Source organism: Streptomyces sp. NPDC006259 (genome assembly GCF_042870975.1).
In the GTDB taxonomy this organism is placed as follows: Bacteria; Actinomycetota; Actinomycetes; order Streptomycetales; family Streptomycetaceae; genus Streptomyces.
In genome coordinates, this window is sequence record NZ_JBIAHY010000005.1 from 617,360 (window position 1) to 673,813 (window position 56,454).

General features: G+C 70.1%; 47 protein-coding genes and 6 pseudogenes (1 of these 53 running past the window's edge). 24 read left to right on the top strand and 29 right to left on the bottom strand.

Annotated features, from left to right (window positions below; all coding sequences use genetic code 11):
* Positions 1-285: 285 nt before the first annotated feature.
* The 5 genes from ACFYO5_RS23465 to ACFYO5_RS23485 form a co-directional block, all read right to left on the bottom strand.
* A complete protein-coding gene (locus ACFYO5_RS23465; RefSeq protein WP_388711764.1) occupies positions 286-1,584 on the bottom strand; it encodes an MDR family MFS transporter in 1,299 nt (432 codons plus the stop codon).
* Positions 1,581-3,473, bottom strand: a complete 1,893-nt coding sequence (locus ACFYO5_RS23470) for an ABC transporter permease subunit (protein ID WP_388711766.1) — start codon at positions 3,471-3,473, stop codon at positions 1,581-1,583. The genes ACFYO5_RS23465 and ACFYO5_RS23470 overlap by 4 nt, the downstream gene beginning before the upstream one ends.
* A gap of 4 nt (positions 3,474-3,477) precedes the next feature.
* Entirely contained in the window at positions 3,478-4,983 is a 1,506-nt protein-coding gene (locus ACFYO5_RS23475; protein ID WP_388711769.1) for an ABC transporter substrate-binding protein, read from the bottom strand.
* Positions 4,984-5,046: 63 nt separating this feature from the next.
* Positions 5,047-5,583, bottom strand: coding sequence for a GNAT family N-acetyltransferase (locus ACFYO5_RS23480; protein WP_388711772.1), 537 nt, complete (start codon positions 5,581-5,583; stop codon positions 5,047-5,049).
* 952 nt (positions 5,584-6,535) lie between these two features.
* Entirely contained in the window at positions 6,536-6,925 is a 390-nt protein-coding gene (locus tag ACFYO5_RS23485; protein WP_356565360.1) for a hypothetical protein, read from the bottom strand.
* 986 nt (positions 6,926-7,911) lie between these two features.
* Between ACFYO5_RS23485 and ACFYO5_RS23490 the strand changes: the two genes are divergently transcribed.
* A complete protein-coding gene (locus ACFYO5_RS23490; RefSeq protein WP_388711776.1) occupies positions 7,912-8,847 on the top strand; it encodes a Ku protein in 936 nt (311 codons plus the stop codon).
* 106 nt (positions 8,848-8,953) lie between these two features.
* Here the strand turns inward: ACFYO5_RS23490 and ACFYO5_RS23495 are convergent, their stop codons facing one another.
* The 3 genes from ACFYO5_RS23495 to ACFYO5_RS23505 form a co-directional block, all read right to left on the bottom strand.
* Positions 8,954-9,382 carry a hypothetical protein gene (locus ACFYO5_RS23495; RefSeq protein WP_388711779.1) on the bottom strand — a complete coding sequence of 143 codons (429 nt, stop codon included), beginning with the start codon at positions 9,380-9,382 and terminating at the stop codon, positions 8,954-8,956.
* Between the two features lie 422 nt (positions 9,383-9,804).
* Entirely contained in the window at positions 9,805-10,155 is a 351-nt protein-coding gene (locus tag ACFYO5_RS23500; protein WP_388711782.1) for a VOC family protein, read from the bottom strand.
* 574 nt (positions 10,156-10,729) lie between these two features.
* Entirely contained in the window at positions 10,730-11,350 is a 621-nt protein-coding gene (locus ACFYO5_RS23505) for a TetR family transcriptional regulator (RefSeq protein ID WP_388711784.1), read from the bottom strand.
* 134 nt (positions 11,351-11,484) lie between these two features.
* Between ACFYO5_RS23505 and ACFYO5_RS23510 the strand changes: the two genes are divergently transcribed.
* The 3 genes and pseudogenes from ACFYO5_RS23510 to ACFYO5_RS23520 form a co-directional block, all read left to right on the top strand.
* Positions 11,485-12,408, top strand: coding sequence for an SDR family oxidoreductase (locus ACFYO5_RS23510; protein ID WP_388711787.1), 924 nt, complete (start codon positions 11,485-11,487; stop codon positions 12,406-12,408).
* 300 nt (positions 12,409-12,708) lie between these two features.
* Positions 12,709-13,422: pseudogene (locus tag ACFYO5_RS23515) on the top strand (alpha/beta hydrolase); the annotation flags it as partial.
* Between the two features lie 188 nt (positions 13,423-13,610).
* Positions 13,611-13,709: pseudogene (locus ACFYO5_RS23520) on the top strand (oxidoreductase); the annotation flags it as partial.
* A gap of 1,122 nt (positions 13,710-14,831) precedes the next feature.
* Here the strand turns inward: ACFYO5_RS23520 and ACFYO5_RS23525 are convergent.
* The gene (locus ACFYO5_RS23525) at positions 14,832-15,911 is read right to left on the bottom strand and encodes an NAD(P)H-dependent flavin oxidoreductase (RefSeq protein ID WP_388711790.1); all 1,080 of its coding nucleotides are present in this window, start codon (positions 15,909-15,911) and stop codon (positions 14,832-14,834) included.
* On the bottom strand, positions 15,908-16,528 hold the full coding sequence (locus ACFYO5_RS23530; RefSeq protein ID WP_356565352.1) for a flavodoxin family protein: 621 nt from the start codon (positions 16,526-16,528) through the stop codon (positions 15,908-15,910). The genes ACFYO5_RS23525 and ACFYO5_RS23530 overlap by 4 nt, the downstream gene beginning before the upstream one ends.
* Before the next feature lie 126 nt (positions 16,529-16,654).
* Here ACFYO5_RS23530 and ACFYO5_RS23535 point away from each other — a divergent pair, with 126 nt between their 5' ends.
* From ACFYO5_RS23535 to ACFYO5_RS23545, 3 genes are all read left to right on the top strand, one after another.
* On the top strand, positions 16,655-17,263 hold the full coding sequence (locus tag ACFYO5_RS23535) for a TetR/AcrR family transcriptional regulator (protein ID WP_388711793.1): 609 nt from the start codon (positions 16,655-16,657) through the stop codon (positions 17,261-17,263).
* A 301-nt stretch (positions 17,264-17,564) separates the two neighbouring features.
* Complete coding sequence (locus ACFYO5_RS23540) at positions 17,565-17,903, top strand: hypothetical protein (protein WP_388711796.1); 339 nt, start codon at positions 17,565-17,567, stop codon at positions 17,901-17,903.
* Entirely contained in the window at positions 17,900-19,477 is a 1,578-nt protein-coding gene (locus tag ACFYO5_RS23545; protein WP_388711799.1) for a transporter, read from the top strand. The genes ACFYO5_RS23540 and ACFYO5_RS23545 overlap by 4 nt, the downstream gene beginning before the upstream one ends.
* A gap of 579 nt (positions 19,478-20,056) precedes the next feature.
* On the opposite strand, the pseudogene ACFYO5_RS23550 reads toward ACFYO5_RS23545, so the two are convergent.
* Positions 20,057-20,361 (bottom strand): annotated as a pseudogene (locus ACFYO5_RS23550) (transposase); the annotation flags it as partial.
* A 221-nt stretch (positions 20,362-20,582) separates the two neighbouring features.
* Here ACFYO5_RS23550 and ACFYO5_RS23555 point away from each other — a divergent pair.
* Positions 20,583-20,951: a YbjQ family protein gene (locus tag ACFYO5_RS23555; protein ID WP_388711802.1), complete on the top strand. Its 369-nt coding sequence runs from the start codon at positions 20,583-20,585 to the stop codon at positions 20,949-20,951.
* 545 nt (positions 20,952-21,496) lie between these two features.
* On the opposite strand, the pseudogene ACFYO5_RS23560 reads toward ACFYO5_RS23555, so the two are convergent.
* From ACFYO5_RS23560 to ACFYO5_RS23570, 3 genes and pseudogenes are all read right to left on the bottom strand, one after another.
* Positions 21,497-21,634, bottom strand: a pseudogene (locus tag ACFYO5_RS23560) (IS5/IS1182 family transposase); the annotation flags it as partial.
* Between the two features lies 1 nt (position 21,635).
* Positions 21,636-21,881: a hypothetical protein gene (locus ACFYO5_RS23565; RefSeq protein ID WP_388711805.1), complete on the bottom strand. Its 246-nt coding sequence runs from the start codon at positions 21,879-21,881 to the stop codon at positions 21,636-21,638.
* 403 nt (positions 21,882-22,284) lie between these two features.
* Complete coding sequence (locus ACFYO5_RS23570) at positions 22,285-22,746, bottom strand: cupin domain-containing protein (protein ID WP_388711808.1); 462 nt, start codon at positions 22,744-22,746, stop codon at positions 22,285-22,287.
* Positions 22,747-23,793: 1,047 nt separating this feature from the next.
* Here ACFYO5_RS23570 and ACFYO5_RS23575 point away from each other — a divergent pair.
* The gene (locus ACFYO5_RS23575; protein ID WP_388711811.1) at positions 23,794-24,165 is read left to right on the top strand and encodes a hypothetical protein; all 372 of its coding nucleotides are present in this window, start codon (positions 23,794-23,796) and stop codon (positions 24,163-24,165) included.
* Positions 24,166-24,206: 41 nt separating this feature from the next.
* On the opposite strand, the gene ACFYO5_RS23580 is transcribed toward ACFYO5_RS23575, so the two are convergent.
* The 3 genes from ACFYO5_RS23580 to ACFYO5_RS23590 form a co-directional block, all read right to left on the bottom strand.
* Positions 24,207-24,608, bottom strand: coding sequence for a hypothetical protein (locus ACFYO5_RS23580; protein ID WP_388711814.1), 402 nt, complete (start codon positions 24,606-24,608; stop codon positions 24,207-24,209).
* A 220-nt stretch (positions 24,609-24,828) separates the two neighbouring features.
* Positions 24,829-25,353 (bottom strand): GNAT family N-acetyltransferase, encoded by a 525-nt coding sequence (locus ACFYO5_RS23585; RefSeq protein ID WP_388711817.1) that lies wholly within the window; start codon positions 25,351-25,353, stop codon positions 24,829-24,831.
* Positions 25,354-26,418: 1,065 nt separating this feature from the next.
* Positions 26,419-26,577, bottom strand: a complete 159-nt coding sequence (locus ACFYO5_RS23590; protein ID WP_388711819.1) for a hypothetical protein — start codon at positions 26,575-26,577, stop codon at positions 26,419-26,421.
* 419 nt (positions 26,578-26,996) lie between these two features.
* Between ACFYO5_RS23590 and ACFYO5_RS23595 the strand changes: the two genes are divergently transcribed.
* The 3 genes from ACFYO5_RS23595 (at position 26,997) to ACFYO5_RS23605 (ending at position 30,814) form a co-directional block, all read left to right on the top strand.
* Positions 26,997-27,956 carry a hypothetical protein gene (locus tag ACFYO5_RS23595; RefSeq protein WP_388711822.1) on the top strand — a complete coding sequence of 320 codons (960 nt, stop codon included), beginning with the start codon at positions 26,997-26,999 and terminating at the stop codon, positions 27,954-27,956.
* 164 nt (positions 27,957-28,120) lie between these two features.
* On the top strand, positions 28,121-28,360 hold the full coding sequence (locus ACFYO5_RS23600; protein ID WP_388711825.1) for a hypothetical protein: 240 nt from the start codon (positions 28,121-28,123) through the stop codon (positions 28,358-28,360).
* Between the two features lie 402 nt (positions 28,361-28,762).
* Positions 28,763-30,814 (top strand): AAA family ATPase, encoded by a 2,052-nt coding sequence (locus ACFYO5_RS23605; RefSeq protein ID WP_388711827.1) that lies wholly within the window; start codon positions 28,763-28,765, stop codon positions 30,812-30,814.
* A 14-nt stretch (positions 30,815-30,828) separates the two neighbouring features.
* Here the strand turns inward: ACFYO5_RS23605 and ACFYO5_RS23610 are convergent, their stop codons facing one another.
* Positions 30,829-31,833 (bottom strand): zinc-binding dehydrogenase, encoded by a 1,005-nt coding sequence (locus ACFYO5_RS23610; RefSeq protein ID WP_388711831.1) that lies wholly within the window; start codon positions 31,831-31,833, stop codon positions 30,829-30,831.
* A gap of 80 nt (positions 31,834-31,913) precedes the next feature.
* Positions 31,914-33,035, bottom strand: a complete 1,122-nt coding sequence (locus tag ACFYO5_RS23615; protein WP_388711834.1) for a glycosyltransferase — start codon at positions 33,033-33,035, stop codon at positions 31,914-31,916.
* Positions 33,036-33,561: 526 nt separating this feature from the next.
* On the opposite strand from ACFYO5_RS23615, the gene ACFYO5_RS23620 reads away from it, so the two are divergent.
* Both ACFYO5_RS23620 and ACFYO5_RS23625 read left to right on the top strand, forming a co-directional pair.
* Positions 33,562-34,209, top strand: coding sequence for an RNA polymerase sigma factor (locus ACFYO5_RS23620; RefSeq protein WP_388711837.1), 648 nt, complete (start codon positions 33,562-33,564; stop codon positions 34,207-34,209).
* Positions 34,206-35,264, top strand: coding sequence for a CU044_5270 family protein (locus tag ACFYO5_RS23625; RefSeq protein WP_388711840.1), 1,059 nt, complete (start codon positions 34,206-34,208; stop codon positions 35,262-35,264). Before ACFYO5_RS23620 ends, ACFYO5_RS23625 begins: the two co-directional genes overlap by 4 nt.
* A gap of 377 nt (positions 35,265-35,641) precedes the next feature.
* On the opposite strand, the gene ACFYO5_RS23630 is transcribed toward ACFYO5_RS23625, so the two are convergent.
* Both ACFYO5_RS23630 and ACFYO5_RS23635 read right to left on the bottom strand, forming a co-directional pair.
* The gene (locus tag ACFYO5_RS23630) at positions 35,642-36,580 is read right to left on the bottom strand and encodes a RimK family alpha-L-glutamate ligase (protein ID WP_388712317.1); all 939 of its coding nucleotides are present in this window, start codon (positions 36,578-36,580) and stop codon (positions 35,642-35,644) included.
* Positions 36,580-36,861 carry a hypothetical protein gene (locus tag ACFYO5_RS23635; protein WP_388711843.1) on the bottom strand — a complete coding sequence of 94 codons (282 nt, stop codon included), beginning with the start codon at positions 36,859-36,861 and terminating at the stop codon, positions 36,580-36,582. The genes ACFYO5_RS23630 and ACFYO5_RS23635 overlap by 1 nt, the downstream gene beginning before the upstream one ends.
* A gap of 145 nt (positions 36,862-37,006) precedes the next feature.
* Between ACFYO5_RS23635 and ACFYO5_RS23640 the strand changes: the two are divergent.
* Positions 37,007-37,304 (top strand): annotated as a pseudogene (locus ACFYO5_RS23640) (serine hydrolase); the annotation flags it as partial.
* 143 nt (positions 37,305-37,447) lie between these two features.
* Here ACFYO5_RS23640 and ACFYO5_RS23645 read toward each other — a convergent pair.
* Together ACFYO5_RS23645 and ACFYO5_RS23650 are read right to left on the bottom strand one after the other, a co-directional pair.
* Positions 37,448-39,703 (bottom strand): MMPL family transporter, encoded by a 2,256-nt coding sequence (locus ACFYO5_RS23645; RefSeq protein ID WP_388711846.1) that lies wholly within the window; start codon positions 39,701-39,703, stop codon positions 37,448-37,450.
* Positions 39,704-40,093: 390 nt separating this feature from the next.
* Positions 40,094-40,359: pseudogene (locus ACFYO5_RS23650) on the bottom strand (TetR/AcrR family transcriptional regulator); the annotation flags it as partial.
* 153 nt (positions 40,360-40,512) lie between these two features.
* On the opposite strand from ACFYO5_RS23650, the gene ACFYO5_RS23655 reads away from it, so the two are divergent.
* Both ACFYO5_RS23655 and ACFYO5_RS23660 read left to right on the top strand, forming a co-directional pair.
* Entirely contained in the window at positions 40,513-41,532 is a 1,020-nt protein-coding gene (locus ACFYO5_RS23655) for an aldo/keto reductase (protein WP_388711848.1), read from the top strand.
* Positions 41,533-41,605: 73 nt separating this feature from the next.
* A complete protein-coding gene (locus ACFYO5_RS23660; protein WP_388711851.1) occupies positions 41,606-41,803 on the top strand; it encodes a hypothetical protein in 198 nt (65 codons plus the stop codon).
* A 332-nt stretch (positions 41,804-42,135) separates the two neighbouring features.
* Here the strand turns inward: ACFYO5_RS23660 and ACFYO5_RS23665 are convergent, their stop codons facing one another.
* Positions 42,136-42,819 carry a TetR/AcrR family transcriptional regulator C-terminal domain-containing protein gene (locus tag ACFYO5_RS23665; RefSeq protein WP_388711854.1) on the bottom strand — a complete coding sequence of 228 codons (684 nt, stop codon included), beginning with the start codon at positions 42,817-42,819 and terminating at the stop codon, positions 42,136-42,138.
* A 117-nt stretch (positions 42,820-42,936) separates the two neighbouring features.
* Between ACFYO5_RS23665 and ACFYO5_RS23670 the strand changes: the two genes are divergently transcribed.
* The 3 genes from ACFYO5_RS23670 (at position 42,937) to tpg (ending at position 46,694) form a co-directional block, all read left to right on the top strand.
* The gene (locus ACFYO5_RS23670) at positions 42,937-43,644 is read left to right on the top strand and encodes a DUF4386 domain-containing protein (RefSeq protein WP_388711857.1); all 708 of its coding nucleotides are present in this window, start codon (positions 42,937-42,939) and stop codon (positions 43,642-43,644) included.
* Positions 43,645-43,916: 272 nt separating this feature from the next.
* On the top strand, positions 43,917-46,130 hold the full coding sequence (gene tap, locus ACFYO5_RS23675; RefSeq protein WP_388711860.1) for a telomere-associated protein Tap: 2,214 nt from the start codon (positions 43,917-43,919) through the stop codon (positions 46,128-46,130).
* 6 nt (positions 46,131-46,136) lie between these two features.
* A complete protein-coding gene (gene tpg, locus ACFYO5_RS23680; RefSeq protein ID WP_388711863.1) occupies positions 46,137-46,694 on the top strand; it encodes a telomere-protecting terminal protein Tpg in 558 nt (185 codons plus the stop codon).
* Positions 46,695-46,779: 85 nt separating this feature from the next.
* On the opposite strand, the gene ACFYO5_RS23685 is transcribed toward tpg, so the two are convergent.
* Positions 46,780-48,072 (bottom strand): MFS transporter, encoded by a 1,293-nt coding sequence (locus ACFYO5_RS23685; protein WP_388711866.1) that lies wholly within the window; start codon positions 48,070-48,072, stop codon positions 46,780-46,782.
* A 239-nt stretch (positions 48,073-48,311) separates the two neighbouring features.
* Between ACFYO5_RS23685 and ACFYO5_RS23690 the strand changes: the two genes are divergently transcribed.
* Complete coding sequence (locus ACFYO5_RS23690) at positions 48,312-50,015, top strand: BTAD domain-containing putative transcriptional regulator (RefSeq protein ID WP_388711869.1); 1,704 nt, start codon at positions 48,312-48,314, stop codon at positions 50,013-50,015.
* 161 nt (positions 50,016-50,176) lie between these two features.
* On the opposite strand, the gene ACFYO5_RS23695 is transcribed toward ACFYO5_RS23690, so the two are convergent.
* The 4 genes from ACFYO5_RS23695 to ACFYO5_RS23710 form a co-directional block, all read right to left on the bottom strand.
* Positions 50,177-50,947 carry an SDR family oxidoreductase gene (locus tag ACFYO5_RS23695; protein WP_388711872.1) on the bottom strand — a complete coding sequence of 257 codons (771 nt, stop codon included), beginning with the start codon at positions 50,945-50,947 and terminating at the stop codon, positions 50,177-50,179.
* An 83-nt stretch (positions 50,948-51,030) separates the two neighbouring features.
* Positions 51,031-51,996, bottom strand: coding sequence for a DUF3500 domain-containing protein (locus ACFYO5_RS23700; RefSeq protein ID WP_388711874.1), 966 nt, complete (start codon positions 51,994-51,996; stop codon positions 51,031-51,033).
* 99 nt (positions 51,997-52,095) lie between these two features.
* Positions 52,096-53,157 carry a Gfo/Idh/MocA family protein gene (locus tag ACFYO5_RS23705; RefSeq protein WP_388711877.1) on the bottom strand — a complete coding sequence of 354 codons (1,062 nt, stop codon included), beginning with the start codon at positions 53,155-53,157 and terminating at the stop codon, positions 52,096-52,098.
* Positions 53,154-54,158, bottom strand: coding sequence for an aminotransferase class IV (locus ACFYO5_RS23710; protein WP_388711880.1), 1,005 nt, complete (start codon positions 54,156-54,158; stop codon positions 53,154-53,156). The genes ACFYO5_RS23705 and ACFYO5_RS23710 overlap by 4 nt, the downstream gene beginning before the upstream one ends.
* Before the next feature lie 381 nt (positions 54,159-54,539).
* Here ACFYO5_RS23710 and ACFYO5_RS23715 point away from each other — a divergent pair, with 381 nt between their 5' ends.
* The 3 genes in view from ACFYO5_RS23715 to ACFYO5_RS23725 are tightly spaced (at most 10 nt apart) and all read left to right on the top strand, a layout consistent with a single transcriptional unit that may run on beyond the window.
* On the top strand, positions 54,540-55,319 hold the full coding sequence (locus tag ACFYO5_RS23715) for a transketolase (protein ID WP_356564265.1): 780 nt from the start codon (positions 54,540-54,542) through the stop codon (positions 55,317-55,319).
* A 10-nt stretch (positions 55,320-55,329) separates the two neighbouring features.
* Positions 55,330-56,307, top strand: coding sequence for a transketolase C-terminal domain-containing protein (locus ACFYO5_RS23720; protein ID WP_388711883.1), 978 nt, complete (start codon positions 55,330-55,332; stop codon positions 56,305-56,307).
* Positions 56,308-56,309: 2 nt separating this feature from the next.
* Positions 56,310-56,454, top strand: the start of a protein-coding gene (locus ACFYO5_RS23725) for a hypothetical protein (protein ID WP_388711886.1). The gene runs 1,112 nt beyond the window's last position; only the first 145 of its 1,257 coding nucleotides appear in the window; its start codon is at positions 56,310-56,312; its stop codon lies beyond the right edge, outside the window.

Sequence of the window (56,454 nt, forward strand, 5' to 3'; positions counted from 1 at the left end):
AAGGGGGTGAGCCGACAACCCGCCGCAACGGACAGTTCAACAACGAAGGAAACGGACAATGACCGACAACCGGCCGACCGAGTTTTCAGGCATACGACGACGTAGCGTGCTCCTCGGCGCGGCCGCCGGCGTCGGCGCGCTCGTTTTGGGCGCCGGCCCGGCCCCCTTGTAACCCCGGCGGCAGCGGCATCCTTCGGCAAGGGCGCGGACGTCAGCTGGGTGGCATCGCGGCTTCTCCGCCGTTCCCGCGGACGAGAGGACTGACCGGTTCGCCCCCCAGGATCGTCAGCGTGCCGCGTCCGCGTCCGCGATTCGTCCTGGGCGGCGCGGCACCAGGGCTACCGCCAGGGCTGGTACAGCGGCGAGGACGAGCCAGGGAACGGCGGCGGGGAGGCCCAGGTTGAGCAGGGAGCCGGTGGCCGCGCTGCCGATGAGGACGATCAGGCCGGAGACGGAGGACAGCGCGCCGACGTAGAGGCCGATCCGGCCGTCCTCGGCGAGGTCGGGCACCCATGCGCGGGCGGCGGGGACGACCAGCATCTGCCCCAGGGTGAGCAGGACGATGAAGCCCGCGGCGGGCAGCAGGCCCGTGGTGCCGGTCCAGCCGGCCGGTCGGGCCGCGGCCACGACCGCGAATCCGGCGGCGATGAGCAGCAGCCCGGCGGTCATGGAGTGACGCAGGTCGAGCCGGTCGCCCGCCCAGCGGGTGACCGGGAGCTGCGCGAAGACGACCAGCAGGGAGGAGAGGGCGAACAGCCAGGACAGGGGCGCCTGGGAGCCCGCCGCACGCTGCACCTCGTCCGGCAGGGCCAGGTAGAGCTGGTTGTAGGCGAGCAGATAACTGCCGTAGGCGCAGCACAGGGCGAGGAATCGGCGGTTGCGCAGCAGTGCGCGCATCCCGCCCCGCTTCCGGGTGCGGACCCGGCCGGGGATGTGCTGTGGCATCAGCCGTGCGTGTCCGGCGAGGACCAGGACGAAGACCGCGGCCCCGGCGAGACAGGCGGTGCGGAAGTCCACGGCGAGCAGCAGTGCGCCGAGCACCGGGCCGACGAAGGCGCCGGCCTGGCCCGCCACAGTGAACAGGGCCAGCACCCGGGTACGCGGGCCGTTGGCCTCCTCCTCCCAGGCCACCGCCTGCCGGGCCACCTCGGACTCCACCGCCGGCGAGAACAGCGCGGCCGCGAAGCCGATCACCAGGACGGCGCCGATCACGGACCAGGTCGCCTGCGCGTATCCCAGCCAGGCGAATCCGGCGATGCGCAGCACGCAGCCGACCAGGACGACGGGGCGCACCCCGTACCGGTCGACGAGCCAGCCGCCGACCACGAACAGGCCCTGCTGACTGAAGGTGCGCAGGCCGAGGACGAAGCCGACCAGCCAGCCCGCCATGCCGATCGCGGTGCCGAGGTGCTCGGCGAGGAACGGCAGAACGGCGTAGAAGCCGATGTTGAAGGCGAGTTGGGTGACGATCAGGAGCCGCAGGAGAGGTGACAGCGCCCTCCATGTCACCCGGATCCCTTCGCGTGGGGACTTCGGGGGCCGCGCGGCTCGGCGGGTCAGGGCACGGGAGACGAGATCCGTCATGTGGTGTCCGTAGGAGAGGCGAGTACGGGGGTGGGCAGCGGCTCGAGCGCGGACGGTTCCAGCTCGACGGGGCGGCCCTCGCGCTCGGCTGGTGCTGCGCCGGAGCGCTGGAGCCGCTGCGGGAGCTGGGGCCTGCGCACGCCACCCGCCGCCGTCACCGCCACGGCCCCGAGCAGGGCGAGGACGGCGGCGGGTGCGAGGACCGCCCAGGGGGCGCGCTCGGCGTAGGGCTGGTTCTCGGCGAGCAGCAGGCCCCACTCGGGCGACGGGGGCTGGGCGCCCAGGCCGAGGAAGCCGAGGGCGGCCAGCGACAGAGCGATGCCGGGCAGTCGGAGCAGGGCGTGGCGGGTGACGGGCGGCAGGATGGCCGGGAGCAGCTCGTGGGTAAGCAGGTACCAACGGCCGGCACCGAGGGCTCGGGTGGCGGTCAGGTGGGTGGTGGCGCGTTCCTGTTGCAGCAGGGCGGAGGTGTGGGTGGCCAGCGGGGACCAGGCGACGGCGGCCACGGCGAGGGCGGGGGTCCACGGGCCGCTGCCCGCGATGCCGGTGACGAGGAGAGCGGCCAGGACGGACGGTATGGCGTTGACGGTGTCGACGAGTGGCCCGGACAGCCGGGGCAGCAGTCCCAGCAGCACCCCGAGAAGGAGGGCGACGACGCTGACCGCGAGGGCGATGGCGAGGGTGTCGAGCGCGCCGTGGGCGATGCGGGCGAGGATGTCGCGGCCGAGCGCGTCGGTGCCGAACGGGTGTCCCGCGGACGGGGGTTGAAGCCGGGCGCCGGTGTTCAGGGCGAGCGGGTCGCGGGGCAGGCCGAGGCCGATGACGGTGAGGAGCAGCGCCCCGTACAGGAGGGGCAGTGCCCGGGGTGCGGGTGGACTGGGCCGGTGCAGGGAGTGCAGGGCGCCGTCGCGCAGCGCGGGCCCGATCAGCCACTGGGCCGTGAACCGGGCCAGGACCCCGGCGGCGGCCGCGAGCAGTACCAGGGCGAGCGTACCGGTCTGCAGGACGGGCAGGTCCTGGGCGAGGGCGGCGAGCAGCGTGAGCCGGCCGAGGCCAGGGATGTCGAAGATCTGCTCCACGGCGACCGCCCCGCCGGTCATGCCGACCACGAACAGCCCCAGGTTGGGCAGCAGTCCGGGCACGCAGCGGCGCAGCGCCTGCCGGGCCACGGACTGGGGCGGGATCCCGCGTGCGGCGGCGGCCAGCGCCCACGGCTCGGCGAACGCGCCGGGCAGCAGGTCGTCCAGCATTCGCCCGAGCACCGCCCCGGCAGGCAGGCCCAGGGCGAGCGAGGGCAGCACCATCCACTGCGGGCCGTACCAGCCCAGGGCGGGCAGCCAGCCGAGCTGCACGCCGATCACCGAGGCCGACACCGAAGCGAGGAGGAACTCGGGCAGCGCGGCCAGCACGGCTGTCATGGTGCCGCCCGGTGTGCGCTCACCGAGGCGGCGCCGCGAGCCGAGCCACACAGTGCGGGCGCACACCGCCGCAGCCGTACCGATGGCGACCACGAGGGCCCCGGCCATCAACAGCAGGGAGACGCCGAGGGCCTGCGCGGCGGACGGCAGCGCGTCAGTGCCGGAGATCCACGACTGACCCGCGTCACCGCGCAGCAGCCCGCTCAGCCATCGCCCGAGCAGCCGCAGCGGGCCGTCGTGCAGGCCGAGTTCGTCTCGTACGGCCCGGAGCGCCTCGGGGGTGGGATCGCGTTCCACCGACCGGGCCTTGAGCACGGTCAGCGCGGGGTCCGTACGGGACAGCCACGGCAGCAGGCCGATCCCGCACACCAGGACGGCCGCGAGCAGGGCCCGCCACAGCAGCGTGGGGGCGCCGCCCCGCGCGAGGCGGCGCAGGGCGGCTGGGCTGCCCCTGGTCAGGGAGGTGGGCATGTGGTCAGCGCCGGGTCCCGGTGCCGACGAAGGCACGCTCGTACGGGTCGAGCAGCGTGCCCCGTACCGAGGTGCCGATGCCCGTGACGACCTTCAGGTGGACGAGCGGAACGACCGCGTCGGTGCCGAGGACCGTGGCTTCCGCCGCCATGGTGGCGTCCTGCCGAGCGCCGGTCTCGGAGAGGGTTCGGGCCTTGGCGACGGCCGCGTCGACCTTCTTGTCGCACAGCAGCGACAGGTTGTACGTGCCGTCACAGGTGAAGTCGGAGGTCAGGACGGAGACGGGGTCACCGGTGTCGAGCATCATGTTCCGGGAGAGGACGAAGGCGTCGAACTTCCCGGCGAGCGCGTCGCTCTCTAGCCGGGAGTAGTCGCGCACCTCCAGCTTCACCTTGAAGCCGGCCTTCTGGAGCTGCTGTTGCAGCACCTGGGCGACCTCGGGCAGCTCGGGCCTGTTGCTGTACGTCGCCAGGGTGAGGGACGTGCCGTCGGGATCGGCGGCCTGCGCGCGTCCGGCCGGCCCGATCCGCTTGCCCGAGGCCCAGGTGAGCGCCGGGCCGTAGATGCCCTGGGCGGGCTCGGCGTAGCTCTCGTAGAGGTCCTTGGCGATGACGGCGGTGTCGATCGCCTCGCGTGCGGCGGCCCGCATCTTCGGGTCGGCGAAGGGACCGGACCGGGTGTTCAGGTGCAGGCTGGTGTTGCGGGCGGTGTTCGTCTCGTGGACGGTCGCCTTGTCGAGGGAGGCGATCTGCGCGACGGGCAGGGCCTCGGCGATGTCCGTCTCCCCGGTCCGCAGGGCGTTGGCTCGGGCGGTGCCGTCGGCGATGAACGTCGCGTCGATTCCGGAGGCTTGGGCACGACCGCCCCAGTAGTCGTCGAACCGGTCCAGGGTGGCCGCGGTGTCGCCGGTGACCCTGGTCAGTTCGAAGGGACCGGTGGCCGTACCGACCGGGTTCGCCGTGCCCTTCTTTCCGTACGCCTTCGGGGAGAACACCGCCAGGCTCGGGTTGGACAGCCGCAGCGGCAGCGACGGGTCGGCGACACCGGTACTCACCCGGACCTGCTCCTCGCCTGCCGCCTCCGCGGTCAGCTTCACCCCGGACAGGGCAGCAGGCGCGGGGTCCGCGTCGGCGGCGTGGGTGAGAGCCGTGGCGACGGCCTGCGCGGTCACTGTGCCGCCGTCCTGGAACTTCGCGTCCCTGAGCGTGAACAGCCAGCTCCGGCCGCTCTTCTCGGCGCTCCACGACTCAGCGAGCGCGGGGACCGCGGTGCCGTTGGCGTCCAGCCGGGTCAGCCCCTCCGCGACCCCCAGCCGGGACAGGTGGAAGGCGTCCTGCCCGTATGGGGAGAAGTTCTGCGTCGGCGTGAAGGCCAGTGCCACGCGCAGGCGACCGCCGTCGGAGCCGGACGAGTCCGAGGACGACGTGGCGTCGCCGGAAGAGGAGAAGCAGCCGGAGAGCAGCGGGGCGAGCAGTAGGCCGGCCAGGAGCCGACGGCGGGGAGATCTCATGGTGTTCGTTCTTGCCTTTCACGGGCCGACATCGACCACAAGTTACATGAACATGATTGTCGTTTACACCATGGGGATCTCGAAGTGCGCGACGCCACTGCCTCCACCGGGTACGTCCTCGCGCTCGTCGCACACCACTTCGCCGAGCGTCCGCCACAGGCCCATCGCGCCGGGCGAGTGCGGATAGGTGTGCAGATACACCGCCCGGTAGCCGCCGTCGGCCTTCGCGAAGTCCAGCAGGCCGTCCACCAGTTGCCGGGCCAGCCCGCGCCGCCGGTGCTCAGGGCGTACATACACCCGTCGCAGCTGCGCGGTCACCCCCGACGGATACCTATCGGCCAGCCAGCGGGGGTTCGGCGGATGCGCCGGCCCGCGCGCGTCCAGCGCGGCGGTGGCGGCCACCGTCCCGTCCCGCTCGTCGACGGCGACCAGCAGGGTGTGCCGTGGCGGTGTGACGTAGAACGTCTCCGGGTCGATGATGTCCGCGTGCCAGCGCGGCACGTACCCGGTGCCGAAGTCGCGGTACACGGTGTCCAGCATGACGCCCCGCGCCTCGTCGAGGTCTGCTGCCGTTGCTGTCCTTATGCGATAGCTATGCACTTGCACATCTTATGCAGTAGCGGTTTCGGTTCCGTGACCGGTCGACCGGCTCCTGCCCATCGGGTGGAGGAGCGAGGCCGCCCGTGGGCGACGGCTCGCATGATGGCTCCCCGCCGCTCTGCCCGCCCGGACAGCTGGCAGGAGGGCGAGATCTTGAGCCGGTCGGGCCGACACCGTCGAGGACGTCGTCGAGCAGGCGGAACGGGCCGTCACTACTTCGAAACCGTCGTGATCGACCTGCACGCCGCCTCCGGGCACATGAGCGTCGCGCGGGTCACGGGAGGCCCCGGGAGGGTCACGGAGGCGCCGGGCGGGCCCGGGGAGGAGGCCGTGCTGCGGCCGGGCAGGGTGGCGGCGCACGGCTCGGAGCATCCACTGGGACGAGGGATCACTGGTACGCGTGCCGGGCGCTGATCGAGGGGCGTCGCCGGACGCGAGTGACTTCGGTGCTTTGACCGGTCGGGGAGTCCGGGTGGCCCGAGCGGAGTGACGTCTGACCGAAGTCCTCGCGGTCGACGATGAGTTGCACGGCGGCGGCACCTACACGTCCGTCGCCGATCTGTCGCTGCGCACACCTCAGGCATTCGTCGGTAGTGCTGGGCCTTCACGGGTGTGGTGGCGCCCTCTTTTGCGTCCAGCCTCTCGCCGCCCAGGAACAGCCGCCTGGGTACGTTGTTCAGGATGCTCGTAAGAGGCCGCCATCACCGAAGCTGACCCGCAGCACCTATGCGCGGAGTTCGACATCACTCCGGAGACCGGACTTCGCTACACCCGCTTCTTCCACCCCGCCTCCGCCGACAGCGACGACGTCTCCGGCTGCCACACGGAGACATCGTGACCGACCACCACGCTCACCAGCTCGCCGCCATCGTCGAGTTCGGCGGGTAGCTGGAGCTACCAGCTACCCGTAACGGGCGCTTCAGGGGCGCGGTCGTCCCAGAAGGCCGCGCGGTCAGCGCCGGCCGCCGCCGATGCGGCGGTCGTCGGCCAGTGCGGTAAGCGGGCCGAACTCGCGGGCAAGCTCGTTCCACGTCAGAACCTCGCCACAGCGGGCCGGGAACTCCTTCGGGTTGAACTCGGGCATGGTCCAGGTGCCAGTGCCCCGGTCCCGCAGCCACAGGTCCCCGTCACCGTCGACCACAGTCGGCGGGACCGGTACGGGCTCGGCCTGATCGATGGGATCCCAGGTGACCCGGCCCGGGTGGGAAACGCGGCGCAGCTCGGTGGTGGCCAGCCGCGCGGCCAAGTCACGGGTGGACTCTTCAGCGTCCTTGACCGACGCGAGTCGGAATGCGTCGTCAAGTACGGGCAGGGCTGGATTCTTGCTGCGCTTCGAACTCATACGCTGACTACCTCCGGTGGGGGGGCGTCATCCGTTATGGCACCCCGTAAAGGAACACGGTATCCGAGGCGGGAGCCGGGCCCGCTACGACCACTGTCCAGGTGGAGGCGCCGGCACACCGGGCGGTGGGGCCAGGCGGTGAGCTGGTCCTGGACGTGGCGCAATTCGTGCTGGTAGCGGTCAGATGTGGCGGTCCGGGTCTGAGAAGGTGAGGCCGCCGGGGGCGAGCGGACGTCGGTGCGGGTGCGGGTGCGGGCTCGCCGGGCGGCTGGCGGAAGTCGGCGCCCTGCTCGACCGGCGCCGGCCTGCGCCCACCCCGCCTGGGCGGGTACGGGAGCGTCGGAAGCGGACTCGGAGAAGGCGGGCAGCGAGAGCGGTCGACGGTCGCTCGTGATCCCTGGTCTCCCAGGTCCGGCCCCGCGGGGTTCGGCCAGGCCGCTGTCAGCGGTGATGGTGCTCTGGCCCTGGCCGGCAGGGCCAGGCTGGTTGTTTCAGCTCCCCGGAATGAGCGGTTAAGCCACTGCTCGGTCAAGCCACTGCTACCGTCGGTGAACCGGCCCGGACCGCCGAGGTCGGGCGGCACACTGCGCGGGTGACCACGACCCCCGCCTGAACCGGGTTGAGAATGCTCCACGCTCAGACCCCGACGCCAGCGCGTGCGCCCAAACCCTCCCGGCTGGCCCCGGCCGCCCACCCGGTTCGAGAAACAGCCGTTCGGCAACCCGTCACGACGGGGACGGATCCTCGCAACCGGAGAGGCGTGCACCAGACCCCCGCCCCTCACAGGAAGGGCACCTGGTGGCGTCGGCTGAGGCGGATCCATGTCAGGTGCCATGCCTTCCACCGCGGACGTGCCGTGGCCTCCCGGCCTGAGGTCCCGCGATGGCCCTTTGGGTGAGGCGGTCCTACGGGGATTCTCCGCGGGGTGCGGGGCGGGGGCGGCGCTCATAGTCTGGTGGTGCTCGGGGCTACTGCGGAGGTTTGCCATGCCCCGAACCATCTGGTCCGGAGCCATCAGCTTTGGCCTGGTCACGGTGCCGATCAATGTGGTCAGCGCGACGGAGGACCACAGCATCCACTTCCACCAGTACCACCTGGAGGACGGGGGACGGATCCGTACGCGGAAGGTGTGTGAGCTGGAGGACCGTGAGGTGGGCCAGGGGGAGATCGGCAAGGGCTACGAGGTGACGAAGACGCAGGTCATCCCGATCTCGGAGGATGAACTGCGTGATCTGCCGCTGCCGACGGCGAAGTCGATCGAGATCGAGGCGTTCGTACCTTTGGAGTCGGTGGACCCGATCCGGATCGGCGAGGGCTACTACCTCCAGCCGGCCGGGCAGGTGGCGGCCAAGCCCTACAAGCTGCTGCGGCAGGCGTTGGCGAGGTCGGCGAAGGTCGCGGTCGCCAAGTACGCGTGGTCGGGCCGTGAGCGGCTGGGGCTGCTCCGGGTGCGCGACGACGTGATCGTCCTGCATGCGATGCGCTGGCCCGACGAGATCCGCGACCCTGCCGAACTGCTCCCGCCGCCGGTGGAGATCTCGCAGGAGGAGATCGACGGTGCGCTGGCGCTGATGGACACCATGACCCGTGACGACCTGGAGGGCGAGGAGTTCCGCGACACCTACACCGATGCGCTGGCGCAGGTCATCGAGGCCAAGCAGGGCGACAAGCCACTCCCGGAGGTGCCGCAGGCGGAGGAGCCGGGCAAGGTCCTGGACCTGATGGCGGCGTTGACGGAGTCGGTGAGCAAGGCGAAGGCCGCCCGCGGCGAAACGGGCGACGCGGACGTCCACGACCTGCCGAAGAAGAAGACAGCCGCCAAGAAGACGGCGAAGGCCCCGGCCAGGAAGGCGACGGCGAAGACCGGACAGAAGACGACCGCGGCGAAGAAGACGTCGGGCCGCAGACCACGCAGCGCCTGACAATTTCGCGACCTGGTCGAGCCCGGTCGGCGCGGCGATCATCTGGCGGGCGCGGCGCTGACCCAGATCCGACCGAAGTGCCGGGCGGCGTCACGGCCGGCCGGATTCACCAATCGTCACCGATGTCGAAGTTGGCGGCGATCGGCATGCCGTCGTGCGTGAACACCGCGACGAGGTAGTCGTCCGACGCGGTCAGCCCGGCATAGATCCGTTCCGCCAGCTCCGAACTCGCGACGTCCTCCGACCGTGAGATCACTGTGAGCATCGCGGGCACCTGGTCCAGCACTCCGGAGTCCGACTCCGGTGGACACGAGCAGAGAGAAGCGCTCAGGTGGTCGTTGCCGAACCAGTAGTGGTATCCGTCGTAGTCGTCGGGTGTGATCATCCCGCCCTCGAAGGGTGTCCCCACGATGCGCGAGACGTCCGTCCACAGCCGGTCGCCGAATTCTCTGCTCCGGAATGCGTCCGGCTGCGCGGGCCCGACAGAGAAGTCGAAGTCTCTTTTGTAACCGTCGAATCGTGCGAAATCTGTCATCGGAACTCTCTACAGGTTGCCATGAGAGGCGGGGGAGCGAGGTGCTGGGCCATTCCAATTTCGTCTCCGACGGCCGCGACTTCGCCCGCGAACCGCCCGCACCCTGGGCAGACGTCGTCCCCGTCGTCCTTGTGTAGGTCATCGACGAGGTACGCCGCCGCGCTCTACCGCGTCGGCTTCCTCGACGAGCAGGCATCTGCCTCTGCGCGCCCGTCGAGGCCCTGTCACGGTCCGGACTCGCCTCCCTGAACTACGACCGGACTGCTCGCGGCCGAGCGGCCACCGGACACACAAGGCGCTCGTCGACGGCCGAGTACCGGCGACTGCTTCCCGACCTGACCGGCGGTGTCATGACCGGTGCCGTGCGCCCCGGCCGCCTTCAGAAGGCCGGCTTCCGGAGCGCCATCAACTCGAGGGGCAGGTCACTTCCACGTCCGGGCGGTTGCCGCGAAGAGATCCGGATCGCTGTGGACGGGGATGACACATAGCAGGTGCCCGCCCGGTGCCCGCAGCACATGGCACTGAAGCCAACGAGACACCTCGGTGGCACCGAGCCCTCGAAGGCGTTCGACTTCGGCATCGACGTCGTCAGTTTCGATGTCGATGTGCATGCGCGGCGTATCAGCGACCGACTGGACCACGGTAGCCAGCCCGTCCACAACACCGACCAGCGAAGTGAATTGGGGCTCTGCCGAGTCGACACGGGCGGGCACGCCGAGAGCCGCCGACCAGAACTGGGCCGCTGCCGAAGCCTCCCGCTCGGGAGCGTCCACGATGAGAGCGTACATACGCGATCGGTGCATGAATGCAACTGTAATGATCGCAGAGCAGGTTCGCGGTTGTCAGAGACCGGCTACGAGCCGAAGGAGGATGCTGCCGCCGGGCAGCCGCAGCTCGTGCTTCGGACCGCGCCGGCGACGCTCATGGGTGCACGCGTCGGCGCGTTCGGTCCGCCTCTGGCTGCGAAGGCTCGACCGAGGACGGCCACCCTGTCCGGTCGGCCGGCCGGTCGCTTCTGCTTCGTTGTGTGGTGAGAGCACACTGAGCCAGAACCTCCAGACGCCACGTGCTGGATCAGCCCCAGGCAGTGCCATCCGAAGGGCAGCACGGGCTGTCGCAAATCCGTCGAGCCCGTCGAACTCGACGGGGATGCCGAGAACGTGACGCCGCTGTCCGTCCAGAACCCGAAGAAGCGCCCTGACCTCAGCGCCCGGAGCCGTATCGCTCAAATCCCCGGTCATGGTCGCCCAGGATCCCCGAATCTCTGCGGCCGCACAGGCAGTCACCCGAAATGCACAGCCGATTGAAGACAGCCCGCGGGCGCCTTGCTCAGGTCGCCTGCCACGTTCACGCCCCTCTCTCCTGGCACGTGGAGCCGACGTCGTCGGGCGCGGCGGCATGTTCGTCGGGCGCGGTGAGGCGCCCGGCGGCGTCCAGGGTTTCCCGGATGTGCTGAGCGAGGGTGTGTCGCTCGGGGGCGTTGATCCAGCGGTCGAAGGCGACCTTGAAGGTGGCGATCCCGATCTCGGCGGCGAGTGCCGCGGTGGTGGCCTCCAGGCCGCGTTCGCGCAGCGCGTGGGCGAGCGTGGAGGCGAGTGCGGCGAGTTTGGCCAGTTCGCGTTCCTGGAGTTCGGGGTTGGCGGCGATGACCGCCTGGCGTTGCCGTACCAGGTTCGCGCGTTCCTCGAAGACAGGAGCGGCTTCGGCCAGGGCGTGGGCGAGCACCGCGAGCGGCGGGAGCGGGACGGGGGCGGCGGCCGTGGCGTCCGCGAGGAGGGCGGCGAGGGGACTGTCGCCCGGGAAGAGGACTTCTCGTTTGTCGGCGAAGTGCCGGAAGAAGGTCCGTTCGGTGAGCCCGGCGCGGGTGGCGATCTCAGCGACGGTGGTGGCGTCGAAGCCCTTGTGGTTGTAGAGCTCCAGCGCCGCCTTCTCCAGGCGGCCTCGTGCGTCGGGTTTCCAGCGGCTCATGCTCCGATCCTACCCGCCGATGACAGAGCCTGACATCAGAGTGATGACAGTGGCTGACGTCGATGTTACGGTGATGTCATCCACTGACATCACTGCCCGCCCCTGGTGGGGAGCCTTTAGCAGAAAGGCGCACCATGCGCGTATTCGTTACCGGAGCCTCCGGACACGTCGGCTCCGCCGTCGTCCCTGAACTGCTCCAAGCGGGACACCAAGTCGTCGGTCTGGCCCGTTCGGACAAGTCCGCCGCCGCGTTGACGGCTGCCGGTGCCCAGGTGTACCGAGGCGACCTGGATGACGCCGTCGGCCTCGCCGCGGCCGCCGCCTCGGCCGACGGCGTCATCCACCTGGCCTTCAAGCACGACGCCATGTTCGCCGGCGACTTCGAGGGCGCGATCGCGGCGGATCTGCGTGTCATCGAGGCGCTAGGGGACGCGCTGGCCGGCACCGGCAGGCCTTTGGTGGGCACGTCGGGAACGGTCGCCTTCGCGGGCCTCGAAGTCGAAGACACCCTCACCGAGGCCGACACGCTCGACGCAGGTCTGCGGATCGACGCCGAGAACGCGGTCGTCGCACTCGCGGAGCGCGGCATCCGCTCGTCCGTCGTCCGGCTCACTCCGACCGTGCACAGCACGCTCGACCACAACGGCTTCATCCCGACCTTGATCTCCGTCGCCCGGTCGAAGGGCGTCGCCGCCTACGTCGGCGACGGGGCCAACCGCTGGCCCGCCGTGCACACGCTCGACGCGGCGCGCCTGTACCGGCTGGCGCTGGAATCCGCGCCGGCGGGGTCACGGCTGCACGCCGTCGACGACGAGGCGATCCCCTTCCGGCAGATGGCCGAGGCCATCGGCCGCGGGCTGAACCTGCCCGTGGTCAGCATCCCACCGACGCAGGCCGAAGCCCACTTCGGCTTCCTTGCCGCCCACGCCCAGGCCGACAACCCGTCCTCGAGCACGCTGACCCAGGACCTCCTCGGCTGGAAGCCCGTCCAGCCCGGTCTCATCGACGACCTCGCCCAGGGGCACTACTTCGACGCCCCGGCGACCGCCACCCACTGAGCCGGCACCACCCCACCGGTTCCACCTCGCCGCATCCCGGCCGCGGCGGAACCGGTCCCCAGGACCCCCTCACGCCCACGAAGACCGGCTGCCGCGCGCCCCGCGCCACATCGCAACCCCCGCATCGCAACCACATCAGCAACCCCCATCGCAACCGGCGGAGAGAACCACAGGAGCACGAGAAACGCACATGAGCGGACGGACCCCGAACTCGCCGAGGCCCTGAAGACCGTGCCGATGGGGCATACGGGAGTGTTCGACCTCAGCGACCTGGAGGGCACTCGAGCCGGCGTCCGCGCCATGGCCGAATCCATCGCCGCCCCTCTCACCGGCGAGCCCACCGTCACCGCCCGCGAGATCCGTGCACCTCGCGCCGAAGGCCCCGACGTCCCGCTCCTCCTGCTGCGGCCCCAGAACGCGCCCGGACCGCTGCCGGTCCTCATGTGGTTCCACGGCGGTGGGCAGGTGATCGGGTACGCCGCCCAGGACGCGGCCTGGCTCAAGCCGCTGTCTGCCGCGCTCGGCTGCGCCGTCGTCAGCGTCGACTACCGGCTGGCCCCGGAAACCCCCGCGCCCGGCGCCGCCGAAGACGATTACACTGCCTACCGGTGGGTCAGCGACAACGCCACCGATCTCGGCCTCGACCCCTCCCGGGTCGGCCTGGCCGGCCAGAGCGGAGGTGGAGGCATCGCCGCCGCCAGCGCCCTCCAGCTGCCGATGTACCCGATGCTCGACGTCCGCAACAGGACCGACTCAAGCTACGAGATCACCGACATCGGCATCTGGGACCGCGCGACCAATGTCCTGGCATGGCAGGCGATCCTCGGTGACCGCGCCGACGGCGAGGACGTCACGTCCTACTGCGCCCCCTCCCGGGACGCCGGCCTCGTCGGCCTGCCCCCGACCTTCATCGGCGTCGGTGAACTCGACGTCTTCCGCGACGAGAACCTCGACTACGCCGCACGCCTGCGTGCCCACGGCGTCCCCGTCGAGCTGCACCTCTACCCCGGCGCCCACCACGCCTTCGACCTGTTCGCCGCACAGTCCCCAACTCGCGACGAGCTTCCACCACACCCTGAACGACTACCTCGTCCGACACTTCACGAAGTCCCCGACAGCAGTCACTGCTCAGTGACATGCAGGTCTGACGGCCTGCATCCTGTGCGGAATCCCGCCGACGCCTCCGAGCCGACTGCGGAGCCGCCCGCCTGGGCGCCGAGGTGCGGGGCGGCGGCGAGAGCGGCTGCGGTGAGACCGCGCTGCGGCGGCTGCACGGCGAACTGGCCGATCACGCGGAGTCCGGCCTCGGGGAACATGGGTACAGCGGTGGACGCCAAGCCGGTGTCCATGGTCAGGCCGGGGCTCCAAGGGTGTTGACGCGGTTCGCGTACTCGCGGCGGGGCGCGCACTGTGCGGGGATCGCCGTGGTGTTGTCGAGCGACCGGCAGCGGTCGAGAGGTGAAGTCAAAACCCGCCGACGCCGTAAGTACAGGTACTCATGCGCGAGTTGTTGGCGCCACCTACCTTCGCGAGATGTCCACGAATCCAACACGGCCGTCATCCGCTTCCAACGGGAGCGGCTGGGGTTGCTGCCTGGTGTTCGCTGCCTTTCCCCTCGTCTGGTTCATCGCCACCCGCTTCCTACCGGAACAGGTGCTCTGGTTCCCGTTCTGGTTGGGGGCCGTGATTTGGAACGGAACGGACGGCCAAGGCGGCATCAGCCACTTGCTCGGCTAACAGCGGGAAGAAATCAGACCGATCCGACGAAACTCTGAGTGTTGAAGCACAAGGACGATGCTCATCCCGATTGAGGAGGATTGGCAGTGGGAGTACGACTACTACGACCGCGGCCGCCACTCGTTCCTGTTGCACCAGACCTCCCAGCACGGCTCGGTGCTGCTGGGCAGCGACAGGTCCGGTGAGTACTCGACGCTCACTTTGACCGGGCCGCAACGCGGTCGGGTCTGGTGGCTCGGAGGCGGATGCGCCGCACCCTGTCAGACGCGGGCAGGATGGCGACCGGCCAAGGTAGTCGGACCATTTCTCGCCGACCAAGGCTGCGAAGCGTTCCGCTGCTCTCGGCTGGATGCCGATCAAGTCGGAGATCAGTATGGGCGGCAGGTCGGACCCAATCTCCCGGCGGTGCCGCAGTAAATGCATACACCTCGCCCCTGCGGCGGGAAATGCACGCCGCAAGTTGCGGGAGTCACGGTACGGGGCTCTGCCGCAGTGGGTCCGGCATTTGCTGCGACGGGCGACAGGCGATGGGCGACGGGCGACAGGCGACAGGCGACAGGCGTCAGGCCACAGGCGACAGGCCACAGGCGACAGGCGATGGAGGAAGGGAACAGTGCCACAGGAACTGCTCCTTCAGGGATGGCACCGCCTCCCCGAGGTCCACCGCCCGACCGGCGGCGAGGCCCTCAGCTCTTCAGCAGCGTGTCCGCCTCGTTGACGAGGTCGGTGAGGTACGAGCCCGCCGTCGGTGACTTCTGAGCCAGAGCTGCCGACTGGCCGGCCCATAGGTTCACGTATTCGGGCCGGCCCTGCCTCGCTGCAGCCCGACGGATGGGCTGCATCAGGGCGTTCTGTACGGGATACGGCGGTACGTGGTCCTCATGGTCTGCCATGTCTCGGACGAAGCTGTTCGGGATGCCCCGGGCCGTGCGGCCCGAGAACAGACGGGTCAGGACCGTCGTTCGGGCGCCAGGGGTGCCGAGCGTCTCCTTGTGGACCGCGCTCGCTCCCGACTCCTGGCAAGCGAGGAAGCCGGTGCCGATCTGGACCGCGTCCGCGCCGAGAGCAAGGGCTGCGGTGACACCGCGGCCGTCGGCGATTCCGCCCGCGGCGACCACAGGCATCGCGACCGCATCCACCACCTGCGGGACCAGCGAGAACGTTCCCACCAGGGACTCCCGCACGGGACGCAGGAAGGCTCCCCGGTGGCCGCCCGCGTCGCTGCCGGACGCGACGATCGCATCTACGCCCGAGGTCTCCAGGGCGATGGCCTCGTCGACGGTCGTCGCCGTACCGATCAGCGAGATGCCGAGCCGCCGGGCCTCCTCGACCAGACGTCGGGGCGGCAGCCCCATCACCAGGCTGATGACCGGCGGTGCGGCGGCGAGCAGGGCATCCACCTGCGCGTCGAAGTCCGGCCACGCGGCCACGTCGGCGGCGGTGGGGGCGGGGACGCCGAGTTCCTCGTAGTACGGCCGCAGCCGCGCCACATGAGGGGCCAGGTCCCTCTCGGACGGTCGGGGTCTGGATTCACCATCGAGCGGAACCCACAGGTTCACCGCGAACGGCCGGTCCGTGCCCGCTTTGAGCCGTGCTACCAGATCCCCCATCTCCTCCGGGAGGAGTATGTGGGCTCCGTACGAGCCGAGCCCGCCGCCCTCCGACACCGCCACGGCCAGCTCGACGGAGGAGAGTCCGCCGCCGAACGGGCCTTGGACGACAGGCAGGTCGATGCCGAGGAGTTCGCCAAGGCGTCCCGGCCTCATCCGGTCACCGCCGAGGCGAGTACGGCCTCGCGGCCCAGGGCATGACGAAGCGCGGCCCGTGCCACGCGCTCTCCCAGATGCCGGGCCGTGCGCAGGTCGGCCGTGCCGGGTGCCTGCTCCGGACCGAGGTCGGAGGGCGACTGTGCCATGGCGCCGACGAAGCCGCCCAGCCGGTTCAGGTCCTGAGGGCTGCCTCCGGAGGAGTAGATCCAGCCGGGCGCCAGGCCCAGCGGCACCCAGGTCATGCCGTGCTGGGCGGCGAACACGGTCATCGACAGGAGGGCGTTGTCCTTGTTGCCGTTGACCCCGGCGGAGTTGGTGAAGCCGGCCGCGAGCTTGTCCTGCCAGCCCCGCTCGGCCCAGACCGGCGCGCTGGCCTCGGCGAAGTGCTGGAAGACCGCAGAGGTCGAGCCCATGTAAGTGGGGGAACCGAAGATGATCGCCTCGGCCGCGCCGAGGGCACTCCACAGGCTCTCGTCGAGGACCGACACGTCCCGGAGATCGGCGCGGACACCGGGCACGGAGTCCGCGCCCTCGGCGACGGCGGCGGCCTGGCGGGCGGTGTGTCCGTAGCCGCTGTGATGGGCGATAGCGACGGTGATCGGGGGTGCAGCCATGGGGAAAGGCCTCCTAGGGTGCGGCGAGCCGGTTGGCTACCGACCTCCCGAACACTAGACGACCGGTCAACTAAAAATCCACCCCGTGAACCTCTCGAATAGTTGACCGCCCGTATAGTGGCCCGCATGGGACGCACCAGCACGGCACGCGAACGGCTCCTTGCAGCCACCGGCGAACTCATGCGCCGTCACGGCTACAACAGCCTCGGTGTCGCCGAGATCTGCGCCCGCGCCGAGGTGAAGAAGGGCAGCTTCTACCACTTCTTCGAGTCCAAGCAGGCCCTCACCGTCGAGGTCGTCAACGCCTACTGGCAGGACGAGCGAAGCTGCTGGGTCGGGGAGCTGTCCGTCCCTGCGCCCGCCCTCGACCGGCTGCGGCGGTTGCTCGCCGCCATGGCTGCTGTTCAGCGTCGGATGAAGGAGGACTCCGGCGCGGTCGACGGTTGCCTCCTGGGCAACCTCGCCCTGGAACTGAGCACCCAGGAGCCGGACATCCAGGCCCGTCTGACGGAGATCTTCGACGAACAGATCCAACTGGTCGCCACCGTTCTCACGGACGCGGCAGCCGAGGGCGCGATCCCGGCAGGCCGGGCTTCGATGCCGACCGCCCGGGCCCTCGTCGCGCAGTTGGAGGGCATGGTTCTCTTCGCCAAGCTCAAGAACGACCCCGCAGTGCTCGACGACCTCTGGCCGCACACACTGATGCTGCTCGGTGCCCATGTTGATCCCCTGTAGGAGCGGTGCTCCACCGAGGTCATCAGCATGACGACCACCTTTCGAGCACCCCGAGTTCGATCTGTAGCAGCCGCGTCGGGCCGGCGAGGCTGCCGAGTACCAGGACCGTCCCGGCCACTGCTGCCGCTTCCGATCAAGCGGTGCCCGCTCACCGTCCACACGGCTCCGTATTGGGCGGACGAACAGACCTGCGTCCGGAGCGTGCGGGTACGCGCCTGTGTCTGATTGACTCCGCGCCACCCCCACACCCGTACGCGCACCCCTTCCGGGGTGTCGGATCGACGTGAGCGGAGCCGCCCACATGTCCCTCGGACCGCAGCCCTGGCATGGGCAGCCGCACCATGACGCATTCGCAGCCGCCGGGCGACCTCCCGCGGAGCACGAGCGACCCGACGCCGAGGAGGCGGCGCGCCTGGCCGTCGGGCTGCGGCTCGGCATCCGGATCGCCGTGGCCTGGCTGCTCTATGTGCTGCCCGCCTCCCTCGTACCGGCCTTGTACGGTACGCGGATCACCGGGCCGGTGAGCCTCGGTGTGCTCCTTGCCGCGGTGCCGTTCGGCGTCGGTGTGCACGCGCTCGTGGTGTACGGGCGACGAGTCGACCGGCTCGAGCCGCAGCCGGGTGCCCGGAGGTGGTCGTGACCACGCTTCTCGATCCCTCGTCCAGGTCCCTCGTCTTCGCGGTGTTCTCGGTGTTCGTCGTGATGTGCCTGATGCTGTGCATCGTCACCGGAGCCGACGAGGACGACCGGGCTCTCACACGGTCCGAGAACCGCAGGCTGCGCTCCTGGCAGCAGGGCATCGCGATGGGCGGCGACACCACCACGGTCGCGACGGTCACCGTACTGGTGGGCATGGTCGCCACGTCCGGCTTCGACGGCCTCGGCGTGATGCTGGGCAGTCTGATCGGGGTCATGCTGCTCCTCGTGCTGATCATCGAGCCGCTGCGCAGGCACGCCTCGTTGACGGCCGCGGACATGCTGGACGCGCGCGGCAGCGGCGGGCCCGCCGTGCGCGTCTCGTGGGGCGCGGTGACCCTGCTCGTCTGCTTCCCTCTGCTGGTCGTGCAGTTGGTGGTGGTCGGCAACGTCGCCGCGGCGCTGATCGGGCAGCCCGGTACCCGGACCGGCTGCATAGTGGTCATCGGCTGCGTGATGACGGCGCTCGCCGTCAGTGGCGGGATCCGGGGAACCGGCGTGGTGATGATCGCGAAGTCGGCGGTCGCCCTGCCCGTGCTGGTGGTCGCTGCCGTGCTGGTGCTCGACCGCTTCGGCGGGGACCCCGGGCGGCTGCTCGACGCCGCCGCGCACGGCTCGCGGATGGGCGAGGCGTATCTGCGTCCGGGCGGCTACACAGGTGACGGCTGGGTGGGCGCCGTGAACCGGATCGGCCAGACCTTCGGCATGTCGATGGCCACGCTGGCGATGCCCGCCGTACTCATGCGGGCGATCTCGACGAAGAGCCCGCGCGGCGCCCGCACCGTCGGGCGCTGGATGCTCACCGAACTCACCCTGCTGTACGGCGCGCTCACCGTCGTCGGCGTCGGCGCCGCGGCACTCGTCGGTGAGGCGCTGCGCCAGGCCGGCCCGTCGGCGCAGGTCTTCGCGCCGCTGATGCTGGGGCGGGCGCTCGACGGAGGCGGCTTCCTCGTCGCGGCCCTGGCCTGCGTCCTCTTCCTGACCGCGCTCGCGGCCGTCGTGGATGTGACCCTCGCCGCCGGCATCGCCCTGGGACGGGACGTGCTGGGCGCGTACGGCAAGACCGCCGGGAGCCGCCCGGCGGACAAGGCGGATGGAACCGCGTCGCGGTGGTCGGCGGCGCTGACGGGCGCTGTCGCCGCGCTCGTGGCGGTCGTCGTCGCCGACTGGAACCTGGTGGTCGTCTCGACGCTCTGGCTCGCCGTCTGCGGCGCCGCCCTCGCACCCGTCCTGCTGTACGCCCTGTACTGGCCCGGCTTCACCGCCCGCGGTGCGCTGTGGTGCCTGTGGGGAGCCACGGTGCTGAGCATCGCGGCGCTGGTGCTGTCGCCGTACACGTCCGGCACACCCGCGTCGATCTTCCCCGACCACGACTTCAGGATCTGGGACGTGACGATCCCGGGCCTGGTGACGGTGCCGGCCGGATTCCTGCTGGGCTGGCTGGGCAGCGTCACGGATCGACGCCGGGCGGCCGGCGAGGTACGCAGCGTGGAACACGTTCTCCGGTCGACGTCTTGATGGCCGGTCACATCCACGGCAAGGACGGCTGCACTCTCGGTCACCGCACGCTGCCAGTCAGGAGGGGTTATCGGCGGGGATTGCGGCCTGCTCGTCGGGGCGTTGTCGTATTGCGACCGTGGTCTGGCCTACGTGGACGGTGCTCTGGTCGGGGACGGCTGGTGTATCCGCCATGTGCGAGACGGGGCTTGAGCGAGAGCGCTGGTTACCGTCTTGATGGCTGCGTGTATCCGAAGACTCAGCGGTCAGTCCTGGCACGAAGGTGGATGCCTGTTGACGTTCCCCGGACTGCGATCGCTCCGTGAGTCCAGCTCCACTCACCTGCCGTCGGGCGGAGAGGGCCCAAGATTTCTGCTGGCGCGATCCCTTCAATGCGTGCGCTTTCGCCATAACGCGAGCCGGGATCGACGCAGCTCCCTCCGAGCGAGGCCTGGGTTCTGTCCGGCGGACCCCTGACGGAGCCAGAGCCGGATCGCTGCGGTGGTGGCGGTGCCGTGGAAAACCTAGGCCCGCCTGTCGTAACGAGTAGCGATGGCACGGTAGTTCCCCAGCCGGTTGATGGTCCGCTCGACTTCGTTGCGGCGTCGACGCCGACCATCGACCAGTCGATCCGGCCCGCGAGGTCGGCGTCGTCCTGGACCGACTGCAGGATCCGGACCCAGGTGCCATCTGCCGACCAGCGGTGATGCTGCTCATAGGCGGTTTTCCGGGAGCCGTAGCGTTCCGGAAGGTCACGCCATGGGACACCGGTGCGGATTCGGAACAGGATCCCGTTGATCACGGTGCGGTGGTCGTTCCACCGGTCGCCCGCCCCCCGGCGCAGGCAGATGCGGCTCCAGCAGTGACCACTCGTGATTCGCCAGACCCCCCGACCCAGGACTCAACCAACGAGTGTCCGGTCGGAAAGGCGCATGATCGGCCGGACAGAACCCAATCATGGCTTACGGGGGTGTACGAGTGGGTTCGGGAGTGCTGTCCGCACCCTCCGGCAGCCCGCACAACATGCCGACCCGGGCGGAACCAGGCTGGAGGTGAACCGGCACCGCACCGGCGTCGTTGAGGCAGGTGTCGGTAGTTCATCTCCTTCCATTGCTAAGGCGGCTCCATGCCCATTGACGACTACACCGGTGGTCCGGTGCAGGGCTCGAACGTTCTCGTCGTGACCACCAACGAAGTGCCCGGATACGAGGTGAAGGAGGTCATCGGAGAGGTGTTCGGGCTCACGGTGCGATCCCGTAACCTGGGCTCGCAGCTCGGCGCCGGACTGAAGTCGGTGATCGGCGGTGAGCTGAAGGGCCTGACCAAGACGCTGGTGCAGACCCGGAACGAGGCGATGGAGCGTTTGATCGAGGCCGCCGGAGCCCGCGGCGCGAACGCCGTGCTTGCCATGCGCTTCGACGTCACCACGGCTCAGGATGTCGGCACCGAGGTCTGTGCTTACGGAACGGCCGTGGTCGTCGTTCCATCCGCCTAGAGCGTCTCTTCGGTGGGTTGGTCAGTTGATCGGATGTTTCTGTACGATTAGTGATCACTGATGTGATGGGGGACCGGATCGAACCGCTGATGCCGGCCGGTCCGGTCCGTGGACGGCGGTGGCCGATCGCCGCCGCATCCTGGCAGGTGTTGCGTGGAGCCGACGCACCAACTGGCACTCGCCGAGAAACCGTCCGACGCGTTCGCTCGATCCAGAGCGCCCACAGGCGCCTGGTCGGATGGGCTGTCGACGGCACCTGGTAACGGATCGCGGGCTCTGTCTCGGCCCCGGCGGACTCGGACGACGACATCGATTGGACCGAGTCGGTGGACTCCACCGTCGTCCGGCCCACCAACACGCCGCCGGGGCACTCAAAAGGGGGACGGCAGGACGCTTCGAGTCGGCCGATCATGGACTCGGACGTTCCCGCGGGAGTCCTGAGCACCAAGGTCCACCTGGCCGTGGGCGGTCGCGCACGGCCTTTGGCCTTCAGGCTCACCCCACGGTAGGCCGGTGACGCACCCACCTTCGAGAGAGTGGTGGCCGGAGGTTGTGACGCTCTGGGTGTCGATGACACAGGCCGACGGCTCGCCGTCCCGGCCTTCCTTCTTCCGTTGGAGCTGCCGGAGCAGGCCGTTGAGCTGGGCGAACACCCGCTCGTCCGCCCACTTGGCGAAGTTGCCGTCATCGCTGCCGGGCCACGCTGACCCGCGCGTCCTCGCCCCTCATCGTCGCCTGCGGCCAGCGGTCATCGATGGCCTCCGCCGCTTCCCGGCAGGCGCCACAAGTGTTCTCCCGTTCCGGCAGCCACCAGTAATCGGACGGCGACATGCCGGCTTCCTGAATTCCGCAGAGCGTCCTGTCGAAGATGCCGAAGGCGTGGGAGACCTCGGCGGGAAGGCCGTCCGCGACGGCCCTCTCCCAGCGCATCTCCACGGGCAAGTACGGCGGCCGTGAAACTCGAACCACTCACCACCCACCTGGGTGACTGCGTGGCACCAGGAACACGACCAGATTTCCTCTCCCCGCGCACTCGGCATCGCCGGCCATCGCCACATCGCCCGTCCACACACATCACACTCCACGAGCGGATCCTCACACGCCTCCGCGCATGGTTCCAAGCCGCCGGCACCGCACGACTTACCAAACACCCCCGACGGGATAAAGCGCTCTTCAATGGGACGCCGAGCGTGGCTCGAGATGGGGCCGAATGAGACTCCTCGGACGAAACAGGGTGCATAGAGAACACCACCTCAACGACCAGGAGTCCCGTCCGGTCACACCACCCTGCTTACTACAGGATCAGGCCCGCAGAACAGGATGAACGGTTCAGTCAATGCGTGTGGGTGGTTACCAGAGGCTTGGTCTCGTCGACGACATAGGTGGACAGCATCATCGTTGTCACCGCCCCGATGTTGCGGGCGTTGTGGATGGTGTCAGAGGGGATGAAGAAAGGGTCACCGGTGCGAAGCCGCAGGGTGGTCCCGTCGTCGAACTCCATCGACACGTCACCGCGGATGATGTATCCGACCTCCACTCCCGGGTGGCTGTGGCGGCCCGATTCCCTACGCCGGGGGATCTCAACGAGTGTCTGCACAGTCTTCCAGCCCTTGGCAGGCGAAGGGTTCTCCTGAAGCAAGGTGCGCGTCACGCCGGCGGTCGGGTCGGGACCAGGCGCGTGATGACCATGCGACGCCGTCGAAGAGGCCTCAGCGGTCGAGGCGAGAGCGGCGACGCCGAGCGCGCTGGCTGCCGCCACGCCACTGGACCGCAGAAGAGCGCGACGATCCAACATAATGAACTCCTTTTCATGGTTCGACACCGGCGGGAGCGCCGGAACACTGCGGAATCGGAGACGCTTCCTCGGAAGGCGGGGCGGAGAATCCGGTGAGGAATCATGTGCCGGGATCTTCGAATCTGCGTTCCTCTCCTGTGAACGCTCGGAACAGAGTGCTGGTTCACCCTGCAACACTGCGTCTCGTGCAGCGGATTGCCGACGCGGCCGCGCTCGGCACGTCCGGCCCGGGAAGGTGACACGCGATCCGGTGGCTGAGGATCCGGGACCTCGGCCACAGTTCGTGGAAGCAGTGCTGACAGCCATGGCCTGGGTCCGCGCTCCCGGGCGGCCTGAAGCGTGAGGGTGCCCTCACCGAGCTGGCATCCGCGTGACGAGTCGTCGTCCGCACCCCGGCGGTGATCCGATGCGGAACAGGACGATCGGTTGATGAACCAGAAGCCATGGCGTGCGTTGTAGCTGCACCGGCCGACGGCATCCGGTGCCTTGAGCTACCGAGAGCGGTAGTGCGCGGATGGGAAGAGGCCATCTCGCTTCCCCCGGCGAGGTGCACGAGTTCATGATGTCGGCGGCCATAGGGAGACCGGCCCCTACGGTGATGCGGCTGGTCTGGGAGGGGCAGGACGAGCCAGTTCCTGTGCGGGTGCCGTCACGGTACTGACGAGTCGGGGCTGCAAGGGTCAAAGCAGGCCCCCTTGTCCGGGGGGCCGACCCGACCACGAGTCCGGCCATGACCCCTTGTCCACCTCTGGTCAGGCGCTGGGGTGCGCAGTCGTCTTGAGTTTCCAGCCGTTGCCGGTGCGCCCGGTTCTGCAGCCAGTCCGCGTGCTCGGGCTGCCCGTGTTCGCGAGTGGTGCCGCTACCCCGCGCCGATGTGGAACATTCGGGGAGATCCATTGAGGGAGGGCCCAACTGGCTTCTTTTGGGGCGAAATGATCTTGACGGCCCGCCGGTCGCCCTGATGAGCTGGCACCGCCGATCGGGGGACGGCATGATCTGCGCCTCCGGGTCGGCGCATTCATCTGACCGGCATTCCAGGAGTAGCGCATGAAGAAAGTTGCCCATCTCGCCCTCGCGGCGCTGACCACAATCTCGCTCGTCGGGCTGGCCTCCCCGTCTGCGGACGCCGCCACCAGCTGGCATTGCAGTGGCAAGCTGACCAAGCGGTGCATCAGCCACAGTGGCACCAAGGTCACGGTCAAGTTCTCGAATACGACCTCCAGGTCCGCCAAGGGCCAGTTCGGTGTCACGTGCGCCGGCTCCGGCGGTCAGGACGCGAAGGTCCTCAAGGACGGCACGATTGCCGGTTACGACACCTTCTCGAAGTCGTACCAGTGCCCGAAGGGCTTCCGTGATCACGCCACTGGCTGGCAGATGAGCAACGGCAAGGTCTACCGCACGCCGGCTGTCAAACTCTAGGCAGGTCGAGCAGGAGGCAGGCACCGCCCAGGGTGCCTGCCTCAGCCGGAGCGCACAGCGCACCCGTCCGTCGCGGTCAGGTCAGCCCGCTGATGCGGCCGACCATTCGTGCGGTCTTTCGTGGGGCCCGGCGGACGGCGAGGTGGTCGGCGTGAAGGACTGGGTGATCGGTCAGTTGCTTCCATGAGCCAGCCGAGGGGCCGCTCGATCACCCACCGTTTGGGCAGCGGGTCGAACCCCTTGGCCCGTGGCCGCTGCACCACTTCGACGTCGATGCCCAGGATCGCACCGTGGTTGAAGATGCTGTTCTGGTAACCGCCGTCGGCCCAGATCTTGGACACGCTGGGATGTGCCGCGGCCAGGTCGTCGAGCAGGAGCCGGCGGCCATGGAATCGGCGGGCCTTGTCGCGTAACAGGTCGTGGACCTTGACGACCCGTCTCATCACTCCGGCCTGCACGTCACCCCGGGCCTCGGCGCCGTCGTCCGGCTCCCGGCTGGGAGACTCCTCCCACGATGTGACAACGCGTATGCGCTCGCCGTGGGGGCACCGAGGCGCACCGTCAGTCGTCGGAGGATCGACCTTACGGCCACGGGGCCTACAGGGCCGGTCCGCGTGGGCCTCGGTGCTGCGAAGAGGCAATGGGCTGTGGTGACGGCGTCTTCTACGGTCTCAACTCTGCGTGGACTTCGACGGTGTCCTGGCTTGTGGTGAGCGTTGCGCCATTGCGGCGCAAGGCGGTGAGCGCTGCCGTGTTGTGAGCTTTCGTGTCCGCGACTACGGTCCGTGTATTGGTTTTCGCGGCTTCGTCGAGGAGGACGCGGAGGGTGGCGGTGCCGATTCCTCGTCCGCGTCGGGAACGGGCCAGCCACATGCCGGTTTCGAGGACGTCTGGGCGGTCGCAGGCAGCCAAGCGGGCTGATCCCACGATTTCCCCGTCGTGGGTGATCGCGAAGGTGGACTCGCGGAGCGGGCCGGCAAGCCCTTGGCGGCGGGCCCGGTGCCAGGCCCGGAAGGCTTCCTGTCGTTGCGTCGTCCATCCTGGTGGACCGGCCAGGGGAGGCATGACCTCTTCGGGGGCTGCATCGTTGACGGCCACCGCGAGGAGTTCTTCGAGGGTTTCCTCGTCCAGTGGCTGTACTTCCACCCGACCGACCATGCCGGTTCTCCTTTGCTGAGTGCTGGACACCGGTTGTTGATCCTCATGTTCTGTCCAGTGTTGCGCCACCGGTTTTCGGCAGGGCAGGCAGTTGCCGGGATCGACTCGGTCGGCGAGGTGGATCAGGATGGCCTGCGGGTCCAGCCCGAAAGCGGCGGCGACAAGCTTGGGTCTCTGGTGTTCACCAGGAGAAGTTCCCCAACCTCGAACTCACTGAGAAGATCGCCCTGGTCCTCGGCGCGGACACCGACGCCGTGCGCATGGTCTGGCGCGACGAACACCGGCGCAACGGCACCCGCTCCCGGCAGCCACGCCAACTGACGGCGGGCCCAGCCAGCCGGGCACCTCGCTCCCCGGCGCTCACCAGCGTGCCGGACGCCCTACACCGCACAGCCCTGCCGTGGCAACCGGCAACCTCCTCAGCGGCGACGATGTGCGCAAAATCCTCCACGGGGACCTCCATGGAACCTGGGAACAGGTCGTAGCCGTCATCCGTGCCATGGACGGCGAGGCGTCCTTCTTCCGCCCCCACTGGGAAGCTGCCCAGCAAGCATCCTCACCCGTCACAGGGAACTCGCCGATACCCCCGTCCACCGCCTCAACCGCATCCTCAGCGCGTTCGGCGACTCCCTGCACGACGTCCGCGCCCTCGCCCCCTCCCGGTGCTCGCCGCACGCCGCCGCGCTCTGCGCCGCGGCTCACCCGGCCCGCCGGCCCCCCGCTGTAGCCGCCGGATTCCAGTCCCTATGGCGGCATTTCCGCGACCAGCCTGCCCAGACCGCCGTCGGGTACGAGACGTTCCGCGCAGGTGGTCGGGTCGGGGGACCGGACCACCGTGGCGCAGGTACTGTCTCGAGCCGACGCCGGGGCAGGCGGAGGGCGTGCAGTCGGTGCTGTTGGCGGTCGATCTGATGGAGCAGGGTTGCAACCCGGCTCGTCACGTCTAGGGCGGAGACGCCGTCTCGGCGGCTTGTCCCGGGCCTGGGTAAGCTCCCCGGCTCTGGCGGGCAGGAAGGGATGGCGGGTACTGCGCTTCGGCAGGGCCGCCGCGTCATGCCGCTGGCAGGGCACCCGTGCCGGCTGGTGTCTGGCTGGTCATAGTTTCAGGAGCACGGCCAGTGCCATGAAGGCGGTGAACGCGACGGCCAAGGCGGGGATCAGGGCCGGGTACGCCACGGCGATCAGTCCGGCGAGGGTTGTACCCATGAAGGCGAGAGCGACGGAGTGGCGGTCGCGCTGCGGGTCGTTGGACATGAGTTGGTCCTCCTACGGGTGCGGTCCTGCGGGTAACGAAGAAGTGCTCCCGTCCCGGACAGGGCCGGGGTCGGTCGTGACGGTGGGCGAGCGGCGGGTCAGCGGCGCAAGTCCTCGCCCGTTCGCGGAGTTGGCTCGCCAGGCTTTGACAGAGCCGGAGCACGACAAGCCGCTCGGCTCTCGAGGGGTGCGCTGGAGGGGCAGGGTGTGGGGAACCGAGCTCCTGTCCGGTCCGCTGGCACAACCAGAGCGGTGGTGGTGCGACCGGCCGGGGGCTGGCGGGGTTGAGGATTGGTTGGTGTGGGTGAGTGCCGGCGTGAGCAAGGAGGGATGCTTTGGCGGGGCGGTACGGTGCCGCGTGGATGGGTGGCTGTACCGACCAGTCAGCCACGGTCGACGTTCGGGGCAAAGGACGGCGAATGACAGCGAACGACAGCGAACGTGCTGGTGGGCAGCCTGACCCGGTTGCTGCCTTCGCTGTGTGGTTACGGCAGTTGCACCGTGAGGCGGGTAAGCCCAGCTATGCGCAGCTCGTGCGGCGCAGCCGACGCCGCTACCCGCAGGCCACGGTGCGCGAGGGCACGATCTCGGAGATACTCAACGGCAAACGCCTGCCACGCTGGGAGACGGTGGAGCCGGTTGCCTGGGCGCTGGGCGGGGAGGCGGCGGTGGCGGCCTGTCGGCAGCGCTGGATGGAGGCCGATGCCGCCCTGACGGCTGCTGCCCCGGCCGCTTCCGCTGCCCCGGCCGCTTCCGCCGGTCCGGTCCCGGAGCCGACCGCACCCCTGTCCGACCCGGCTGGGTCCGCCGGCAGAGGAGAGTCGGCGGGCTGGCTGCGTCGTCACTGGCCGGTAGTGACCGGCGCGGCCGCGGCGGCTGCCGCCGCGGCCTTGGTGTCCTCCATCCTGCTGCCGGGCAGCGGAGAAAGCCCCGACCCGGGCGCCTCGGCACGTGATGCCGCCCCCCACTCGCCATCGCCTACGGCCGCAGATACCGTCGCCGGCCCTTCACCGTCCCCCTCCGCGCCGTCACCACTGCTGACACCGGGGACCGAGCGGCTGGATGCTCACTCCTCTCGCCCAGCCGGCACCCGCGACGGCCTCGTCACCATCAGCGTGCTGTCGGTGGACGGGAACGGCATCGCTGGCGTCGTCTACTCCGTCATCACTCCGTGGACCAGCTGCCAGGTAACGGGCGGTGTCGTCGGCCGGTCCGTGGTGATCAAAGGCCCCTCCGCCGCCTGGATCCGCCTGGTCATCACCGACTTCCCGGCACTCAGCCACACCGACGCCACCTCCACCGACTTCGACCTTCCCATCAACTTCCAGATCACCCGCGGCCAGGGCCCCGCGCCCAGGGCCACGCAGACATGCCGGTAGCCGGTCGGCGGGGAGCGAGGCCGCAGCTACGCCGACCGGCACGACTTCGTTGAGGACCTGTCGTCCCCTACGGTGTTCCCGAGGCCCCGGCGACGGTCCTGCGTACGACCCGTGAGCTGCTGTACCAGTCGTACTGGTGCTACGAGTTCTCCACTGTGGCGGTCATGCACTCCCCGATCGCGGTGGAGATCGTGCTGCGCGACCACGGGCGGCCTCAACACCCAGCGCGCCTGGTCGGGACCAGCGTGCCCGGCGTGTACGCGGCGGGCAACCTCACCAGCCTCACGGAGACCGCCATCGGCTCGGCCGCCGCCGGACTGAAGGCGGCGGCCGCTCTCGACCTCGACCTCATCACCGAGGACACCCGGCGAGCCGTCGCCGCTCAGGCGGTGGCCGGGGCGTAGCGCGGGGGTACGCCGGTGCCGGCGGCCCGCCGAGAACGAGGCCCAGCGTGCTGCCACCGAGGCTGACGGCGGAGAACAGCTGCTCGACGCCACTGTCGAAGCCGGCGTCGTCCGCGAGGACATGATCGACCGACACGTTCGCCGCCCTGACCGGCGTCACCCCCGGCATCGGGCAGGCCCGAGCAACGGCGACAGGTCGAACGCCTGCCGGTTCCCGCCCTCGACGGCCTCGGCGTCGGCAAGCGCCCCGGTGCCTCGCCGCGTCGACGTCGAGACACCGGGGCCACCGCCCTGGAAGCCGCGGGGCGACCCGTCTCGCTACCATTGCCGGAGGTCACGGGCTTTCCGACGTGGCACAGTGAGTCGGGGCGGCCCTGCTCGTCCGGGTGTGAAAGGCAAGTGATGGAAGCGCCGCCACGCGGCAGGATCGCCGACCGGATCAACGTGTCGAGGGACCATGTCTTCGTCGGCCGGGAGCCCGAACTGCGCGTGCTGCGCGACGCACTCCTGGGAGGCCCCGACGCTCCGTCCGTGCTCTATGTGCACGGCCCAGGCGGCATCGGCAAGTCGGCGCTCGTCCGGCAGTACGCCAAGGAGGCCGCCGCCGCCGGCCGGGCGGTCGTCCACATCGACGGGCGGGCGGTGCCGTCCGTACCCCAGGCGTTCGAGGAAGCCGCCGAGACGGCCGCGCGCACCCCGCGGGCACTGCTGCTGATCGACACCTTCGAGTACTGCCAGAGTTTGGAGCCGTGGCTGCGCGACGAGTTCCTGCCCGGGCTGCCGGCCGACGTACTGGTCGTCGTGGCAGGCCGGAACGCGCCGGACGCGATGTGGGCGGCGGACCCTGGATGGGCGGACGTCCTCAGGGTCATCGCCCTCGGAAACCTCAGCGCGGGCGAGGCGGAGACCTTCCTGGAAAGGCGGGGGGTCGAGCCCGCCCGGCGCGGCCCGCTGCTCGCGTTCGCCTCCGGCCATCCACTCGCCCTGATCCTGGCCGCCCACGCGTCCGCCGGGCACCGACTGCCCGCCTCCCAGCGGTGGGAGCCCGCCCCCGAGGTCGTCGCGCCGCTGCTGCGCGGCATCCTGGGGGAGCTGCCGGGACCTCGGCACCGGCTCGCCCTCGAAGTCTGCGCGCAGGCGCACGTGACCACCGAGACCCTGCTGCGCGCCGTGGTCGGAGACGACGCCCCCGAACTCTTCGCGTGGATGCGTGAACAACCGTTCATGGAGCGCGGCACCGAAGGCATCTTCCCGCACGACGTCGTCCGGGAGGCGCTCGCGGCCGACCTGCGATGGCGCGACCCCGCACAGTTCGACCGGTTGTACCGACACCTGCACCGACACCTGCTGGAGCGGGTCGGCTCCGCCTCGCCCGGCAGGCTGCTCCAGGACGTGGGCTCCCTGCAGTTCCTCTACCGGGGCGCGGGCCACATGGCACAGAGTCATGCGTGGTACACCCCCGGACTGGTCCACGACCATCCGTATGATCCCTCGGAAGAAGCAGACGTCCTGGCGCTCGCCGCACAGGGTGAAGGTCCCGACGCGGCCGCGCCGGTCCGCTACTGGCTACGAAACCGTCCGCAGGACTTCCGGGTGCAACGGCTGCGCGGTGCCTCGGCCGCCGCGGCCTTCTCGGCCTGGTTGCGTCCGGACCCGTTCCAGGGGCGGGAGCACGATCCGGTCGCCGAGGCGGCATGGCACCACGTGACCGCGCACGGACCCCTCGCGCCCGGGGAGCACATCGTCCTGGGCCGCTTCCACGTACACCCGCGCCACTACCAACGGCCCTCACCCGTGATGGACCTGATGCTCTGGCGCATGCTGGGGGAACTCCTGCGCGACTCCGACCTGGCCTGGTCGTTCATCGTGCTGCGTGACGACGGGTTCTGGGACGCCCACATGACGTTCTGCGACATGGCGCCCCTGGACCCGCCCGTCGTGGTCGGCGGACACCCCTACCGGCTCTTCGCCCACGAATGGCGCGACACGTCCCCGAGGGACTGGCTGGCCGAGAAACAACGGACGCTCCTGACCGGCACGGACGAGGCCTCCGACTCCACCGGCACGGACCGGTCCCCGGTTCCGGGACCGACACCGCTGACCCAGCCGGCGTTCGCCGCCGCGGTCCGCTCGGCCCTGCGCGATCTGCGGCGACCCCAGGCGCTCGAGGCGAACCCGCTCCGCCACAGCCGGCTCGTCGTCGACCACGGCATGACCCTGCGGGACGTGCTGTCCAACGCCGTCGCCGGCCTCGTCATCGGGCGAGGAGGCGACAAGACACACCAGGTCGCCACTCTCGCCTTCGTGGAGGGGACACCGACCCAGGAGGCGGCGGCGCGGCGGTTGCGGATGCCGTACAGCACCTACCGCCGGCACCTGACGACCGCGACCTCGCGCATCGAGCAAAGGCTGTGGGAACACGAGCGTTCAGGGCTTCCGCTGCTTCCGCCCTGAGGGACGGGCACGGGTCACTTACGGCTGTCGGGCTCAGGGCGCAGCACCACCTTGCCCAGGGTGCCACGGGTCTCCAGCGCCAGATGTGCCTCCGCGGCGCGGGAGAGGGGAAAGGAGTGCACGACAGGACGGAACCGGCCCTCAGCAGCCCAGGCCAGGGCGGTCTCCTCCAGCCGACGGATCCCACCGGGCAGCGCGAACAGCGAAGGCCCCACCACCAGACGCGACGTGATGCCGTACGCCACCAGCTCCGCCTCCGTGAACGTGGTGAAGTGCCCCTCGTCGGACGCCCAGCCGTAGTACAGGTGCCTTCCCCCGGCGCCCAGCGACTCCGCGGCGCCCCGGCCGAGACGGCCGCCCACCCCGTCGAGGACGACGGTGGACGGTCCGCCCCGAAGGGCTTCGCCAAGACGTCGCTCCCAGCCGGCGAGTGTGTAGTCCACGGCACCGTCGGCGCCCTGCTCCAGCACCGCCCCGGTCTTGTGCCGGCCGCCGGCCAGTCCGACCACCCTGGCTCCCGCCCGCCGCGCCCCCTGCACGAGTAGGGTCCCCATACCGCCGCCGGCGGCGGTCACCAGGACGACGTCCTCGGCCGTCAACGCCGCCTGTTCGAGCACGCCGACCGCGGTGCGACCCGTTCCGATCATGGCGACCGCGGCGTCGTCGTCGACGCCGTCCGGGATGCGGTGCAGCGCGTCGGCACGGGCCACGGCGTGCGTTGCGTAACCGCCATTGCGCTCGTGCCCGAGGTAGGCGACCACCCGAGTGCCGAGCCGGCCCGCGTCGACTCCCTCACCGACGGCGTCCACGATGCCCGCGGCCTCCCGGCCCGGTGTCATCGGGAGGGCGGGCAACGCCATCCCCATCTCCCGCCCCGCGCGCAGCACGGTGTCCATGAGGTGCACGCCCGCCGCCGTCACGGCGATCCGGACCTCGCCAGGTCCGGGCGAGGGCGGATCGACCTCTTCGTACACCAGCGTCTCCGGTGAGCCGAAAACGTGCTGCCTCACTGCGTACATGGTGCTTCCTCGGGTCGGTCGGGCTGTAGGGCGGTGATGTCGCGTCCGGAGAGTGATGACGCGTCTGCTCCGGGGGCGGATCAGGGGCCCCGCCGTCCGGTGAGCAGGGACAGGACCTCCTCGGCCGGGTGCATGGCGGCGATGTGTCCCGCCGCGCCCTGAGCGGCGGCCCGGTAGGAGGGTTCCCCAAGCACCCGGGTGACGGCCGCACCGGCTTCGTCCGCCGCGCCGATGACCTCCGCCGCCCCGAGGGCGGCGGTCCGCTCCGCGTTCAGGGGCTTGTCCAGCCCCAGGGGCCAGATCACCATCGGGACGCCCGCGCCGAGAACGGACAGCACCGTGCCCGCGCCTCCGGAGGAGACGACCGCGTCCACGCCCTGGAGGAGAAGACCCATGGGTACGAAGCCGGTCACATGGACGCCGTCGCCCTCCACCGGCAGCGTTTCCCCCTCGGCCGACGGCGGAAGGGCGACGATCACGTTCACGTCCTGTCCGGCGAGCGACGCGACGATCTTCACGAGAGCTTCGGAGTCGTCGATGACGGTCCCCAGCGTCACCAGGACGCGGGGCAAGTGCTCGCGGCGGGGGAAGGAGGGCTGCCGCCACTGCGAGGCGGCCTCCGACTCGTGTGCCTGCGGCCGGATGGCGATACGGTCCGCCGGCGGTTCCCAGTCGTCGCGCTGAAGACAGGCGGGCCAGGGGTCGACCGACGCGAAGGGCCGGGTCAGGGTGATGCCTCGCTCCGCCGCGCGCGCCGCGGCCGTCGACCGCATCGCCTCGGCCAACGGAGCCTCCAGTGCGATGCCCACACCGTGGGACACCCACTCCACTCCCAACTCGGAGGCCACCAGCGGTCCGAGGAAGTCCGCCGTCTCGGCGACCACCAGGTCGGGGGCGAACCCGCGGGCCGCGGCCAGGGCCTCGTCGGCGCCCAGATCGACCCGGGTGCCGCCGAAGAACTCACCGGCGGTCGCCGGGGACATGTCGGTGGTGGCGTCCTTCCCGGTTCGCTGGTGGAACTCGACCAGCGTCACCTCCAGCGTGGCGCCCGCCCCGACGACGGGGGCGGGCGCCACCACGGATTCGAGCGACGCGTGGGTGAGGAACGTGGTGGTGTGACCGGCCAGGCGGGCGGCCCTCTCCAGGGGAAGCAGCGGCAGCAGGTGGCCGTAGGCCGGAGTGCCGGAGAACAGGATGCGCATGGAACACCTTCGACGGAGCGATCGTCGGGCCGACATGAAACGTGCCGCGCCGAAGGGCGTGGCAGTGCCCGCGGAGGTCCGGTCGCCACCGAACCGGGCGGCCGTGGCCGGACCTCGTTGTTCCATCTTGCGCGTCACGCCCGCCCGTCCCCGCCGTTCCGGGCTGCTCAAAGATGCTCACTTCCGCCAACGCCCATGTGTCTCCAGGGGGTGCAGTCGGAGTGTGGGCGGGGCACCGCGACATCTTCGCGAGGGGTGTTGGGCATGCGGCCGGGGGAGGGGCGGCGTCTGGGCCGGTGCACCAGGCAGTGCCGGCACAGCCGACAACGCACTCGGCGATCCAGCCCGACAGGTGAGGACACAGGCGCCTTGCCGCGTGGCCGGGCGCCGTGGCCGGCTGGAAGCATGGGGTAGCAACAAGCGCACGGCGCGCGGGACGGCGCCGTCGGCCGGAAGCGCGTGGCGGGCGGCCGTCGGTGTGGCGCAGGACACGGGAACGGGGCGGGGCCTGTGGAGAGAACAAGGTGTGAGTCCTACAGAACCCAGTGAATCGTTGCGGGCGCGAGTACGGGCGGGGGACCGTGCGGCATTCGCGGACCTGTACGACCAGAACGCCCGCACCGTCTACAGCCACGCCCTGCGGCTGACCGGCAACTGGTCGGAGGCCGAGGAGGTGATGTCCGAGACCTTCCTCGGCGCCTGGCGTACCCGAGGGGCGCTGGAGCCGGAGGGCGGTTCGCTCACACCGTGGCTGCTCGGCATCGCCACGCACAAGGCGCACAACGCCAACCGCGGTCTGCGCCGGCGGCTCGCCTACCTGGCGCGTACCCCGGAGCCCCGGTCGGTGGCGGACTTCGCGGACGAGACGGCCGGCCGGATCGACGACGCCCGTCGCCTCGCGTCGGTCCACGACGCCCTGCGCCGGCTGAGTCGCCCGGACCGTGAGGTAATCGCCCTGTGCGTGGGCGCCGGGCTGGACTACCAGCAGGCCGCCGAGGCACTGGGCATTCCGGTCGGCACCGTGCGGTCCCGGCTCTCGCGGGCCAGGGCGCGACTGGCCCGGTACAGCGCCCGTCCGGCCTCCGCGAGAAGTGCGGAACCGCGTGACCGTCGCGGAGAGGAAGAAGATGAGGCCGCGATCGCGGCCCTGTTCCTGCAGGAGGAGACCCCATGAACGCCGACAACCTGCGCGCCGGCTCCGCCCGGAGTGAGGCAGAGGAGCTGCTGGCAGCCTCGGCCGACTGGGACCTCTCGCCAAGCCGCCGTCTTCACCACAAGGACCTTCTGATGCAGCAGATCGATCACGAACTCAGCGCTTCCAAAGAAAAGTCACCCGCCTCCTCCCGTCGCAGGCTGCCGCGCCTGGCTCTGGCGTTGCCCGCCATGTCACTGGCCGTGGCTGGCGCCCTGGTCGTCACGCTCTCCGGCGGCGACCACGGTTCCGCGCCCGCAGCCGGGTCCACGGCTTCCGCACCGGCCCGGGCCGACGGCGCAACCGTCACTCTCGGCCGGATCGCTGCCGCGGCCATGAAGACGGAGACACCGCCGGTGAAGGAGGACCAGTTCGTGTACGTCCAGCGCCTGGCGCGCGAGAACAAGGGCGCCTTCGGCGGTCCCGTGATGCTCGGCGCGGCGCACAGGGAAGAGAGTTGGATGGCTCAGGAGCCCGGGAGCACCACCACGACCGGCTGGCTCCGCGCAAGCGGGAAGGAGGCCGTGATGCCTGGTCAGCTGATTCCCCTCACCTCCGCCACACCCGTGGGCCCCGGTCTGTGGTACCCCACCTACGCGTGGCTGGCCTCGCTGCCCACCGACCCCGACGACCTGCTCGAACTGCTGCACGCCCAGACCACGGTGGGAGAGGGCGAGTCGGAGGACGAGGCCGTCTTCAGGACGATCGGGGACCTGCTGGGACGCGTGATCATGCCGCCCGCGACCGCCTCCGCCCTGTACAAGGCCGTCGCCCGCATCCCCGGCGTCACCTGGATCCCCGACGCCGTCGACGCGGCCGGGCGCCACGGCGTCGGCATCACCCACAAGGACTCCGGTTCCGCGACCCGGTCCGTGCTGATCTTCGACGGGGACACTCTCGCCTACATCGGCTCGCAGGGGTACTTCGTCGGAGGAGCCCAGGGCACCGCGGGCGACGTGCTGTTCGGTACCGACGCCGTCATGGACCGCGGGGTCGTCGACCGGCAGGGGGAGGTGCCCGCCAAGGCCGCCGGATGAAGTCGGCCCGTACCCGGGACGGTCGACCACGGTCAGCGGGTGGAGCCGGCCCCGGACGCCGACTCCGGACCAGATCAGGGACCGGCGATAGGCTGCTGGGAGCATCTGGCGGGCCCTGGTAGGCGCTTGATGCTTGCGCATCTCCATCGGCGTCGGCGACCGATCGGGGAAACCCTGACGACGACGGTTCGGACGCCGAGTCAGGGCGTGGAGAGCGGGGCTGCCCGTGCGTCCGGAAGCCGGGGCGCCGGGCTGAGGCTGGGGGGTCAGGGGATGCCGGTGCGGCTGGCTTGTGCCCGGTGACAGGCTTCGACGCGGCGTCCTTCTCGGCGAGTGCGTGACGGGCAGCCCGGCAGGGTAGATCGTGTGGCGAACCCTTATTCTTCCCTGTCGCAGGAAAGCAGGAAGTCGAGGAAGTGGTCGGCCAGCGGTTCACCCATGAGTGGCTGAAGGAAGAGGAACTGCCCCTGAGGGTTAACCTCGAGCCACACCGGCTCCCCCTGCGGAGTCAATTTGATGTCGATGATCCCCATGCGCAACTCGAGTTTCCGGAGCACAGCGACAACCTGCCGCGCCACATCCTCGGGGACGACCCATTTGGATATCGGTACCCTGAGATCGGCGCGCGAGTCCAGGTTGTCGGTCTCGATCAGAGCGGCATACATCTTGTCGCCGAAACAGTTGAGCCTCACATGCCGACGCCCGGGGATGTACTCCTGATACATCGCAGGGCACGCGGTGAAGGACTCCTCTGGGATGTTGGCCGGGTCATCGACGTACTCCGTGAACATCATCGGGCCAGGCACACCCACCATGGGCTTCACGATGACGCGCCCAACTTGTCGGGCGAACTCGATCACATCGGCACGCGACTGGGACACCAGCGTACGGGGTACGCGGAATCCGGCCTGCCGCGCCACGGTAAGCTGATAAATTTTGTCGGCGGCGCGACTGGTGGCCTCGGGAAGGGAAATCCACTGCCCCTTATACGATGCCGCGAAAATACCGTTGAATGCTCCGCGGGACTCGGTGTTCACCACGCGTCGCTGATGATCGTCTACCGCGTTCTCCCACGCCTGCTGCCTTGCCATCGTCCTTCGCCACCAGACCACGGAGACGTCACTGAGGGGGACTGAATATCCCTCACCCGTCAGGATGGTGTCAGGTGCGTCTCCGTGGGAGCTCCAGGACAAGCTGTGACGGCCGCTGATCTGGTCGCATTCGGCGATGTGAAAGTCGCGATATCCACGGCAGAATGCCGTATGCTGCACGACTCGAGCGTGAAGATCATCCTTGACCGAGACGGTGAGGATCATCAGCACATATCCGGATCCGTGATCGAGTCGTCCCATATGCCGCCGGACAGTGATTCGGACGCCATCCGTGACAGTGGAGTTTCCGCATCCACGTTGATGCCGGTGGTCTTCCGGAAGGAGTCTTCCCACTCCTTCAATTCCTCCGGCCCGGTGACTAGGCGGCGGCCATCAGATTGCACGTGGAAGACGATCGGTGGTGGAGTATTCACGACGCCTTCCGCATCCTTCGGGAGAGATTCTCCAAATCTGAAATATGACGACGACATCGACATCACCTTCATCTTCCTTGGGTCATCGAGTCTCTTACCAGGATAGGCGCGAAAGGGCAACCCTTGCATCCCGGCGGGAGATGGCAGGATTGTTACTCTGTCAATTAAGAGCTCGTCACACGATCATGGGCGGCCCTTCTTGAGCCGTCGCCGGCGGATGAGGCTGCAAGCCAGGGAGACGAAGGCGTCGTGGAGTTCGGCCCGGCGTTCCCGGCGGACGGCGAAATGGACGGCCGCGATGAACAGCAGGAGGCCGATGCCGCGGAACGGCAGTCTCCGGATCGGAGGCGCCGCCAAGACCTTCACCGCCACGGTCGTGCTGCAACTCGTCGGCAAGGGGCGAACGTCCCCTGCGGACACCGTCGAGCAGTGGCTGCCCGGAGTCGTCCAGGGTAACGGCCAACGACGGCAGCCGGATCACCGTGCGGCAGCTGCTGCAGCACACCAGCGGCATCCGTGAGGACCGTCCGTCAGTAGCGTCCCTTGGCCCACGCTTCCGGCGAGTTCCCCGCCGGTTCCGCGGTGGACTTCCCGGCCTGGGCGCTGCTCGTCAACGACCTCACCCGGTTCGAGCAGGTCACGGCCCCCGTCAGCGTCCCTAGGCGCGGGCCGGATCCCCCTCTTCCTCACCCTCGGTGTCCACGTGCGGCAGCATCCGGTCCAGCCACCGCGGGGTCCACCAGGCGGACTTGCCCAGAAGAGTCATGGCCGCGGGCACGAGCAGCAGCCGTACGAGCGTGGCGTCGATGAGCACGCTGGCGGCGAGCCCCAGGCCGAGCATCTTGACGACGATGTTGTCGCTGATGATGAAGGCCGCGAAGACGCTGACCATGATGAGCGCGGCGCAGGTGATGACCCGCGCGGTGATCTCCAGGGCGTGGGCGACGCTCGCCTGCGGGTCGCCGGTGCGCAGCCACGCCTCGTGGACGCGGGACAGCAGGAAGATCTCGTAGTCCATGCTGAGCCCGAAGACGCTGGCGAACATCATCATCGGTACGTAGCTCTCGATCGGCACCTCGCCGGAGACGCCGAGCGCCGGACCGCCCCAGCCCCACTGGAAGACGGCCACCACGACACCGTACGAGGCGGCGATGGACAGCACGTTGAGCACCGCTGCCTTGACGGCGACGAGCACGCCGCGGAAGACGATGAGGATGATGAGGAAGGCGAGGCCGACGACCACCGCGATGATCAGGGGCAGCCTGCTGGAGACGATGTCCAGGAAGTCGACCTGGGCCGCGGTCGTACCGGTCACGTACGTACGGGCGTCCGTGCCGGAAACCGCTCGGGGCAGGACATCGTCCACGAGACGGTTCACCAGGGCGGTGGTGCTCTCGTCCTGTGGGGCGGCTGCTGAATACGCGGTGCCGATCAGGACGTCGCCGTCCGAGGTCGGCGTGAGGTCGGTGATCGTCGCCGCGCCCTCCACATCGGCCAGGGCCTTCTGCGCGGCGGTGGCGAGCGCGGCACGGTCGGACTGCGGGACGTCACTCTGGTCGATGACCAAGGTCATCGGGCCGTTGGACCCCGGCCCGAACGCCGAGGACATCAGGTCGAACGCGCGCCTGTCCGTGAAGGACTTCGGGTCGGCGCCGTCGCCGATGTGCCCCAGCTGGATGAAGAAGAGGGGGATGGCGAGGACGGCGAGGACCATGGCTCCGGACGCCAGGAACCACCAGGGGCGGCGCTCCACCCGCTGCGCGTAGCGGTGCCAGGTGCCGTGGGACTCCTCGCCGGGTTCGGCGTCGGTCTCGGCGAAAGGTCTGCGCACCCGCAAGCTGTCGATCCGTCGGCCGGTGAGCCCGAGTGCAGCCGGGACGAGGGTGAGGGCGCCGAGCACGGCGGTGACCACGGTGACGGCGGCGGCCAGGCCGAGCTTGCCGATGAAGCTGATTCCGGAGACCCACAGGCCCGACAGGGCGATGACGACCGTGCAGCCGGAGACCAGCACGGCACGACCGCTGGTGGCCGTTGCCAGGCCGGCCGCCGTCACGGGGTCGCACCCGTTCATGAGCTTCTGGCGGTGCCGGGTGATCAGGAAGAGGGAGTAGTCGATGCCGACACCGAGACCGATCATCGTGGCGAGCGTCGGCGAGACCGTGGCGAAGGTGAACGCGGCGGCCAGCAGGCCGAGGAGGGCCAGGCCGCAGATCACGGCGATGAGCGCGGCCACCAGCGGCAGTGCCGCCGCCACGACGCTGCCGAAGCCCACGAGCAGGACCAGGACCGCCACCCCGAAGCCGATCGCCTCGCTGGTGCGGTCATCGGCTTCGGGCCGGGCCAGTTCACCGAGCGGACCGCCGTACTCCACCGTCACACCGGCCGATCGCAGCGGCTGAACGGCCGTGTCGACCCCGGATAGGTAGGACGGTCCCAGCGTGGAGGGCTGCACGTCGAACTTGACGGTGATGTACGCCGTCCTGCCGTCGGTGGAGAGCGGGCCGACGTTCTGCGTCCCGGTGGACGGCGTGGTGCCCGGCGCGGGCAGCGGGTTCTGCGCGCTCAGCACATGGGGCAGCTTCTCCAGGTTCGCCACCGCGGTACCGATCGGGTCGCTGACATCGGTGAGCGTCTTCGAGCCGTCGTGCAGGACGATCTGGGCCCCGTATCCGCCGGCCGCGGGCTCATGCCTCTTCAGTACGTCGAGGCCTTCCTGCGACTGGGAGCCGGGCAGGGCGAAGTCGTCCGAGTACGCGCCGCCGTGCGTCCGGTCGAGGATCTGGAGCCCCACCAGGGCGGCCAGCCAGAGGACGAGGACGGTCACGCAGTGGCGGGCGCACCACTCGCCGACGCGGCGCAGCCGACCCTTGCCAAAGCCGCCGGCGCGCTCGACTGCGGGCTGTGGCGTTGGCATGCGTACTCTCCCGACGGCCATCGGCGTTCGTGCGGCCACAGTCCATGGGAGCTCGGGGCTCCCGAGAAGTGGTATCGGACTACGCCATTGAAGGGGGCCGCGAACGCCCCGGCATGTCCACACGGGCGAACGGGTGACGGAGGACACGGTGACCCGGGCGCGGGCACCGCGGGAGCGCGCCGCCGGTGTCGAGGTCGAGAGGCCCTTCTCGACAGCCACCTCCCTATGCTCGACCTGATCGAGCAACTGGTGAACGACTACAAAGCCACGGATCCCTCGGACTCCCGCTCGGTCGGCCTGGGATACGCCCTGCGAGTCCTTGGCCAGTCATACGCCGAACACCCCGCCTAACAGCAGGAATGGCGCCCATACCTTTCGGTGACAGGCCCTGGTCGCCAGCAGGACTGGACCGGCCTCGGCGCAGGCATCGGCCTGGTGTCGGTGGACGGCGATGATGAGGTCCGCTCGCGTCGGGAAGTGGCGGTAGATCGTGCCCACCCGACCCTGGCCCAGGCCGCGATGTCGCGTACCGGCGCTTCCACGCCCGACGCGACGAAGACCGCGGCGGTCGCTTCGGGCAGGGCCTTCTGGTTGCGCCGGACGTCCTTCCGCCTGGCCGGGGCCGACTGCCCTGCACCCTCGTCGCTGTGGTTCACCGCGCCGCTCCTCCCCTCATCGCTTGCAAAAGCGGAACGAGGTTCCGTATAGTTCCGGAACGAGGTTCCGTTTTGCTCATGATGCCAGAGCAGGGACCCGGCAACCAAGCCATGCAATGCATCACGCTCAACCCACCATGAGGAGACACGGTCATGCAGTACCGCACCTTGGGCCGCACCGGTTTGCAGGTCAGCACCCTCGCGCTCGGAGCGATGAACTTCGGAAAGATCGGGCGCACCACCCAGGAGGAGGTCACTGCCATCGTCGACGCCGCCCTGGAGGCGGAGATCAACCTGATCGACACTGCCGACGTGTACAGCGGCGGTGAGTCGGAAGAGATGGTCGGCAGGGCCATCGCGGGCCGCCGCGACGACATCGTGCTGGCCACGAAGGCGACCATGCCGATGGGCGACGAGCGCAATCGCCGGGGCAGCTCGCGCCGCTGGCTGGTCACCGCACTGGAGGACAGCCTGCGTCGGCTCGGCGTCGACCACGTCGACCTCTACCAAATCCACCGGTGGGACCCGAACACCAGCGACGAAGAGACCTTGTCGGCGTTGACCGACCTACAGCGCATGGGAAAAATCCGCTACTTCGGCTCCTCGACCTTTCCGGCCCACCGCATCGTGCAAGCCCAGTGGGCCGCCCGCGAGCACCACTTGAGCCGTTACGTCACCGAACAGCCCAGCTACTCGATCCTGCAGCGCGGCATCGAGACCCACGTGCTGCCCGTGACCCAGCAGTACGGGCTCGGTGTGCTGGCATGGAGCCCGCTGGCCTCGGGCTGGCTGTCGGGCGCGATCCGCGAGGGCAGTGAGATCACGACCAGCCGCTCAACGTTCATGCCGCAGCGCTTCGACACGGCCATCCCCTCCAACCGGGCCAGGCTCGACGCCGTCGAGCAACTGGCCAAGGTCGCCGACGAGGCCGGCCTGACAATGATCCAGCTCGCGCTCAGCTTCGTGACCGCTCACCCGGGCGTGACCAGCGCGCTCATCGGCCCCCGCACGCTGGACCACCTGCACTCGCAGCTTGCCGCCGCAGACATCACGCTCTCCGCCGACGTACTCGATGCGATCGACGCGATCGTCGCCCCCGGCACCGACCTCGCCGCACACGAGAAAAACGACACTCCGCCCGCGCTGCTCAACCCGTCCTTGCGGCGGCGCTGATCGTCCCAGTGAGAGCCTCCACATCCACTTGTGTGACATCCCGAAGCTGCTGCGAAGTGACGAGTAGCTCAGCGTGAGGCTCTCCCTGTCCGCCCCGCCCGCGTCGTACACCGCGGCGGTCGAGCGGTACTTCACCGGCGCGGGCATCGCGAAGTCCTCCGCGCGGATCTACCGGATCTCGCTGACGACGTGGGGGTGGATGCTCACCGGCGAACCGTCGCCGACCGGGCCCGCCCGCCGGGCTCTAGTAGTGCCTCGTTACGTTGGGTGACCTCGCCTGGTGGCGGGCGCCTTCCCCGGTATGAGGCTGGGGGAAGTGGAACGGCTCCGCGGTGAGTGATCGGGGTTCGTTGCCGAGGTGTTCGGGTCGTTGCCGCGGCGGGATCAGCGGCGGTGGGGCGAGTGTTACCCGCGGGGTCTGATGCCGACCCGCGGGGTCTAATGCCCGCCTGACCCTCTACCAGGTCCTCCACGTTCTTCAGGACCTGCTGAGGTACTGGACCGGTACCTGCACCACCTGCGGACGCCCCTTGCCCCGCCCTCGGAGCAGCCGCAGACAGCCCGCAAGCTAACGAAGCACTGCTAGATCAGCCCCCGCACCCGCTACGCCTTCCGCGCGGACGTCCAGCCTCGGCGGCGGAGGCTTTCGAAGCCGTCCAGGAGGAGGTCCAGGGCGAATTCGAACTCGAACTGGTCGTCGCAGCCGCCACCGACCGTGGAACCCCCGTCGTGTGCGGCCGTCGCGGCCAGTTCCGCGATGTGCGGGTAGCGCGCCGCCAGCCCGGGGTCCGGCGGTCCGGAGGGGCCCGAGGTGTCGAACAGTTCCTGGCTGAAGCCGAGCAGGCGGCTGCCCATCGCGTGCATGACGTGGTGCGTGAGGTCGGCGGAGAGGCCGCCGTCACGGAAGCTCCCGGCCATCGAGTCCAGGTACGACAGCACGGCCGGGGTGGGGCCGGTCCGCGACTCGATGACCCGGGCCGCCCAGGGGTGGCGCAGCAGGACTCGCCGGGCCGAGAGGATCCGCCCGCGGACCACGCTCTGCCAGTCGGGGCCCGTGGTCGGCGGGTCGATCTCGCCGACCACGGCGTCGACCATGCCGTCGAGCAGCTCCTCCTTGTTGGCCACGTGCTTGTAGAGGGCCATCGGTACGACGTCCAGCTCCTGCGCGAGCCTGCGCATGCTGAGCGCGTCGATGCCGGTGGCGTCGGCGAGCGCGACGGCGGCACGCAGGACGCGGCCCCTGTTCAGGGGGATCCGGTGGATGTGTGTGGCTTCCTGCCGGGTCATTACGGTTCGGCCTTTCTCTCCTCGACAGCCCCTCTCCTTGACGAGTGTACGCCGTACACCTATGCTCGCCGCGAGGTGTACGGCGTACACCGCCACCCAGTGAGGAGTACCGAGAAGATGAGTCCGGACCGGAGAACCGCGGTGGCCGCCGGGTCGCTGTTCCTGCTGACCGAGGCCGCCGCGATAGCCGGGGCCGTTCTGTACCGCCCCCTGTTGGGGGCGGCACACGGTCAGCTCGCGCAGGGCGCCGACACATGGGCGCTGCTTGGGGTGCTGTGCGAAGTGGTGCTGGTCGCGGCGGTGGCCGGCACCGGGGCGGCGCTGTTTCCCGTCCTGCGGCGCCACGGCGAGGGGCTCGCGTTCGGGTACGCCTTCGGGCGGCTGTTGGAGGCGGCCGTCATCGCCGTCGGGATCGTCGCCGTCCTGGCGCTCGTCACTCTACGGCGGGACGCGGGGGCGGCGGCAGGCGCCGACGTCGCGATGGTGGCCGTGCACGACTGGACGTTCCTGCTGGGGCCCAACATCGCCCTCGGCCTGAACACCGTCCTGCTCGCCTACCTGGCGTACCGCGCACGGCTCGTGCCGCGCTTCATCGCCGTGCTCGGGCTGGTCGGCGGGCCGCTGATCTGCGCCTCGGCCGTCGCCGTGATGTTCGGTGCCTACGCGCAGCTCTCCGTGGCGGGGTCGGCCGCCGCGCTCCCGGTGTTCGCGTGGGAGCTGGGGCTGGCCGGGTGGCTGATCGTCAGGGGTTTCGGGCCCGACTCAGGCACCGCGTCGCGGGCGGACAGAGAGGTGGTGGATGATCCGGCACGTGTCCGTCGGTGAGATCCGTCGGTGAGATCGGCCCGAGCTTGACGGCGAGCCGTCCGGGGACGCGCCAGGCCTTGCCCGGCGGGGAGCCAGGCCCTGCCCGACGGGGACCGTCATGATCTGCGAGAAGCAGCGACCGACGCGCGGCCGAGGCTCATCCCAGCCCGTGACTTGAGCCCTCCACGCTGTCTGGCCTTGGACCAGGGCGCGTTCCGTACGCGCTAAGTACGCTGAACATACGCTATCTGTTCGCTTCATGGGCTAGAGTGCGGCCTGGGAGGTGCTCCATGTCCGAGTTGTTCGATCGGGTCGATGCGCTGGTCGCGTCCCGGTCTCCGTTGCCGCCGCCGGCGGCGCGTAAGCGGCTGCGCCAAGCGCACAGCCTGACCCTGGATGAGGTCGCGGCCGCCCTGGATGTGCGGCGGGCAACCGTCAGCGGCTGGGAGGCGGGCAAGACCGAGCCCCGGCCGCCGGAGCGTGACGCGTATGCGCGGATGCTCAAGCAGCTCGCGGAGCTCTACCCCGCCCCGGCGGTGCCCGAGACGTTCACCGGCGAGCCCGCCCCCGCTGGGGAAGTGCGGACCGCCGCGGGGCCGGTCTCAGAGGCTGCGGCCATGACCGCGACCGAGAACACCCAGACCCCTGCCCCCGCAGCCGCTGCTCCGACGGCCGCGCCGCCTCCGGCGCGCACCGTCGGGCCGTCGTCGGCGTCGCGCCGTCCGGTCGCGCGGAAGGCGGCCCCGACCAACACTCCGGCGGCTGGCACGGATCCGCGGTTCGAGAATGGTCCGCTGGCGGTCGTCGACGTCGACGCCGACGGCCAGGTGCTGGCGTACTGCGTCGGCGGTCTGGTCCTGGAGGTGCCCGCAAAGAGCCTGCCGTCCCTGGTGGAGTGGACGTTGAAGGAGGCAAAGCTCGGGGCGCCGAAGCTGTCCGGTCCGGGTAAGGACGCCGACCCGCTGCTGGTGCTCACCCCGTCCGCGCTGGAGCGTTACGGCCTGCCCACCACCCTCACGGACGAGGAGCGGCATGCCGGGCGGATTCCGGAGGGCCACAAGGTCGTCAAGCAGCTGACCCGCTACGACTGGAAGCTCACGAAGCGCGGGTTCGGGCCGTGGGCGCGGATCTACCGCCCCGCCACCGGTTCGGAGCGGGCCTGTGTGCAGCTGTGCATTCCGTCGTGGAACGCGCTGGACACCCGGCACTGGGGTGGGGCCGCGCAGCTTGCGCCGGCGGAACTCGCCCGGGTGCTCGGCGTGTACGCGTCCCGGGTGATGACGCCGCGCGGATCGACCGCGGTGACCGGCCTGGAGCTGATGACCGCACTGCACCCGCCGACCCGCGCCTCCGAGCCCGACGCGACAGGCAAGCGGCACTCCGAGCACAACCCCGGCAGCCTGGGCAAGGACCCGGTGGACTGCGCACCGTGCGAGGCACCCGACGGGCACCCGCTCCTGGCGGACCTGCCGCGCTTCCACATGCGCGGCCCCGGGGAGAAGCTGTTCGAGGAGGCGTACGACTGGGCGCGTCCGATGACGGATGCCGAGTGCACCCTGCGCCACCTGGTCGGCATCGACGTGAACATGGCCTTCGCCGCCGGCGCCAACGGCCTGACCGTCGGCCTCGGCGCGCCCACCCACGTCAAGGCCCCGGTGTTCGACGCGAAGCTGCCCGGCTCCTGGCTGGTCGACCTGTCCCATGTGGACCTGTCGAGGGTGAGGGTCGGCAAGGACAAGTGGGCGGACCTTGACGCCGGTCTGCTGCCCTCCCCGTTCACGCCGAAGGGCGAGCGCCCGACGGGGCCGGCCTGGTACGCGACGCCGACCGTGGCGTACGCGGTGGAGCTCGGCTACGAGGTACGGCCGCTCGAGGCGTATGTCCGCTACGAGAACGGCCGCTATCTGGACGGCTGGTACCAGCGGTTGCGGGACGCCTTCCTGACCACGATGGCCGACCTCGGCGTGCACGCGGACATGGAGCCGGCCGACTTCCTCGCCGCGATGGACGGTTACCGGAGCCGTGATCCGGAGCTGGCGGTCGTCGTGTCGGCGGTCAAGGCGACGGTGAAGGGCGGTCTGGGCAAGTTGCGCGAGCGCCCGCGTGGGGAGGGCTGGAAGCCCGGGCAGCCGTGGCGGGCCCTTGCCCGCCCGACGTGGCGGCCGGACATCCGCGCGGCGGTCATCTCCCGCACCCGGATCAACCTGCACCGCAAGATCGTCAAGCATGCGGCGTTCACCGGGCAGTACCCGGTCGCGGTCCTGTCCGATTGCGTGGTCTACGCGTCAGGCGGTGCCGGCCCACTGGATTTCCTGCCCTACCGGGACGGCAAGCCGCTGCCGGGCGGCTTCAAGCTCGGCATCAATCCGGGCCTGGTCAAGCACGAGGGCACCCAGTCCGTCCTGTGGGGCGAAGAGGTCCGCGAGCGGTTCGACGCCCCGGAACTCAACCTGGCCCGCTACATCAAGGACGGGCAGGTCACGGAGAAGGACAGCGGGGAGTAGCAGGCGATGAGCATGTTCGGGGACGGCCTGGACCATGCGGTGCAGCGGGCGTTCACGCGCCCGGTCCCGAAGTCGGCCGGCGCGCAGATGCGGTACCTGGTCAAGCAGTACAAGGGCACCAGGGCGGTCGCCCAGATGCTGCGGATCTCGCAGCGCACCGTCGAGCGGTATGTGAAGGACCAGATCAAGAAGCCGCGTCCGGAACTCGCCGCGCGCCTGGAGCGTGAGGTGAAGGCCCGCTGGCAGCCGCAGATCCGCGCCAAGGCCAAGGAGCGGGCGGCGACGACCGGCGGCATCGTCATCGACACCCGGGCCCGGCTCGGTTACACCGCGCCGATCGGGTCGACGGACCAGGACCGCGTCCGGCACCTGACCGTCGCGCTGCCCCCGCAGCACGCGGCACGTCTCTTCCAGGCCCAGGAGGCGGGTGCCACCGAGCAGCGTCTCCAGGAACTGGCCGCGGAAGCACTCAAGGAGGTGTACTTCCAGGACGGTGGCCGCCGCGCCGGAAGCCTGGAGGAGGTCCGCTTCACCGACATCGAACACCTCGAGTTCGACCTGTAGTCCCCGAACAGCGGCCACCGAACCCAGGTCGGCGCCGTCGACGCCAAGGGCGCCACCGGTGTGAGTGCACCCCTGGGGCCTCGTGTCACTGCGACGCGTTCGTCTTGTCGGTGGGCTGGACGACGTCCCCGCGCGGGGTGGCACTCCGGGTCTGGAACGACCACAGGACGCACAGGGCCAGGGCGTAGCCGAGGAGCTGGACGCAGAGGTAGCTTCCGGTTCCTCCGCTCTCGACGACGGGGAACAGCAGCAGAGGCGCGACGAACATACCGAGGCCGTGCGCCAGCGACGTGGCGGCGGCATAGCTCTCCACGGCCCCGCGCGGAGCGGTGCGGGTGACGAGTGGCTGGACGCTGGGGGCGATGAGGCACTGCCCGACGGCGAAGACGAGGCCGTACAGGACACCCAGCAGCAGTTGTCCACGCGGTGCGGGAACCAGCAGGGCGCCGGTCTGGAAGACCAGCGCCACCATCCAGGCCAGGACGGCCACCCACAGGGCGACGGTGTAGCCGACACGCTCGACGACGCGCAGCGCAAGCCCCTGGAACACGATGATCCCGGCGGTGTTGCACGCGACGACGAGGCTGATCGCCACCACGGAGAAGTGTGCGTCGCGCATCACGGCGGGCACGACGGACTCGAACTGGCCGAGCCCGAAGATCACGAAGGCCGACTGGAGCACCAGCAGGCGCAGGAACACCGGATCGCGCAGGGCGGCGAAGCGCCTGCCCGGCGCGGAGGCGGCTCCTGCCCCGGCGGTGCCGGACGCCGCACCCCGCAGCTCCGCACGGCTCCGCCCGAGGCGGACCAGCACCACTCCGTACGCGAGGTAGCTGGCGGCGTTGGCCGCCAGGCACAGGGTGTAGCCGTCGGTACCGAGCCACTGGACGGCCTGGCCGCCCAACAGAGAACCGGCCGTCATCATCAGCGCGGACGCGCGGTGCTGCCCGGACAACACACGGCTGAGCGCGGCTTCGCCGAACGTCTTGGTCAGCAACGGGGTCTGGACCGCGTAGTAGATGCCCGTGCCCGCACCCGACAGGCAGGCGGCGGGCACCGTGGCCGCCATCGCGTCCGCCGTCGTGAGCCAGGTCGCGCCCGCGGCCTGGAAGACCGTGGCGGCGACGGCGGTCGGGCCGGGGCCCCGGACACGGCCGATCCAGGCGGCGAACGGGTTGACCACGAGCCCGGAGAGCGCGAACAGGGCGAAGTAGAGGGAGACGCCCGAGGTGGGCACGCTCAGCTTCTCTCTCAGGTAGGCCACGATGAGGGGCAGCACCAGACCGCTGCCGAACGCGGTGGCGCCCCAGCCGGTCAGGAACCACCTGTAGCCGGCCAGCGTCGCGCGTGTGGATAAGAGCCCAGGAGCAGAGGGCATGCCGAGATATCCAAACGGAGGCAGAAGGGACAACTGCGATTGTATATTGCCAGTTTGATCAACCGTCAGTCCTGTGTCGTCAGACGTCGCGAGAACAGCCAAGAGGCGTGAGTGAACGGATAAAGACTGGCGGGAGGGGTAGCAGGACGCCATAGCGACTCGGCGCCAGCGGGAGAGTCATGAGTGAGCAACTTCGTACACGTTCCCCCCAGGGCTTGAGGATGCGGGTCTTCGGACTGATGACCGCCTTACACGGGGCACGGGAACTGTCGCTGGGACCCCCGCGCCACCGGGCGCTGCTGGGACTCCTGATGGTCCGGCTGAACCAGGTCGTCCCCGTCCCCCAGCTCATCGAGGAGCTGTGGGGCGACCGTCCTCCCCGACGCCCGACGGCAGCCCTGCACACATACATCTCCCACATACGCCGCGCGCTCAGCAGCGGCGCCGGGCCGGAAGGCCCGTCGATGCTGGTGCGCTACCAGGCGCCCGGCTACGTCCTCGCCCTCGACCCGGGCCAGGTCGACGCCTACCGGTTCGAGTCCCTACTGCTCCAAGCGCGGCGCGACCTGGCGGCCCGGGACCACCGGACGGCGCAGGACCGGCTCGGCGCCGCCCTGGAGTTATGGCGGGGCACCGCCTACCTGGATCTGGTCGACTACGCGCCGATGGCCGAGGAGAGCGCCCGGTTGGAGCAGGCGCGGCTGACCGCCGTGGAGCTGCACGCCGAGGCGTCCCTCACTCTCGGGGAGAACGACGCCGTCGTGGCGCGGCTCCATCCCGAGGCTCAGCGGTACCCGACGCGTGAGTGCCTGATCGCGTATCTGATGACCGCGCTGTACCGGCTGGGCCGGCAGGCCGACGCGCTGCGGCTGTTCGAGCGGACGCGTGCGCAGCTGGCGGAGGAGCTGGGCGTGGACGCCGGCGCCGACCTCCAGCGGATCCACGCCGCCATCCTGCGCCAGGAGCTGCCGTTCGGCGACCGCTCCGCCACGCGTACGGACGTGATCACGGGCGAGGCTGGCGGGACGGCCTCCCCGCAGCCCGAGGCCCCCGCGGGCGGCGACCACAAGCACACGACGGCGCGGACCAGACCGGCTCCCCGGGTCGCGTTGCTGGACACCGCGGGCGTCACATACGGCGTTACCGTTCCGCGCGATCACGAGATACCCCACCCCTTGACATCGTTGCCATTCGTAGGCCGCACGTATGAGCTGGCCGTTCTCGGCGCCTGGGCGGACGCCGCCCTCTCCGGCGAGGGCGGTCTGGTCGCGGTGACGGGTCAGTCCGGAATCGGCAAGACCGAGCTGACGGTCGAAGTCACGCGTGGCGTGCGGGAGGCCGGGCAGGAAGTGATCAGCGTCTCCTGCCGCGACCAGGACGGTCCGGCGTACGGGGTGTGGGCGCGGATACTGCGGGAGCTCTCCCGCACGCGCCCCGAGGCGTTCCGCATGGTCAGCGCTCGCTACAGCCGTCTGCTCAGCGGCCTCCTGTCCGACCCGCCGTCGGACACGGCGGCGGAGGACGTGCAACCTCTCTTCCGGGCGCCCTTCCTGGTCGAGGACGCCGTGTGCGCGATCCTTGTGGCCCTGGCCCGGCAGAAGCCGTTCCTGCTGGTGCTGGACGATCTCCAAGCGGCCGACCACCCCTCCTTGAGCCTGCTGTACCTGCTCACGTGCCGGTTGCCCGAGGTGCCGCTCGGCGTCCTGGTTACCAGCGCCGACCCGGACCCGGCGTCCGACAGCACGCCTCCCACCGCACTGGACTATCTGCTGAGCAGCGCCCGTACGTTGACCCTGCGGCTGGGCGGCCTCTCCGAGCAGGCGGTCGCCGCACTGGTGGCCACGCACGTCGACGCCGAGGTCGACGCGGAGGCGGCGCTCGCACTGCACAAGCACAGCGGGGGCAGCCCGGACGCTCTGCGTCGGCTGCTGTCGCTGGCATGAGGACGCCCGCGCCCGGGGCGTTCCGCTCCACCCGCTCGGGACGTCCGCGGCACGGGCCGACACGGCGGACGCGAACCGGCCCCCCTGACCTCCGCGCCGTCGTGACGGTCAGGGCGACCGGTGGGGCCGGTACGTACTGCCCGGACGGCGATCCGGCGGCGTCAGACCACGGGCGAGGCGCCGCCGTCCATGTTGATCGCCGTGCCGGTCGTGAATGCCGCCCGGTCCGAGCACAGGAAGCAGGCCATGGCGGCGAACTCCTCGGCCTTGCCCATGCGGCCGACCGGGATGTCGGCCCCGGCCCTGGCGACGTAGTCCTCGAACGACAGGCCCGTTTCCTCGGCTTCGTAGCGCCGCACGATCTGGTCCGACACGATCCGCCCGACGAGCAGCGCGTTGACCAGGATGCCGTGCGGGGCGCCCTCACCCGCGAGGACCTTCGTCAGCGCCATGCCGGCTGCTCGGGACACCACCGTGGGGGCGCCGTTGGCCTGCGGTGTCTTGGCCCCGGTGTTGAGCACGTTGATGATCCGGCCCCATCCGCGCTGCTTCATGCCGGGCCAGACGAGCCGGGCGAAGCGGATCGCCGCGAAGAGCTTCAGATCCAGGTCCTCCTGCCAGATGTCATCGGTGATGTGGTCCGACGGCATGGACCGGGTCTGGCCGGCATTGTTGACCAGGATGTCGATCTGCCCGAACGCGTCGACCACCGCGTCGTGGGATTCCCGGATGCTCGCGGCCTGGGAAACATCGCAGCTGAAGGTCTCGACCCGTCCGCGGGCACCGGCCGAGACCAATGCCTTGGCTTCGGCCAGGGTGTCGGGATTGCGGGCCAGGAGCGCGACGTCGGCGCCGGATGCGGCGAACTCCTGGGCCATCGCGAGCCCAAGCCCCTTGCTGGCACCTGTGATCACGGCGCTGCGGCCGTCCAAGCGGACTTCCATCGGTTTCCTCTCGTGCGGTGGCGACCCGGCCGGCGGAGACAGCAGGAGCACGCCGTCCGGCGGCGGGCTCGTCAGTCGGTGCGGACGTCCCCGAGGGCTGCGACGTGCCGTGACGCGTCGCAGCCTGCGGAGAGGAGGCCGTCGCCGAAGTCGTGCGCGGGGCGGCGCCAGACGGAGTGGATGTGGTTGGCCTCGTTGAAGGTGTTGTCGTACTCGATGAGCAGGTGTGGGCCCTGGATGCGGTAGTAGTGGCCGTCTCCCCGGCGCACCGAGCCCTCCCAGGAGAAGTGCAGGCGTTCCTGGTCGATCTGCGCGAACTCGTGGTCGGCGAGTTCGTGCCTGAGCCGGTCGAGGTAGAGGCGGACGAGGTCGACCAGCAGCTCACCGGCGGGCTTGTCGAGTTGAGCCGGTGTCACGCCGACCGGTTCCGAGGGGACGACGCGCGGGGAGTCGCTGCTGCGGATGTCCTGTGGCGTCAGGTCCGACACGACGGCGAGGCGGCGGGCGGCGGGGCCCATGCGTTCGAGGAGTTCGCGGGCGAGTTCCTCCTCGAGCTGCAACGGCTGGCTGACGACGCGGCTGCGGTAGGTGACGCGGGCTGGGTTCGCGCCGAGGAAGAACGGCGTCGCCGAGACGCGGCCGTCGGTGACGACGACGTTCACCGACAGGTGGTGGCCTTCGATCCGCCACCCCCACGGCTCGTCGCCGTCCGGGGTGCCGAAGAGGACCGTCCAGTAGTCGCCGCTGTGGCGGTCGCGGTGCCCGCCCTCCTGGCGGTCGAGGACGTCCTCCAGCGCCATGACCGTCGCGGCCTGCGCGTAGGTGTGGGGGCTGAGTACCGCGGCGAGCATGCCGTGCACCGCCTTGCGCTGGTCCCGCCCGAGATCACCGAGCGCCAGACCGGGGCGTGGGCCGGGTGCGTACCCCCAGCGGTGCCGGATACCGTCGTCGGTGACCGGGCGTACCGCGAGTTCGAGCTGGTCGGCGGTCAGCAGTGTGATGAACCGACGCGTGGCGTCGGTGACGTCGTTCAGCACGTCTCGATCTCCCCTTCACTCGCTTCCGGGAATGTGCTTCGCCTCGTTGGGTCCGCACGCGCTCGCGGTCGTCCCGACGGTGTACGCCGGCAAGCCGGCTCAGCCCACCGGCGCGGACAGCGCGGGTACGGCCGCCTGGTGCCGGGCCGCGCGGTAGATGTCCTGGAGCAGGATCAGGGTGTCCAGCCCAGCCCGGTCGTCGGCGACCATCCGGCGCCCGTCCCGTATGGCCGCCGCGAAGTCCGCGATCTGCGAGCGGTGGGAGATGCCGTAGTAGCCGATGCCCGGCGGGGCCTGCTCCACCTCCGCCGAGGTGAGCGCTGCCGCTGCCGCGCGCAGTTCCTCGTTGCCGTCCGCCATGTGCAGGGTCCCGGGGTGGTCGAGGTCGAAGAGCACCGACCCTCGGGTGCCGATGAGTTCCACGCGGGTGCGCCAGGTGATGCTGCTGGCCACGGTGACCTGGTAGGTCACGAGCGCGCCCTGCGGGCCGCGCAGCAGCGCCGCGAGGGTGTCCTCGGTCTCCATGCCGCCCCGCGGCGCCGTGTGTCCGGCGGCCGCGCCGACCACCGTGAGCCCCCCGGTCAGCCAGCGGGTCACGTCGAGCGCGTGATAGCCCTGGTTGACCATGGCCGAGCCGCCCTCACCCGCGTAGGTGCCGCGCCAGTCGCTGTCCGCGTAGTACGCGTCGTCGCGGCCGCACTGGAGGCTGACCACGCCCGAGACGAGACTGCCTAGCAGGCCGGCCCCGATCCAGTCCCGGACGGCGGTGACGACGCGGTCGTAGCGGTGCTGGGAGACGACCGACAGTACCCGTCCGGTGCGCTCGGCGAGGGACGTCAGGGCCATGCCGTCCTCGACGCTCAGGGCGAGAGGCTTCTCCACGAGCACGTGCTTGCCCGCTTCGAGCGCCGCCGCGACCAGCCCGTGGTGCGTGGCGTGCCCGGTCACGACGGAGACGCTGTCCACCTCGGGGTCGGCGAGCACCTCGCTCACGTCCGTCGTGATGCGCGCCAGGCCGTGCTCACGAGCCAGCGACTGCGCGGCGGTGGCATCGCGGTCGCAGGCCCAGCGCATCTCCACGTCGGGCAGGGCGGAGAAGCCGTCGACGTGGTTGGGGGCGACACGGCCGCAGCCGACGACGGCATGGACGAGAGGCCTCATGTGGCACTCCTGGCATGGCTCGGACCAGTGGGGGACGGGGGTGACGGCGCGCCGGCCGCCCGGTCGAGGTGCACCGGGGTCAGCCATTCGTCGTGGTCGCCGGTCACGGCGCGTACGGTGTCGTGGTAGCGGGACTCGATAGCCCGCGTGATCTCGCCCGCCGTCCTGCCGTCGCCGACGGGGAAGCCGTCCACCTCGACGGCGGGCAGCACCTCGGCCGAAGTGCCCATGAGGAAGACCTCGTCGGCGAGGTACAGCTCGGTGCGCTCGACCGGCCTGGTCTCCACGTCGAGACCGAGCTCTTCCCGGGCCAGCTGGACCAGCGTGCGCCGGGTGATGCTGTCCAGCACCCCGTCGGACAGGGGAGGGGTGATCAGTCGGCCGCGCGTGACCAGGGCGATGCAGGCCCCCGACGACTCGGTGACGTGACCGCTGGCGTTGAGGAAGACCGGCCAGTCGGCCCCGCGTGCGAGGGCGTCGATGTTGCCGAGCCGGCCGTTGTGGTAGTTGGAGAACACCTTCATCGACGCCGGTGAGGCACCGGGGAGGAAACGCGGCCACGAGCTGACCGCGAGCGTGCAGGTACGGCCCTGGCCCAGCTTGCTCTCGAACTCCCAGGTCTCGATGGCGATCTCGGCCGGGGTGCCGCGCGGCACCATCTGCTGGCGGTGCGTCCCGGCGGCGAAGCCCCACGGGCGAATGTGCAGGTCCTTGCCCGGGGCCTGCCAGGATGCGAGGAGTTCGACCGTCGCGCTGACGAGCGCGTCCGCGTCGAACTCGGATTCCATCCAGCTCATCCGCAGCGAGTCGAGCAGGCGTTGCATGTGCTCGCGCAACCGGAAGCCGTGGAGCATCTCCCGCGTACTGCTCCAGTAGGCGTGGACGCCTTCGAACGCGGCTGAGACCGAGGCGTGGCCCACCGAACTGATGTGGACGGTGGCCTCCTCCCACGGCATGAAGACGCCGTTGCGCCAGATCAGCCGCCCGTAGCCAGCAGACATGGATGTTCCTTTCCGGAAGGACCGGGACAGAAGGCGTGACTTAATTCCTGGTACGTGTCGATCGATTCGCAGCAGACCTGTGGTGATCATCGACGCCGTGACCCATCGAAACACGGTGACCAGGGGCTGTCCACATTTTCAGGGCGCCGACAATGCTTCGTTTAGATGAGGTATAGGTGGACGTTTAGGGCGCGTTTACATCACTGGCGACCGGGCGATCCGGTCTGATACAAAAACGTGGCACGTTCCTTTCGGGCCCCGAGAGCTGACCAACGGAATTCCGCACGGAACCTGCGACAGCGTTTCTTCCCATAATCCAAACGGCTTCCCCCTGCGTTTATCCGGCACATTCCGATCCCGTTCTCGCGAGGAGTGTTCCTTATGTCGAACGCGGACGAACTGGCCAGGCGGGCCCGACTCCGCGTCGTCGAACTGGCGGCTCGGAAGGCCATCCACCTGGGTCCCGCGCTTTCCCTGATCGACGTGCTGACCGCGCTCTACACCCGGGTCCTGCGTCACGACCCGGCCCGCCCCGACTGGCCGGACCGCGACCTGCTCGTCCTCAGCAAGGGCCACGGCGCCTACGGCCTGTACGCCGTGCTCGCCGAACTGGGCGTGCTGACCACCGATCTGGACGACCTTCCGGGGCACCCGGCGGACGGCATCCCGGGGGTCGAGGCGGCCACCGGGGCGCTGGGCCACGGCCTGTCCCTGGCGAGCGGCCTGGCGTTGGGCGCGCGCCTCGCGGGCAGCGACCGCCGGGTCTACGTGGTCACGGGCGACGGCGAACTCGACGAGGGCAGCAACTGGGAGGCGGCCCAGTTCGCCGCCCACCACCAGCTCGGCAACCTCGTGGCCGTCGTCGACCGCAACCGCCTCCAGCAGGAGGGCGATACGGAGGACGTCTGCGCGCTGGAACCCCTGGCGGACAAGTGGCGCGCCTTCGGCTGGCGGGTCGGTGAGAGCGACGGCCACGACGTCGCGGCCGTCGCCGAGGCCGTCACCGCGCTGGAAGCCGGGCCCGGTCCGGCGGTGCTGATCGCCCACACCACCAAGGGCAAGGGCGTCCCCTTCGCGGAGAGCGACCCCGCCTGGCACATGGGAGAGCTGGACGCCGCCCAGCACCACATCGCCGTCGCCGCACTGACCGCGACGGCGTGAGGAGAGCACCATGACCACACCATCCATCGCCCCGCAGCCCGCATCCGTCGCCCTGCTGAGCATGCGCGCCGCGCTCGCCCCGGTACTGGCCGACGCCGTGGCCGCCGACCCCGGCCTGATCACCGTGGGCGCGGACGGACGGGCCCTGTTCGGCCAGGTCATCGAGCGGGACCCGCGCCGCTACGTGGACGTGGGCATCGCCGAGGCCAACATGGTCGGCGTCGCCGCGGGCCTGGCCCGCGCCGGCCTGCGTCCGGTGGCCGCCGCCATGGCGCCGTTCCTGGTCCGCCGGGCCTACGAGCAGATCCGGCTGGACGTGTGCGTGCCCGGCCTGCCCGTCGTCCTGCTCGGCGTGGGCGGTGGCCTCGGCTACGGCTCGCTCGGCCCCACCCACCACGCCACGGACGACATCACCCTGATGTCGGCCATGCCGGGCATGGAGGTGTACTGCCCTGCCGACGCCGCCGACGCCGTCCGCGTGGTGCGGACGGTGCTGGCCGACACCTCCGGCCCGGCCTACGTACGGTTGTCCGCGCGCCCTGATCCCGTGCTGCCGCCAGCGGCTTCCGGGGGTGACCCGCGCGGGCCCCGGCTGCTGCGGGACGGCGACGACGTCCTGGTCCTGGCGACCGGACGGTGCGTGGCCGAGGCGCTGGACGCCGCCGACGGGCTGGCCGCGGACGGCGTGGCGGCGGCCGTCGCCTCGGTGACCGCCCTGCGCCCCTTTCCCGCCGCCGCGGTCCGGGAGCTCGTCGGCCGTCGGCCACTGGTCGTGACCGTGGCGGAGTCCCTGCCGCCGGGCGGCCTCGGCCCGTGCACGGCGGAGGCGCTCGGCAGCGGGGGGCCGGCGCTGATCAGCCTGCACACCGACCACCGGTACCCCCCGGTCGCCGCCCACCAGGACCTTCTCCGTTTCTACGGCGTCGATGGTCGAAGCATCCGGTCCGCCGTACTGAGCCACCGCAACCGGAAGACGAGGGAAGCGTGACGATGAGGATCTTCTCCAGCGCCCAGGCCTGCGGCTTCGGCCCCATCTCCAAACTGGCCGCCATCACTCCGCTGTTCAAGGGCGCCACGATCGACTTCACGGGCCGCGACGTGGCGCTGGACTTCGCGCGGCGCCACGTGCACCGCT

Coding starts and splice junctions, on each gene's coding strand:
- ACFYO5_RS23465 (WP_388711764.1), bottom strand. CDS start 1,584: ATGACGGATCTCGTCTCCCGTGCCCTGACCCGCCGAGCCGCGCGGCCC.
- ACFYO5_RS23470 (WP_388711766.1), bottom strand. CDS start 3,473: ATGCCCACCTCCCTGACCAGGGGCAGCCCAGCCGCCCTGCGCCGCCTC.
- ACFYO5_RS23475 (WP_388711769.1), bottom strand. CDS start 4,983: ATGAGATCTCCCCGCCGTCGGCTCCTGGCCGGCCTACTGCTCGCCCCG.
- ACFYO5_RS23485 (WP_356565360.1), bottom strand. CDS start 6,925: ATGAGTTCGAAGCGCAGCAAGAATCCAGCCCTGCCCGTACTTGACGAC.
- ACFYO5_RS23490 (WP_388711776.1), top strand. CDS start 7,912: ATGCCCCGAACCATCTGGTCCGGAGCCATCAGCTTTGGCCTGGTCACG.
- ACFYO5_RS23495 (WP_388711779.1), bottom strand. CDS start 9,382: ATGACAGATTTCGCACGATTCGACGGTTACAAAAGAGACTTCGACTTC.
- ACFYO5_RS23505 (WP_388711784.1), bottom strand. CDS start 11,350: ATGAGCCGCTGGAAACCCGACGCACGAGGCCGCCTGGAGAAGGCGGCG.
- ACFYO5_RS23510 (WP_388711787.1), top strand. CDS start 11,485: ATGCGCGTATTCGTTACCGGAGCCTCCGGACACGTCGGCTCCGCCGTC.
- ACFYO5_RS23525 (WP_388711790.1), bottom strand. CDS start 15,911: ATGAGGCCGGGACGCCTTGGCGAACTCCTCGGCATCGACCTGCCTGTC.
- ACFYO5_RS23530 (WP_356565352.1), bottom strand. CDS start 16,528: ATGGCTGCACCCCCGATCACCGTCGCTATCGCCCATCACAGCGGCTAC.
- ACFYO5_RS23535 (WP_388711793.1), top strand. CDS start 16,655: ATGGGACGCACCAGCACGGCACGCGAACGGCTCCTTGCAGCCACCGGC.
- ACFYO5_RS23540 (WP_388711796.1), top strand. CDS start 17,565: ATGTCCCTCGGACCGCAGCCCTGGCATGGGCAGCCGCACCATGACGCA.
- ACFYO5_RS23555 (WP_388711802.1), top strand. CDS start 20,583: ATGCCCATTGACGACTACACCGGTGGTCCGGTGCAGGGCTCGAACGTT.
- ACFYO5_RS23565 (WP_388711805.1), bottom strand. CDS start 21,881: ATGCGCTGGGAGAGGGCCGTCGCGGACGGCCTTCCCGCCGAGGTCTCC.
- ACFYO5_RS23570 (WP_388711808.1), bottom strand. CDS start 22,746: ATGTTGGATCGTCGCGCTCTTCTGCGGTCCAGTGGCGTGGCGGCAGCC.
- ACFYO5_RS23575 (WP_388711811.1), top strand. CDS start 23,794: ATGAAGAAAGTTGCCCATCTCGCCCTCGCGGCGCTGACCACAATCTCG.
- ACFYO5_RS23580 (WP_388711814.1), bottom strand. CDS start 24,608: ATGAGACGGGTCGTCAAGGTCCACGACCTGTTACGCGACAAGGCCCGC.
- ACFYO5_RS23590 (WP_388711819.1), bottom strand. CDS start 26,577: ATGTCCAACGACCCGCAGCGCGACCGCCACTCCGTCGCTCTCGCCTTC.
- ACFYO5_RS23595 (WP_388711822.1), top strand. CDS start 26,997: ATGACAGCGAACGACAGCGAACGTGCTGGTGGGCAGCCTGACCCGGTT.
- ACFYO5_RS23600 (WP_388711825.1), top strand. CDS start 28,121: ATGCACTCCCCGATCGCGGTGGAGATCGTGCTGCGCGACCACGGGCGG.
- ACFYO5_RS23605 (WP_388711827.1), top strand. CDS start 28,763: ATGGAAGCGCCGCCACGCGGCAGGATCGCCGACCGGATCAACGTGTCG.
- ACFYO5_RS23610 (WP_388711831.1), bottom strand. CDS start 31,833: ATGTACGCAGTGAGGCAGCACGTTTTCGGCTCACCGGAGACGCTGGTG.
- ACFYO5_RS23615 (WP_388711834.1), bottom strand. CDS start 33,035: ATGCGCATCCTGTTCTCCGGCACTCCGGCCTACGGCCACCTGCTGCCG.
- ACFYO5_RS23625 (WP_388711840.1), top strand. CDS start 34,206: ATGAACGCCGACAACCTGCGCGCCGGCTCCGCCCGGAGTGAGGCAGAG.
- ACFYO5_RS23630 (WP_388712317.1), bottom strand. CDS start 36,580: ATGATCCTCACCGTCTCGGTCAAGGATGATCTTCACGCTCGAGTCGTG.
- ACFYO5_RS23635 (WP_388711843.1), bottom strand. CDS start 36,861: ATGAAGGTGATGTCGATGTCGTCGTCATATTTCAGATTTGGAGAATCT.
- ACFYO5_RS23645 (WP_388711846.1), bottom strand. CDS start 39,703: ATGCCAACGCCACAGCCCGCAGTCGAGCGCGCCGGCGGCTTTGGCAAG.
- ACFYO5_RS23655 (WP_388711848.1), top strand. CDS start 40,513: ATGCAGTACCGCACCTTGGGCCGCACCGGTTTGCAGGTCAGCACCCTC.
- ACFYO5_RS23665 (WP_388711854.1), bottom strand. CDS start 42,819: ATGACCCGGCAGGAAGCCACACACATCCACCGGATCCCCCTGAACAGG.
- ACFYO5_RS23670 (WP_388711857.1), top strand. CDS start 42,937: ATGAGTCCGGACCGGAGAACCGCGGTGGCCGCCGGGTCGCTGTTCCTG.
- tap (WP_388711860.1), top strand. CDS start 43,917: ATGTCCGAGTTGTTCGATCGGGTCGATGCGCTGGTCGCGTCCCGGTCT.
- tpg (WP_388711863.1), top strand. CDS start 46,137: ATGAGCATGTTCGGGGACGGCCTGGACCATGCGGTGCAGCGGGCGTTC.
- ACFYO5_RS23685 (WP_388711866.1), bottom strand. CDS start 48,072: ATGCCCTCTGCTCCTGGGCTCTTATCCACACGCGCGACGCTGGCCGGC.
- ACFYO5_RS23690 (WP_388711869.1), top strand. CDS start 48,312: ATGACCGCCTTACACGGGGCACGGGAACTGTCGCTGGGACCCCCGCGC.
- ACFYO5_RS23705 (WP_388711877.1), bottom strand. CDS start 53,157: ATGAGGCCTCTCGTCCATGCCGTCGTCGGCTGCGGCCGTGTCGCCCCC.
- ACFYO5_RS23710 (WP_388711880.1), bottom strand. CDS start 54,158: ATGTCTGCTGGCTACGGGCGGCTGATCTGGCGCAACGGCGTCTTCATG.
- ACFYO5_RS23715 (WP_356564265.1), top strand. CDS start 54,540: ATGTCGAACGCGGACGAACTGGCCAGGCGGGCCCGACTCCGCGTCGTC.
- ACFYO5_RS23720 (WP_388711883.1), top strand. CDS start 55,330: ATGACCACACCATCCATCGCCCCGCAGCCCGCATCCGTCGCCCTGCTG.